The organism is Spirosoma endophyticum, assembly GCF_900112365.1.
In the GTDB taxonomy this organism is placed as follows: domain Bacteria; phylum Bacteroidota; class Bacteroidia; order Cytophagales; family Spirosomataceae; genus Spirosoma; species Spirosoma endophyticum.
Map to the genome: position 1 here is coordinate 1 of NZ_FOLQ01000031.1, position 47,987 is coordinate 47,987.

Here is a 47,987-nt window from a genome sequence, read left to right on the forward strand (position 1 = left end):
ACCGCTCCCGAAAACCCATGATGCTCAGCCCCTTTGTTGAGTTCAGCAAGCAGTTGGACGATTTGTTCATTGGTTAAGCGGCAGTCGGGTCCACTGGGCTTTCGCCAAGTTAAACTAGCCTGGCCCTCTTGGCGATATTTTTTCAAAGTTCGACTGACCCAGCCCTGGGTCAGTCCCAGTGCTTGAGCAATTTTAGACTGCTTCCAGCCTTGTTCTTTCAATTCGGCACATCGCCGACGTAAAAGTTCGTAGTCAGATGGTTTGTACGCTGCCATACAGAACCAAAGAGTCAATCTTTACAAGCCTACTCACAGGTCAATAAAAGTCTTTATTCTATAAGTTCACTTAAAGGAATTAATATTTTTCGAACAATTATAAATTTTTTTCAAGCTATCGAAAAAACAATTATTATAATTATAGAGAGTGCTTATAAAACTATGCTTTTGCTTTTTCTTGTAGCTTGTTTATTTTTTATATATAAAATATTTGATGATGATAAGGTATTATATAGCCAAAATCATAGCAAAGAATTTTTTGATGGAGCGGGTGTTCAAGCAGCTTTTTGCGCTACTGCGATTTTGGTTGTCCTTGAGTATTTAAACATCTTCGTTTTTAAAATCCCAAATGATAAGTTTAGATTATTGTTGAGATACACACTATATTTAATTTCACCGATATTATTTGTTATAATAATAAATAGTGTCACAACAACTAATATAAAGAAAGGATTGGCAGAATATGATGTAGTGTTCAAATATGATGGAAAGCAGATACAAACAGATACGAATATTGTTTACATAGGTGCTACTCAAAACTATTTATTTTTGCGAGAGCGTATGACGCGAAAAAACTATATTTATAAGATTGATAAGATTGATAATCTGTCAATGAAAAAAATCTCTTACGAATTAGGTTGGATAGACTGGCGCAAGTAACTACTGTTGTTCCCTATTATCTGCCTTACTGAATAGTGATGCAGATAATGAGAACACAAGAATTGTATATATTAGGCCCCAAAAAATTTCAGTCATTGTTATAATTTTAGTGAGACTACTGTTGGGCTGAATACCTGCTGGGCCAACAGATATAGAAGTAAAACTTAAGTAGAAAGCATCAATGAATGACACGGTAACCTTATCAAACGAATTGGGGACATAGTTAGCTAAGAACAAATATGTTATTGCATAAACGTGAACTATAAAGAAATATGAAAGTAAAATTATAAAAAAACTTAATCCAGCAGTTGGTTTTTCAGATGGTGGTTTGGGTGTACCATCTTTAAATTTAGTAGAAAATAGTATAGTTTTTCGCTTAAGATTGTAAAGTTCACTGAATGTAGCAACAATCGTTTCAAGAGTTAATAATATTATTCCTATATAAATAAAAAAGCCAACAATTAAGAAAAAATATCCTGGTAAGGTTTTTGATGCTATTACATACGGAAATACGAAAAGATAAATTATTAACATTGAAACGCCAACTAACGCTGAAAATAATTTAAATAATTGTCTGACTATAAAAATAAGCTTATTCATAAAATGATCGTTTGAATTATGTTAGTCGAATTTATGATTGAAACGTTTGTTTGAACAATTATTTTGATGTTCATGTGTGCAAGCATAAAATGACTTTTCTTGCCTATGCAGAATATGATTGTTTAAAAATACAACTTAAGCGAAGAAACACGTAAACTCTCGTTGATAGTGGCAAAATAGCCGCTGATGTTTATCTTATCTAAATGATAGTGACGTCAAGCATAATACGTGCGCCCGATGCAGTAGCCTTAACCTGTGCAAGAATGGTCTTCAACTGAAGACCACCCCGCTATTTTTGAAAATACTGCCATTTTTATGGTGTTATAAGTGTGGTGACTCAGCTTCAGACGGGTGCAGTGAGCCGATAGAAAAATTCCTGCTATAGCGCACTTCCTTGCAAGAGATTCAACGGGTGACAGGTATGAGTCAACCTACCTTGAGTAAAGTGAATGTTTGAACCAGTAACGTCTAAAGATATTTAGTAAGAGAAAGGGTAACAAACGGGGTAAGTGTTATAGCGCGTTTTAAAATACATCTTATTATCATATATTTATTAAGGCATTTCGAATCACATCCTCGCGCCATTTCTAGGAACATCTGTAACAGTCGATCATTCGGCCACCCACCTAAAGACCGAGTAGGACGCTCTAGCGGCCGCAGCCAGCACCTTTGCCAACAATTCGGACAGAAGCTACGCAAACAGGACGCCTGTACCAATGTCCTGACGGTGTTTGTTGAAATCAACCGTTTCCGGCCCAATCAGGCCCAATACAATCGCAGAAATACGGTCAATCTTTCAACTGGCAGCAAAACAGCAGCGCATAACTGATTAAATACACACTATATGCCTTAAAAACAGATGTTCTTAGAGGCATACCAAAACAAAAAGGCCGGCCTGATCGTCACCGGCATTGTGCCGGCAGATAAGGTGCAGCCGGATATGTTCGACACGACCGACTGCCCCAAGCTGAAAGACCTGTCAGAAGTAATGGACGTTCTAAACGGCAAGTTTGGCCGTGATACTGTCATATTTGCCGCCCAGAAAACAAATCATGACTGGCAACCTAAATTTGAACAGCGTAGCCCCTCATTTACAACTGACTGGCGAGAATTGCCGAAAATTCCACTTGATTAGCGTTGCTCGACGCAGATTTAAAGCCAAAGTATTAAATGGAGAGTATATTTTTAACGAGGTGGAAACTTATATCTTATACCGCTTCCGGTTGCGACAAAACCCTTTTTGCGAATGACTTCATTGTAATACAACTCTTTCTCCGCATGTGTTTTTAGTTGTAACATGTGATGATGTTCGTAATTGCTAAAGGTAATTGTCGCTTTTAATACTTCACTCGTTTCAGGGTGTGGAATATCAAAGTTTACAATTTTTTCGCCGACAAGTTTGACTACATTTCCAGTCTCATCATCATATTTTCGAAACTCGAATCCGAAAGAATAATCTCCTTGAACAGTAATTTCTACATTAACTTTTTTGGCTTCTTTCCTTGATACTTTTTTGTTCTTGTTAGAGCTATAATATAGCTGTCTTGGTAGAATTTTATCGTTATACAATACTTCATACCACATGTTTATTACATTGGTAAGTATATCATCAAGATCGCGTTTGGAGCCATCCTCTAAAGTTAGTTGCACTATTTTTTCATTATGATTATATTTTCCTTGCTCATCTTCAAAAATTACTGTGGCAATTATTTCGGAAATTTTTTTAGAAGATGAAAGTTGTGGCTTTCCTCTAGTAAGTTTGGAGTGTTTACTAGCATTAGCAACCGCTTCTAAAGTTAAATAATCTGCGCATTTGCTAATAAGATATTTCTTTACATCTAATGCAAAGTCTCTGTTAAAATAATCCGCGTAGAACTCGCCAAAGTGGTATAGTGACCTAGCAGCATCCATACCTTTACGAATATCGTCCTTCTTTCCAATTGGAGTTTGATCTTTTACTGCCATGTAGTCATTGAACGATTCGATGACATCTTGATAGAATTGTGCGTATAAATCTGCGTACATAGGCAAATAAACAGTATTGTATTGTTTGTTTGTTCCTCTCCTATAAACTTCTCACGGTTGATTTTAATATAAATACGGAAGTTCTACTGCAACGAACGATGTGGTAGAACTGCTCCGTTTTATACAAACGAATCCCAAAACCGACTAACACAGGAAACTCTCTCCTGTTAGCCAGTTTTCTTCATTGCAGATGGATGAGAGAAGAGTCTGCGCCAATTTTTTAGCCAAAAATTTGTACGGAAGTAAACGATCATTAACCCCTGTACACCAATTTCCCTTTTTCAATCTCTCTTCATCTATAAATCACTGTGGAACAAGGCCTTTCACATAGGGATTAACCAAGTTTTAAGCGAAATCTGTTCAAAAGTAATCCATCGTTTACATCTGAACAAGATCAAGGTTAACCCACTATGAAACAGGCGATTGCCTACTATCGCGTTTCCACCCATCGACAGGGACGAAGTGGATTAGGGCTAGAAGCGCAGCGAGTGACGGTGGCCAGTTATTGTCGACTGAATAGCTATAATCTTGTGGATGAGGTGGTTGAAGTAAAGTCCACCCGTAAACAACAGAATGGCTTGTTTGAGGCTTTGGAGCGATGCCGATTGAGCAAAGCAATTCTGATGGTAGCCCGACTGGACAGGTTAGGTCGGGATGTTGAAAAAATTGCACGACTGGTCAAATCTGATGTAGAAATCGTGGTGATCGATAATCCGCATGCCAATCGGTTCACCATCCATATTCTGGCGGCAGTCGCCGAAGAGCAACGGCAGCGTATTAGTGACACCACCAAAGCGGCTTTGGAAGCGGCCCGAAAACGAGGGGTTGTCCTTGGTAAACATGGCAAGACGCAGGCTAGGCGCAATAAAAAAGCGGCTGATGAGTTTGCGCATCAGCTTTCGCCCATGCTCAGGAAACTTAGCAATCTAGGAATTATCACGGTGAGGGCGATTGCCAAGGAACTCAATAAGCAACGTATCCCGACGTTTCGGGGTGATAGCCAATGGCACCCCAGTACGGTTTGCGCGTTACGAAATCGATTGAAACTAAAACAACCCAAAACAATGAAAACACAATCCGTTATAACTTCATCGAATGAAAAGGACATCCTTTTCGATGATTATTCAATGATTAAGCAACGATTCGGACAATATGAATTGACTATTCCATCTGCCAATGCCAATTGTGATTGCATAGGCTACTCAGCACCAGACGATGCAGACGTTGATACCCATCAAATCACCCCAGCTTCTGATCAAGTCCATTGACGATCAGCATTTCTATATCGTCAACTGTGCTTATCCGAATTCACTACGGATTCTCAATCGGGCGCAATATGAGATCATTGCTGCGATTGATAACCAAACCTCTATATCGGCCCTTGGCGATAAACTTGCTATTTCGGTTGAGGTTTTAGAAGAGTTTTTCGGTTTGCTGGCCCAAACCGAGATCATCCGGTTTGACAATCAATTTAGCAACCCGCAGAAACCCGTTAGCCCGAAATCGCTGAATTTCTGGATTCATACTACCAACCGGTGTAATCTGACCTGTGGCTATTGCTATATCTCAACGCTCAATACCACATCGGGTATGTCCGATGCGACCAAACAGCAATTGCTCCGTAAATTGGTTGAAACAGTCCAGAAACGAAAAATCAATACAATAAAACTCAGGCTGGCCGGAGGAGAACCCCTAACTCAATTCAAGTCCTGGAAGGTGTTTATTCCCGAAGCCAAAAAAGCTTTACGGGCTATAGGATGTGAATTGGAATGCGCGTTCATTACCAACCTGACTATTCTAACCGATGAGATTCTGGAATTTTCCAAAGAGTATAACATCAGCTATGGGATTTCGCTGGACGGATTGGACGTGGATCACGATACGACCCGGCAATTTCGGTCTGGCACAGGAAGTTTCCATCTCATTGGTCGGAACCTTAAAACCTTAATAGCCCATCACATTCCCCTATCGACTAATACGGTGGTAACCAATGCCAATCTGGCCGGGCTCCCCCGCTTAACCCGTTATCTGATCGATCTGGACGTTCCTTTTCGCTATTCGATTGTCAAAGGTGAAACGATTGATGCTGACATGCTGGAAACCTATCTGTTGGAATCCTATTCGATCATGCAGGATGCGGTTCAAGGCGGCTGGCGTTTCTCCCGTCGCCATCAGTTTTGTGATCTTAAGCCTAATGAGTTAGGCTTTCAAACCTGTGCATCGGGATTCTCCGGCGGGGCGATTTATGTCGATGGAGCCGTTAATTACTGTCACGTTCATTTTGGTGATCAGACGCAATTCGCGCATACTATTTTCGATGATAATTTGGACTTGGTGGATATGATCGAGCAGGGTAGCCACTATGAAGATATGAAGTCCAAGGATTGTCAGTCATGCCGCTACAAGTCGGTTTGTACCAGTGGCTGTCCAGTCTATCGGGTGAACGGGAAGGACGCGCAATGCAGCCTGTATCATCAGTTTATCCCGTTGATTTATGAGTTGCAAGCCAGAGAACGATTGAAATTGCTGCAAGATCATACGATGATATAACCTCGTTTATTCTTTTTGAGCAAAGGTAGGGTTGTCTTGTCGGTCACTGTTTCTATCATCATTTCACTATTGGCGTTACTGGCCACCTTTTATCAATTGCATCTGCAACGGGTTCATAACGAAAAGTCGATGAAACCGTTGGGTCAGATTGATTTGCCTGATCATAAAAAGAAGGTCGCCGTTCATATTCGTAACAATGGCCTAGGCCCACTCATCATTGACCGACTGACGTTTGTCAAGGACGGCCAGTTGTATACGACCATCGAGGATTGCCTTGATCTTGATCCGAGGTCGTATATGCGTGTGTCAATCAATGATGTGGTAAAACGGGTTGTGCTGCCGAATGCCCATTTGGTGGTTTTTGAAACCCAGTTTGAAGACCATGAAAGCGAGGTGGAAATCGATCATGCCCGAAAGCAACTGGCACCCATAACCCTCAAAGTAGCGGGTCGGGATATTTACGATAACCAAATCAAACTGGAACGCGATTTTCACTGGTTTTCCCGATACATACAAGACAATGACTTTGATCGCTGAAGCTTTTACCTGTAAGCATTGGGTCAGGTGCCTTTGTAGTGATTTTATTCTCAAGTAGAGTTTGAGTCATGTCAAGTTTATTGATCAATAAACTTGACATGACTACAGATTTGCGTTATACTTGTGAAATGACGAGCGTTTCAGACAAGGTAACACAACAAATTCAGGGTCTACCAGAAGATATCAGCTTCGGGTATGGTCAGCTTGCCCTAGCCAAACAGGATTATCAGACGGCTGCTAAAGCGTTGGAACGTCTGCAAAAGAAGGGCGTGATCAAAAAACTTTCCAAGGGCATTTTCTATAAGCCCAAGAAAACCGTTTTTGGCGAGAAAAAACCGGATGAGCAACAGCTTCTTAAGCCGTATCTCTATCAAAATGGCCAGCGGACGGCTTATATCACCGGTGACTACCTCTATAATCAACTGGGGCTGACCACTCAGGTTCCGGCGGTCATAAAAATTGCCAGCCGGAACCGGCGAATATTTATCAATACGGGCTCGCTCAAAGCCACGGCTGTCAAAAGCTATGTTGATGTCACCGATAATAATTATCAGATGTTAGGCTTTCTGGACGCTATCAAAGACTTCAAACAAATCCCGGATGTCGATGTGGTGAATGCCCTTGCTGTTTTTAAAAGCCGGATCAGGCCACTCAACGAAGCGCAACGTCAGATGATGATCGACTATGCGTTGGCGTATCCGCCACGCGTCAGGGCGTTGCTGGGGGTTGTCTTAACGGATTTGAATCTGACGAAAGGCATCCGTAAACTGCGTGATAGCCTTAATCCGTTAACGACATTCGATCTAGGGATTGACGATAGCCTGTTGCCGAATGTATCCGATTGGAATATTCAATGAACCTGCACGAAAATCGCGAACTCTTCGCCGATGCGGTCACCATTACCGCTCAACATATGAATTTACCCGAAATTTATGTCGAGAAGGATTATTGGGTGACGCTGGCTTTGCAGCGTATTTTTATGAGTCCGTTAGCCGAGTTTGCCATTTTCAAAGGGGGTACAGCGTTAGCCAAATGTTTTTCCTTTATCCATCGCTTTTCCGAAGATATTGATCTGGTGCTGTTAAAAGAGCCTCATCTTTCAGCCAACCAATTGAAGGAACGCCTGAAACGGATCAGCAACGTTGTCGCTGAATTCCTGCCTGAAATAGACGTAATCGGCATGACCAATAAAAAGGGCATGATCCGTAAAACGGCCCATTCCTATTCGAGAGTGTTTGCAGGTGACTTTGGGCAGGTGCGGGACTTGATCATTCTGGAGTCCAGTTGGCTAGGTTCGTCAGAACCGGTGATAAAGGGACAGGTCAGTTCTTTTATCTATCAGATGATGCAAGCAAGGAAACAAGACGAATTAGCTATTCAATATGATCTAATGCCGTTTGAGGTAGTCCTACTGGCACCCACGCGTACCCTCTGTGAAAAGATCATGAGTCTGGTTCGTTTTTCGTATACCGAGAAGCCTTTAGTGGATTTACGCAATAAAATTCGTCACGTCTATGATTTACACCAACTTCTAAAACAGGATGATCTTGCAGCCTTTTTCAACTCCGATGCGTTTGTGGTCATGTTGCATAAAGTAGGCAGGGATGACGAAGTCAGCTTTCGCAACAATAAGGACTGGTTGTATCGGCATCCTTTACAGGCTTTGTTGTTCGCCGAGTTAGACCGTGTTTGGCCGGAACTGCGTGGTACTTACAACGGCTCATTCAAAAATCTGGTGTTTGGCAAGTTACCGGCTGATGAAGCGGTATTTCAAACCTTGCAGCGGATTAAAGAACGGCTGGCTTTGGTGGCTTGGAATCTTGAGTTATGACTGCTCTTGACACGAAAAACGAATTCACGACATGAAAAACGAATTTTAATCCGGCAATAATGGCTATAGACTGTTGCGGTATCATCACTCAAGCGGAGGTGGCTTATCTTGGCAATCATTATTTCAATCTTGGCATTGCTAGCCACGTTTTATCAATTGTACCTGCAACGATGCCATAACGAAAAGTCAATCAAACCATTAGGTCAGATTGATCTGCCTGATTATAAAAAGCAGCTTGCTGTTTACATACGCAATAATGGTTTAGGGCCGCTCATCATTGATCGGCTGCTGTTTGTAAAAGAAGGTCAACAATACTGTACCATTGACGATTGCCTTAACCTTGATCCAAAGTCCTATATGCGTGTTTTGATCAGCGATTCGGTGAAGCGGGTTGTGCTTCCCAACGCGTACCTGGCCGTTTTTGAAACAATTTTTGAAGACAGTGAGGGTGAAGCTGAAATGAACCATGCCCGAAACGAGTTAAGTCCGATTATCTTGAAAGTAGAGTTCCACGACATCTATGATAATAAAATGACTATTGAACGTGATTTTCAATGGTTCGCCAGATATATGCCGAAAGAGGAGGATGAACAATAAAATAGGCTTATGCTGTCATAGCCTGCCAGCATAAACTGAATATCGTATAAGCTTAAAAGGCCGAGCGGATCATATAGGCGGTTCTTCATTGAACCCAATTGTCCTTGTAAATCTAATATGTCGTGTTAGAATTGCAAGGATGATGACACGTTTATCCGGGCTACAAAGATACTAGCGCGACCAGACGGTTTGTGGTTTATCCCGGCCAAGAACGCTACCCGATTTCCACAGATGTCACGGCTATTTCTCTGGCCGTATAATGCAGGAACTCCGCCATATTCGGTAAGCAGCGCGTTTCGTCAGACAGCAACGCGGTGCCCCATAATAATTGATGGCATGCTGGTACAGCTCCTTACAAGTTTTAGTTGCATAAAGAATAGCCAGATGATACTATAGGTTATATGGACATTAATCGTAACTGGGGGCATAATTGGGGGCACTCAGACGAATAATCCGTTTTAATACGAATGAATTCAAGCACTTAAGGAGAAAATGGCGATGCGACATCCGGCACCACTCTTTTTTTTACTGACATTATCAATCCTTATCAGAACGCGAATTTTTCAAATTTCGCAGCACGTTAAGGCTATCATCTCTTTAGCAATATATTCCTATCATATACCCACAATAACCAAAAATGGGGGCATAGATGGGGGCATGAAATTGCCGACTTGTATTGCGATTTTTAGTGTTGAGCATCAGGGGTAGTAGGAATGGCTTTGTCAAATATGACCTGTCAGACAGCAAAACCTAAAGTCAAGCCCTATAAAATGGCAGACGGTGAAGGGTTGTACCTTGAAGTTACCCCGAACGGGACAAAATTCTGGCGCCTTAAGTATCGACTTCACGGTAAAGAAAAACGAATTTCAATTGGCGCATACCCAGCAGTTTCGATAGCTGATGCCCGTAAGGCCAAAGAAGCGATTAAACGTGAAATAAAGGTTGGTATTGATCCCGTCTTAAAGCGGTTACAAGCGGCTCAGACGCATGCGTTGACCCAACAACTGAATTTTAAATCGATGGTCATGGAATGGTATGGGAAACAAATGCCTTTATGGAAGCCTAAACATGCCGACATCGTTAAACACCGATTTGAGAAATACGTATTTCCGTTTTTGGGTGGCTTTGCGCTTGCGGATATAAAACCAGTGATGATGCTAAACTGCCTTCAAAAGATTGAAAGAACGGCCCCTGATCTTTCTCGTCGTATGAAAGCCGCATGTAGCCATGTCTTTAAATATGCCATAGCAACCGGCAGGGCAGAAAGTGATCCCACGTATGGGTTAGAGGCTGCCATGAAGAAATTTAAAAGAGGGCATTACGCATCCATTTCTGTCGATGAATTCCCTGAATTTCTCGCCTGCCTCACAGATTATGAGCGTCATGTTCATCGTCAAACTTTCCTAGCCCTCAAATTATTGCTTCTTACATTCGTGCGTACCTGTGAGCTGGTAGAAGCCAGATGGGAAGAAATAAATTTTGACAAAGCGATGTGGGTTATTCCTGCGGAACGGATGAAGATGAACCTTCCTCATATCGTTCCGTTGTCACACCAGTCGCTGGCGATCTTTCGAGAGCTAAACACATTGAATGCAAACCGGGAATTTATCTTTCCCGGTTATTATAACCCAAGAACACATATGTGCAAAAACACAATGTTGGTTGCCATTAAACGGATGGGCTATAGCGGCAAAATGACTGGTCATGGCTTTCGATCCCTAGCTCTGGGAATTGTAAAAGAAAAATTGAATTACTCGCATGAAATTGCGGATCGGCAACTCGCGCACGTTCCTAAGAGTAGTGTTGACCGAGCGTATGACCGCGCACTATTTTTGCCGCAACGTACAAAAATGATGCAGGGCTATGCCGATTATATCGACAAGGTATTATAAATGATGCTGTCAGTTTTTAGGATGGGCCGTTCTATAGCTTAGAACTTTTTGTTTTTGCCAGTCGCTAATACTAGGCTCATGACAAGCCCTGTCGGCATTTTTATGACGAGTCTTTAATTAAGGGCCTAGTGAGGTTTAGCAGATAGCCAGGATGCAAGGGGAATAATAGTATTTATATGCAAAAACTCAGCGACATTATTTGACATGGGAGAGGTCACAGGTTCAATCCCTGTTACGCCCACCACTTTTTCAACCACTTAATTGGTTAGTCATCAAACTCAATTAATATCAGTGCTACCCTAGTGCTACTGCAATGGTTAATTATCGCTCATTATCTGTCTAAATATTTTTTTATGGTTCGCTCTCAAATCAAAAAACACACCCTGTTTTCCAATAGGCTTTAACTGTCCATATTCAACTGTATCAGTTGTTATTAGGACAACTTTCCCATTGTATATTCTATAATCCTCCCATATACTGAATATATTCCTAGCATACCATCGTATGCCGCAAAGCATCTCTTTTAATCAGGGAGGGTTAGCAGATGAATGAAAGCCACGAACCTCTACTCGACCGCAAAACAGCCGCCAAATATCTCAGCGTGTCGCCTGGCACCTTAGCCGTTTGGGATTGTACAAAACGCTACGATCTCAAGCCGATCAAAGTTGGCCGCGCCGTCAGGTATCGACGCTCCGATCTTGATAAATTTATCGAACAGCGTCTCTGGCGTTAAACGACAAGCCGACAGCTTCTTAATCCCACATTATCTTATTGGAGATCGTCATGGACATTGATCAGGCGAAAGCGATACCGATTGCCGAAATTTTAAGCAAACTCAATATTCAGCCTCGGAAAAGCAATCCTGACAAACTACTTTATCTGTCACCCATCCGTCAGGAAAAAACACCCAGTTTCTGGGTCTATACCAAAACCAATCGCTGGCATGATTTCGGGGACGGCAGCGGGGGCGATCTGGTCGATCTGGTACAGGCTTATCTCAAATTCACACGCGAAGAACACAGGATTTCCGATGCCTTGCGCTGGATCAAGAATATGGGCGGTACAGTTTATGAATTCACGCCAGTCCCTGTCAGTCAATCGACAGAAGCTGAAACCAGCCTGGTTCTCAAAACCAGTAAACCTATCCAGCATCTTGGCCTTATTCATTATCTGGAAAAACGCGGTATTCCGTTAGACATCGCCCGCCGACACCTTAAGGAAATTCACGTCCGTAACCAGCGCACAAAGAAAAGCTTTTTGGCTCTCGGTTTCCCCAATGAAGAGGGCGGCCATGAACTGCGCAACCCGTTCTTTAAAGGATGTCTGGGTACAAAAGCCATCTCATTTGTTCGAGGCACAGAACCGAAACCCGTTGCCATTCATCTTTTCGAGGGGTTTATGGATTATCTGTCTGCTGTAAGCCAGCTTAAGGGTAAGAGCTTCACGGGAGATGTGATCATTCTCAATTCTCTGTCCTGCCTCAAACAGATCACGCCATACATCCAGAATTACGGTTACCGCATCGCGTACACCTGGCTTGATAACGACAAAGCCGGTGAGAAAGCCACTATGTCATTAGCCGAGTTTTTCAAGACACAGCAAGACCTTGTTCACAAGCGCATGAACCGTATTTACGCCCCGCATAAGGACGTGAATGCGTGGCACATGCATACGCTCGATTTAAAGCTGTAAGGGACGAGCGAGTACGGAACAACTTTGTGTTTTAGGGCAGTCAGCACAGCCGTTCTGCCACGGAGCAGGCTTGAGGACTGGACTGTACCCGGCCCGCTCATTCCACCAACAATAATTTTCGCCAGCCTGCGGCTTTCCCCGCCCGACCAAAATTCATGCTGGTTCATGTCGCTTAAAGCCGGGTTTAGCCGTCCACGTAACCCTGATCCTATGGAGAACAGACAATGACAACCACCCGCAAAACCAATCACAATGTTTATAAAGTTACCTCACTATCCGATACGCCGGCACAAACCGACATTTACGCCCGTGTCACTGGCAAGATCATAACCGATCTCGAAAACGGCAATTTGACGTGGCGCAAGCCCTGGCATTCCGATCATCTGGCCGGTCAGGTGATGCGTCCGCTTCGCTGGAATGACATACCCTATACGGGCATCAACACGCTGATGCTTTGGGGCACAGCTGCCGAGCAGGGTTACTCCTCGCCCTACTGGATGACCTTCAAACAGGCTATCGAACTGAAAGCCAACGTGCGCAAAGGCGAGAAGGGTACACAAATCGTATATGCCGACAAGTTTGTCGTCGAAGAGCAAAACACAAAGGGTGAAACAGTCACCAATCAAATTCCTTTCCTGAAACCCTATACCGTCTTCAACGCGTCTCAGATCGATGGTCTCTCTAATGCCTTTTACAAACAACCGGAGCCCGTAACGGACAATGTTCAGTCACGCAATGATGAGTTAGAAGCATTTTTTGCGCAAACCAAAGCCGATATTTATACCGGGCGCGAAGCTTCCTATTCCATCACAACCGACCGCGTACAGATGCCGCCTTTTGAAAGCTTTGAAACGCCTGAAAGCTATTACGCCGTATTAGCTCATGAAATCACCCATTGGACACGCCATCCACAGCGGCTGGATCGGGATCTGGGTCGCAAACACTATGGTGACGAAGGCTACGCTAAAGAAGAACTGGTGGCTGAACTCGGGGCCTGTTTTCTGGCTGCTGATCTGGGCTTTGAGCCGATGCCGGAAGCTAAACATGCGGCTTACATTCAATCCTGGCTGAAAGCATTGAACGATGACAAACGCCTGATTTTTTCAGCCGCATCCCACGCTCAGAAAGCCGTCGAGTACATTCATACGCTGCAATTGGTCTAAAAAATGTTAGACAATGATTCAATGAGTTGGATCACTGGCCGTTCGGCTGCAACATCATCTGACCCTTTTTTATGTGCGTTGAAAGAGGACATCGGCTTAAACCATCTGTCCGTGATAACACTAAAATGTCTTATTTTAAAGCGACATTTCCTTATATTGGCTTCTGTAAAGGCTTCTAAAGTTTGAAAGTATTATTTTGGCCTTTCTGATTAAATCAACTAATTCTCCTTATTTGTATTGCTAATAAGCCCTAAACTTTTTTTTGATGTCAGAAAATCAAAACTCTAGAAATATTTTCCTTTCGTTTGACCCGTCAGATGCTTATTTAGTAAATAAGATTATAATTCAACTTAATAATGCCAATATTAGAGGTACTTACTCATTTGAAAGGTTGTTTTATACGTTTAGGTCCAATATAGGTTTTACTGATTTCATCACATCTCCGATTAAGTCAGAGGATTATATCATTGTTGTTTGTTCGCCTGCTTATTTTGCTAGATATAACTATGCTTTAATTTCAATTCTTTTTGCTGAAAAACAAATTATACCTGTTCTGTCTAGTGGAGATTGGATGGAAGTTTCGCCAACTTGGTTACGTGATGTAAAGTATTATGATATAAAATCTACAATAAATTTTCACGCTGGAATCTTTTCTATAGTAGACTTATTAAAAAAGCCCTTTAAAAAAACTAATACTCTTAGTATAGAAATGAAGATTGAACGTGATATCTTTTCCTTTTCTGAATTTGACTTGACGAGTATATTTAATGAATTAGGATATCTATTAGAGTCAAAAGACATTCGCTTAGTTCGCATATCAAGTGGTAGTACTAAAATTTTAATTGAACTTCCTTCGGAACAAGCCGAAGTATTAATTTGGTTGTATAAGCACCATGCCTTAGCAAGTTTGTCAATTAATGATGCAAAAATTATTGGCCACGCAGCTGCTACTGCTCTTATCGGTGAAAAAATGAAACGTGAACATTATGACGTTTTCCTTTGCCATAATTCTATAGATAAATCTGAAGTTAAACGGATTGCGATTCAATTACGGAATAAAGGAATTTTACCTTGGGTTGATGAATGGGCATTGAGGCCAGGCATAGCTTGGCAAAAAGTTCTTGAAGAACAGATAATTGATATAAATTCAGTTGCAATTTGTTTGGGTAGTAATGGAATGGGGCCTTGGCAAGATATGGAACTCAACGCCTTTATTCGTCAATTTGTAAAACGAAACTGCCCAGTAATACCTGTCATTCTTAAATCATGTACATCAACTCCCCAAGTACCTATTTTTCTTGAAGGAATGACTTGGGTTGATTTTAGGAAGAAAAATCCAGATCCTTATGATCAGTTGATATGGGGGATAACTGGTAAAAGAACGTCATAGCTGTAGTATATAATTCTATATTTCTTTTTTCTCAATCAGCATCTCAATGACAATGGGCTTATTCCTATCTGTATCTAAGACGTAACGCGAATCTGTAGCCGTTATGATACGGGGTAAGTGATCCAGCAATGTCATGAATAGCGCCTGGAGACTGTACCCTTGTAACGCAACATGGTGAGATGAAAAGCTTAGTTTGATCAGATTTTTCTCGGTGTTCGGCTCAAACTCCACAGCGACCAGATAGGCATAATTAAAAAAGGCCCTCCTGCCATCGGGCCAGACCAGACAAACGTTTCGACTATGGTCAGGTCCCGTATAAAGTTCGGCCTCCTGTAAGTTCAGTTCATTCTCTGAGCTGGTCGGATCGTTTTCCCGAAGCTGGTCATAGCGCAGTTTAAAGCCCTGGTTCATAGTTACGATCTTTCAGGCGTGGTTTTTTCGATACCTCTTTTGGCTTCTCTTTAACAGCTGGCGACCGGTTCAGATCATCGCGGATACGCTGCTGAACCAGATCAGTACTCTTGTATTTTCGGCTCACCAGTTCTATGGCAGATTGCCGGTCTCCCATCTCTGATGCATTGACCAGCAATTGTTCCTTATCGTCGGTATAGATACGAACGCGATCACGGCCACGAGAGACCGAGACGTAAAACTGTTTGGCATTGGTGGCCGCAAAGGTTGAGGCAGGTAATGAAATAAAAACCTCATCTGTCGTTTTGCCCTGTGACGCATGGGAGGTTACGCAATAATTATGGGCGATATGACCAAACTCCTTATCCAGCCGGTATTCAACCTTGCTGAGAGCGTTGCGTAACAGCACATCACCCTGCTTGCTCACTTTCACCACGTCCATAGTCTGGCCATTGTCGAGCCGTGTTTTGTCCTGATCGAAGCCGTTGCGCGTGATCCGGACACTATCGCCTTTAGCCAGACTGATGTCGCTTTTGTGATACACATCGTAATGACTGCTTTTGACGGTTGGCAGGGGAGCTGATTGGCCTTGCTCGTTTTGCATGGTGACACCCTGCTCGGTGCTGCGTTCCACTGTCCATCGGCTTCCGCGTTTGATGCCGGGCAGGTTCTGGTTGAACAGAATGACCTGCCCCGCTTGAAAATTGCGCCAGTCACTGCGTTCAGCCTCGGTCAGGTTGAGGTTGTTCAACCGAGTGGCTGATACTTCTTTTTTGGAGAGCAGGCCACGTTCCTGCATTTTCTGGCGCACAGCGTCTGTCACGCTATCGGCTTGTTTGTGTGTCGGTGAAACAATCAGCGCAGATTTTCCTTTGCGGATCGTATCCACGTAATCGTTCACCAATTGATCGTTTGGCCGCAATGGATCGATGGTCTCAATCGCACCCATTCTGTCCAGCGTTTCAAAGCCTTTGGCCACATCGCCCTTTGACAGATCTTCAACTGCCGAACGATAATCCTCGCCCCTTTGCCGGTAGATACGGCTGACTTCTGCTGTTTTGATACCAGCTACCGTATTCAATATACGCAGGGCGTCGCCCCGCACTACCCCCGAATGCTGACGCGTATCGCCACCCAGTATCAGCCGGGCATTCTGTCTGGTCGTGATCTCCAGCAGGGCGGTCATATCCTTTGTTCCCAGCAATCCGGCTTCGTCACACCACAACACCTGACCCTGCAAACCCTGCTGCATTTTCGGATCGGCCAAGAGTTGGGCGACGGTCTGTGCTTCGCTAAATCCCTCTTCGCGTAAGACACCCCGCGACGCCTGGGCGGTGGGGGCCACCACCGTCACCGTCTTGCCTGATTTCTCGATCAGATCGACCGCTTCCTTCATCAGGGTTGTTTTGCCACTTCCAGCTGCTCCCCGAATGATCGACACGCGGTGCGGGGTGGTGAGGACATGACGGACCGCGTCTGCCTGTTGACCGTCCAGTTTCACATCCGGCGCTTTGTCGTATAGGGGTTTGAGTTTGCCCTGACCCTGCCGGGCGAGATTAACCATGCCTTGTTCTTCAGACAAAACCTGTTTGGTCGTGCAGACTATTCGCCCTTTTTCTTCCACATGGACAAGGCGGTTATCGGCCTGAAATGCTGTCGTGACCTGTTCCAGCGAGACGGATTGATGCCCGATGCTGTGCCGGTAGGCCGAGGCCAGCAACCGGCGTTCAGATTGCACCGAGGCCCGTTCAAAGCCGTGCCCAATCGCATGATCGACACAGATTTGTGGCGTGAGTGCTCCCTTATCCAGAACGAATGCATGACGGACGATACGCTTACCTTCACCACTGTCATCCGGCCCTAACGCGTCAATCTGTTGTCGCCAGTTCGCTTTCAGTTCGGCCATAGAGTGACCTTTCTGTTTTCGGGCGCGGGTTCTGGCTCCCAATTCGCTTAACTCATCAGGGTCAGAAATCCCTTTCTCCTTAGCAACCCGGTTAATCTCCTCGCTGCGTTTGGAAAACAAATCGATTACCCGTTGCGGCACACCGTCAATTTCAAAACTCTTATCCGTCCGGCGTACCTGATAACCGCCGTCCATTAGCTTGTCAGAAAGCCGCTTGAAAAACATCTCCTGGTAGTAGGGCATGTCTCGCTTGGTATCCGTAAAACGAGCCGCTTTAATCTTCTGCTCGGCCTCATCCCAGGTCGCATTGTGCACGAAACAATGCGCGTGCAACTGCGGATCGGGCAGCGATCCATCGAGAGGGCGGGCGGTCTGGTGAACGAATTCTGACCAGATCAATTCGCCCGTATCCCGGTCGTTATAGACGCCGTTCTTCCGCACCCGCGTTTTACTGTCGCGCTCGATGTCCTGCATGGTCTGTCGAACACTCTCCTGAAAGGCTGTCAATATATGGTCGTCATTCGACAGACCATGCAGGATCGAGACGGACTTGGGACAGCTAAACGAAATATCATAACCGGTAATCCGGTTCTCTCTGGTATTGGGCGTCAGGGACTGGCCGGTCACCGGATTGATGTTATCGCATAAATGGTGAAACACCTCCTTGTTGACCGGCCCGTCAATTCCTAACCGCTCAGCGAGTCTCCCCTGCATCCGGCCCCGCAATTCCTGATCGTCCAAATAGTAATCTTCCTTGTTCAAAGCCTCAGCGAAATACGCTTTGGCATGACCAGCAGAGTTGGATTGAATCATTCGTATCATGGTTCAGAGTGTATATCTGAATGGCCGAATAGAGCGCCGGTTTCTTCGTTCGTTAGTGGCTATACGTCACCGATAAGCAGTGCAGGGGCAGGATACATGAACGGTTAATCATTTACCATCAGGCATCTGCCCTCTGCACTGCACAGGGGTTAAAAAGCCTCTACGGTTTCGTCATCCGCCATGAACATTTCAGCCATACGACGCCGTGCGTCAGGGTCAGCTGGACGGCGACCATAGAAGTTGAACCCTTTCGAATGGGCGGGGTCACAATCCTCAATAAACGTCTTAACCAGTTGCTCGTTACAAATATTGACATCGATTTGATCCATCAAAAAATTGTCTCCGGCATGATACGCTGCGGCATAACTGAACGAATAAAAGAGACTGCTGATGAAGAGTACGCAACCGATAGGCTGACCGACCATCCACAAAATAAAGCCTATAATAAAAAAGAAACCCGGCTCTATGATAGTCTCAATTGTGCGGATATCAGCAGGCTTGCCCGAGATTTCAATATTTCGAAAAGCCGGATGGACTTCGCCGGTGGACAGACTAAATCGGGCGAAATCAAACACATTGGGTAGTCGTTTTACTTCCTCATGCCGTTGGGAAGCAGCGTACATAAAGGCTATTAAATAGAGATACCAGGTCAAGAATTTCCCGAAAAGGATACTCATTTCGGAACCACCCGTCTCATAGCGTATCGGCCCGATCAGGAATATTGGCCCGATCGTTAGCAATATGGCCAGTGTTACAGCCCCTGAAGCACTGAAGTACCGTTCACCTTGATTGCGCCGGATGAGCACCTCGATGATCATTCTCGGCCAGGAACTCAGACCCAGAAAGAAGTTTAACAAGGCTTCCTTAATGACGTTGCGACGTCGGTACATGGTTCGGTAATACGCGGACTTTTTCATTGTCGTAAAGAGATTTGATTAATGAATTATTGGGGTTGGTAATTTTGATTGAAACTCATTTTGATATGGTTATGCCCGTTAGCAAAACATTCTCCTTGCCGGTGCATGTAGCCTTCGACACGCATGTTATTTTTTGGCCCTCCGGTCTGCAACCGGACGAACTGCTCGGGACGAACGACCCGCTCTAGTTTGAGCGAGCGTCCACGCGTCTGTGAGAAGTTCTGGGCGACAGTAACTGACTCGCTTTGGTCCTCGAAAAAGGCATCTCCGATTAGCTTGCTGCTGTACTCGTTCGTTGCTTCGTCAGTATTGGCATGGAAGATTTTAGTGCCGAAATTTCCGCACAGACTGCGAACGCGATATTCTGCCTTCTGACCGCCCATCGCTGCATAGAAATTCGAAAGCGACTGAGTGAGGAATACGGTCGCAATCCGGCTACTGCGTGCGGTCGTCAAAAATTCCGCGTCGCTTTCTACCAAGAGCAGTTGTGCTTCATCAACCCACATAAAACACGGCCGAGGATGAAGCGTTACGTCCCGTTTTTCCCAAGCCCGGAAAAACAGTGTCTTGGCTATCATCTGGATGTCCCTGCCTGCCTTATGATACCGTTTAAGCGGTAGGTTGATGACGACAATCTTTCCTTCATAACAATCTTCCGGCGTAACCGTTGAGGGATAACGGCAAAAGAGTGAATAGAAGGGTTCGCGCAACAATCTGAACATCAGCCCACTCACGCTAATCTGTACGATACTGCGCGTTTTCTCGCTAAGTGGGATGAACTCATCGATGAAATAACCATCGACAAACTTCAACAACCGGGCGTCCGGGATGGCGTCCAGCAAAGCGCTTTCATATGCTTCATCATCCTGCAGCTGCTCTGTTTCAATCTGCGTCAGGGTAGCAGCCCATTCATCGATCTGTCTGCTGACGCTAACGCGGGCTGCTTCAAACGCCTTGTGAAACGCTTTCTTCCGATTATCCGGGTCTTGAGCAGTATCCTCTCCTTTAGGAATTGTCTGTATAATAGCGTAGATGGACTGAATCGAAACGCGTTGGTAAGCGAGTTTGCAAAGATCTATGGAATTTGTGAGCAGGAGCTGGGTTTGTTCAAGCCAGAAGCCAGAGTCCCCTGTACCCGAATGTTGTGTCTGACCTGCCTGAATGACCTCGGTCATGATCTCGACGATGTTATCCGTTGCCGCCAGCTCACCTGATTCAAGGCATGAGATATGATCGATGATGTTAAATCTGTTGAGCGCTTTCGGTTCTATGACGATCAGGTCTTTTGTTCGGCCCGTCATCGCACAGTAAGAACGCCATAAATCCACTTCAGTGGGTTTGACAGTTAGTATCAAACCACCCATGCCAGCCGATAAATAGTTGATTGCCAACAACTTACCACTTCCGGTTGATTTCCCACTTGAAGTTCCACCAAATACCGCGACTCCTGAAACTGCATGACGGATTGTCCATTGGTCTTGCCCCATTGCGGAAGACATCTCGATTAGGGGGGTGTCTAAATCAAATTCATCCATGATTATAAAAGCGATAAAATGAATATGAGGAATGTTACGCTTGCAGAAGCAAACGGGTGGCCAGCCCGTTTGTCTGCTCGATGTTCAATCGACTCCGTCAATCTTTCTTCGTCCAGGTCGAAGACCCCTGTTCCTGATAATGATCACCGCTTGTCCAGACAGGGGTAACGATTCCCCGCTCATCGACCTTGTCATACCGGTTCGGATTACTGGAAGGGGTATAACCTTCCTGACGCAGCTTTTCATCCAGCTGTTCGCTTGTGTTTGACATGATAGTAATTATCTAATTGTCAGGATATAACGAGTCCTAACGCCCCGACCCTAGCGCGTCCGCTTGAATATCATTACAGGACACAATTGTCCTTTTGAAATGCCGTGTTGTAATCCTGATCCGCTGCTCTAAAAGCGGTTCCGTTCTCATTCGGGTATGTATTGGGCCGCATTATTCATCCGTAACATCATCCTTGTTTCCAGATAGATGCAGTAGGGCTTTCTCACTGGCTGTATTGAGTAAGAAAATAGTAACCGTCAGCACCCCTTTGATACAGCTGTCCGTACACGAGGACAAGAAAAGGCAACCGCTTTTTGCCCCAGCCCCAGATTTCCTCATTATCGAGCTGTTCAGGGCCCCACTCAACAACTTGTCCCCAAACTCTACCTCCATTGAAAAGCCTTATTTCTGTTTCCATATCATTACGATCGTTAACTGATTTAAAGATTGACAACTCATATTTATGTCTTATCCTAACTTAGGATTTTCAATTAGGAGAAGAAAATGCCTCCCCAAATCGACCTACCTCATTCAGCCGCACCTCAAGCTGATCAATATTATGAAGGTGGTCTTCCAACTGATAAAAATTGGGTAGACTTTGCAGTTAGTGGATATCCACGTTCTAATCAATTTTTCGCATATTTGGATGCAACTCAACATTTGACTAATGCTTTAGAGATGATGATACTTCAGCCTGATGAACCACAAACTCTCGAAGAGTTTAAAGTCCAACTTCGGGAATTCTGTAATGGACGCCGAGCATTTCTAGATAGTATCAATTCAACGCCATCGCCTAGCGATATCTGGCCTTGATTTTATATACCAAAGGTCACTAGAGTTTAAACAGGGCACAATATTTTATCATAGTATGCCTGAGCATACATTAGGCACGCTCATGCATGCATAAGCGTGCCTAAAACTATCTATATTCTTATGGAAGCTCAGTACTTGTTATCTGCTTTCGAAATAGCAGAATTGCTTTGTCGTGTGAAGCTCAAATTTGACTTAGAAAAGGAGCCTATAAGTCCGATTACCATTAAAATTAATCAATGTATCAATGTTGATAAGCGAACCCCTCAACCTGATCAACTGGAAATTTTCTTAGGAGATTGCACAAGAAACTATTCAGAAAAATTTTCAGCAAATAAATTATCCGAAGGTAACAAGCCCGGGCAGAACAAGCATCCGCGTCTCTTGGATGACATGAGAATAGCGGTTAAAGATGGAATGCCAATGATTTTTACTAAAGATCAACTACGTAGCTTGTTAAATTATTTACAAATAGATTTTAAGACTAATAGCCCTTACAGCTCGATTGAACCACGTTATTTAACGGAGAAACAGATATCGTTTGAGGGTGAATGTTGGTCAATTTATTATGCTGGCCATGATGTGAAATTGCAGCCAAGACTTACTCAAGGAATACTAGAATTTAAATCTTATGGAGAAGTAAGATTGAAATTTAACATCTCAAGTCAAGGTTATGAAGGTAAATATCGAACCTATGGTAAAGATGAGTTTTATCTTCTTATGGAATTAAGATCGATACCAGATAAAAGAAAAGATCTACATATCTTGGTTTATTGTGGACCAGGGAAACCAGAAATAATGCTTGGTCAATTTCATAATGTAGAACAGAATATAAAAGCAGGCCTACTTTTTTTAGATCCAATAGAGGGGGACTACGATACTTTAGTGCCTAAGCATATAAATTATGATGATAAAATGTATAATCAAATAAATCCATTAATACGACAGTACTTTTCAGAGCAAGCTTCTAAAAGACTTTTTTCGCCAGTAGAAATAGTGACTTATGCAAGGCTTGAACGGTATCTTGAGATCAATAAAAGCAATAGATAATTTACTGCTTTATCTAGTGGAGGCTTGGGGATAAGCTTAGCCATTTCACTCAATAACAGTAACTTATGCCTTATTCGTATCCTTAAGAATGAAAGATAAACATCCTTGATCGCCAATTGTTGTCGTGATCGATGTGAGTCCACTTTCTCTTGACGACGTACCATATTAAATTATAGTAATTTGTATTCTTTAGTAAAAAAAATAGTCACAGATTTTGGCTGTAACTACAAAATTTCCTAGTCAATTTGTATGGGAATCGAACTTTCACAAGGATTGTTATCTTAATCGATTGACAATCAGTCCCACTGATTGCCTTAGTAAAAAATTTTGTGAATTTAAAATAGTTTATAATAATAAGACATTCTGATCACTGTGTGACTGTAAACTACTAAGAGTTGAATAGAAATTTGTACTGAATTTCTAAATCAAAAATTCCTTATCTTATTCCAAAAGGATGAATCATTAATTACTTCTCCATAGGCTACGTTTTCAATCCAAAACTTAATCGCCTTTTTTGAAGAATCGTCTAAATCAGGGAACTCTTTAAGGGGAGGCTCTACACGAAAAAAGTCCGATTGAGGTAGCAAATATTTTACCTGTGCATCAACAATTTGAGAATTAGCTTGCATCATAAGCTCTATTATAAGCTTAGCCCAAAACAATCTGCCACTACCAACCATGTTTTTTTCTGGTCGGAGATTCGGACTAATCGATCCGGTTCCTAATGAAAGTATCTTTATTGGACCTTTAATCGCCTTTTGATAGATTAAAGGAGATCTATGTTGAAGTACTTCTAGATAGGCAGCTAGAGATGGATTATTTACAAAAATGCCACCATCAATACAATCTGTTGCCATTAGATTGTTACCGAGCGGATTAGGATAGTCAAGCTTAAATGGTGGAAAATAAGTTGGTGCAGCAGAAGTTGCGCGACAAATGTCTTTTAAAAGAAAATTTTTACTTGCGTGTTGACCCTGTGATTTAATTACTGCTTCTCGGCTCGTAAAATGTATGGGAAATCGGTTTCTCATATCATAGGAAGAGACAAAAATAGGAGTTCTACAGTCTTCCAATCTAGAAGTACCCAAGATCTCATTGAGGGCATTATCTAAACCCGTAGTATCATAAGAAGTTTGCAAATTAGAGATTTTGTCACTTAGCCAACGGGTAGGATATTTATTCTTAAATATAGCTGGGATATGCTTTTTATATAGCTTAAGAAGTTCTTCAGCAGAATATTTAGGTGTTCGAAAATTCTTATTTTTTTTTAAGGTTAATCCACATGCAATGAGTCCACCGGTAGAGGTTCCTGCGATCAAATCAAATCGATCTGCTGTACGCACTCCTGTCTGCGCTTCCAGTTCTGAGAGAATCGCTAGAGGAATTACCCCTCTAGCTCCTCCACCATCAATGCTCAGTATTCTAAAAGCCATCAAATTAAACTAGCTCGTATTCTATAACATGTTTAGCAATTTTCATTAGATCAGAACTAATAATTCTTCTATATTCAATTATAGCTGAGTCATTTAAATCACTAATTTGCAAAGTACGCCCTCTACTTGCAGATTTAGCCTCAGCAATTCTAATCTCATTTGTATCAGGGTATCCTTCAATAATAAGGTAAGGATCAGCTAGCAAATTGATTGAGCTTTCATTTTCATGAAAGACAACATATGTGCAGAAAAATGATACAGATTCCCCTTCATAAGTAAAAGTATCAAATTTAGAGCCAGAAGATGATAGGCCCAAGTTTGATGCTTCTATTACAGGATTGACTATCAAAGTTAAAAATTTTTCAAAAAAAGTTTTATACTCATCTAGTGTTGATATATGTGTCTGTTTCTGTTGAGATTTTTTCTCTAATAATTGGCTAGCGATAGCACTAAATTTGTTCTTTATCTCAACATATTCGAGGGATAAAGCTGTTTGAAATTCCGTACTGTATTCTGCAATTTCCATTTTGTTCACAGTTAAATCGTGTTTTGTTTGTGCTCAATTAAAAAAATTAATTAGAAGTCTAAATTTTAGATTCGTCTTCTTGAAACATTGTATCCTGTTCAAAAAGAGCCTCCAATTGAAACATACATCTAAGTACCGTTTCAAAACTAGATTCTAGCATTAGCTTAGGCTCAATCAATATGTCAGTATCAGACTCAATATCAACTGTGCCACCTACAGGGTTAAAATTTCCAATTTCTGTTAGCATCTAACTTAAATTTGACAGTTGTTTTAATTTTTCCAAACACCTAAATTTGGTTTGTTTTGCAGACAGATAAGTATACCCTAGCTCCTGAGCAATTTCTTCAAGCGATTGATCTTCCATGTAAAACGCTCGTAATATGGCCTGACACTTATCTCCTAATTTTTGAAATGCTTGCTTAATAGCTAAAAAATCATCTTCAAAATTTTCGTTGGATAGATCAATAATTGAAAATTTATCAACATATTCCCCTTCCCACGAAGTCCGCTTTTTATTGCGAATTAAAGTTTTGATCCTCAAATTTTCAGCGATTGAATAAATGTAAGTAGTCACTTTAACTCTTTCAACATCATACTTACCTTTGACTACATTCTCGATGAATACTATCAAAGCATCTTGAAAAAGGTCTTTTGCATCCTCAACATCCATACCTCTTTGGCGTACTCTATGCCGTACATACCCATAGGCAGAGTAATAAAGAAACTTAGTCGTCTCTTCTATCAGCTTGCCTTCTTGCAAATTTTGAACTATTTCCAGATCACTGAAATGCTTTTGCATGGTTATTACTACTAACAAAGCATTTGTCAACAAAGGTCTTCACTTTTATTTTAAGACTCTGTCTTAAATGTACTAATCTTATTCAGACATATGATATACACCAATTGAGATTTAAGTTGAATGAGGACTGATTTTCTCATGTGCATCACGTCCGTACTATATCTTTAAATATCTAATTGACTAATGTACAGCTAATTATCTTAAAATATTAATTTTTATCTAAAGCCTAAATGTCAATAACTGCATCTAACTCTTCATCAGCATCTTTGTGACCAATTGGCCTTAATAGTGTATCATTATCGGTTTACAATTCATGCATCCAGAATTCTTTCGTTGTAATTATCCAGAATATTGACCGGTAGCCCTTTCAGGTAAATCTCAGTAGTTTTTAAACTTGAGTGACCAAGCATCGTACTGATAGCCGTTAGCGGAATATCATGGAGCATAGCCTGGGTCGCGAATGAATGCCTGCTCACATAGCTTGTCAGATTTGATCCTATCCCACACAAAGACGCGAGCATTTTCAACTTTTTATTGTATCGCTTCCGAGCCCATTGAATGTCCTTTTCGCGAAGAGCAGGGGAGTCGCGTTTCAAGATTGGGAATACAAATTTGGAGTCTGTATTTTGCTGTACGTAATGCACCAGTATCGTTTCAAGCTGCGGAGCAATCTTGATGTCGTATAACTTTCCCGTTTTTCTCCGGCGATACCTGACACGGCCATTCTCGATGCTGGTCTTTTCCAGATAAGCCATATCCGCAAAGTTCATACCGTACATCATGTAACTGGCCAGAAAGTAATTGCGGGTATCAAAGCATAGATCACTGTCTGATAGTTTCAGTTCAATGATCTTTTTCAGCAAGTCTCCATCCAGAGCCCGTTTCTCCGTCGGGGCGCTCTTGATCTTGTAGTCATCGAACGGATACTGCTCTCTATCCACCAATCCAGACTTGATGGCTTTGTTGTAGATGGCACGGATTGCCCGCATATAGACCGATAAACCATTGAGCCCGTTTCCCTTGCTTTTGTGGTGAATCTCGAATTTGGAGAGAAAATCATACGTAATTTCCTTGAACAACAGGTCTTTACCGTTTCGGTAGTCTTTCAGGACACTGATCAGGCCCTTGTAAGACCGGGCTGTACCAATCCGATGCGCTTTGATAAGTTCCTCCTCACACTGAGTGGCGAACTGAAAGAAGGAGTCCCTGGCATCCTTCTGTGTAATCCTGTCTTTCAGCGAGGTAATGGATAACGTTTGAAGAACGCCCGATTCATGGAGTTTGAAAATAACATCCATGGCATCAGATTTCACTTTTTGAATCTGATTATTCAGTCTGGTTATTGAACTGACGCCCGTGTAAGTTTTCTTAACGCGACGTTTTTGCTCATCCCAATCCTTTTCGCCAATGCTTATCCCCAGGGGGATAGAAGTTGTGTTCTCATGATGACCTAAGCGCATGATGAGAGGATAGGTGCCATCCTTTTTCTGACGGCGCGTATCGAGTGAAATCACTACGTTCGTATTCATATACCAAAGATACGAAATAATTTGCACAGGATTTGCACAGAAAAGCTGTATTTATTAGTGTCTTTACGATCCTATACAACTTATAATAAGCTGATATTCAGCCATTTTGAAGCCACATGGATTCATATTGATACAATAATCTGCTGCCTTACAAGCAGAGGGTCGGCGGTTCGAACCCGTCAACTCCCACCATTGAAAATCAAGCACTTAACAATATCTGTTAAGTGCTTTTTTATCTTGGTTGAAACGTTGGTTGAAACATTCTTTGTTTGACTATTCTTAGGCCTAAGAGTAGTAGAAAAATAACGTTCGGGTAAATCAGGATTATTTGGCTAACAAACCCAATCCGGCGGATAGTCTTGCAAAATTTCTAGAGCTAATGGCTCTCCATAAATAGTACGACCCTCTATATTCCATTGTGGTAGACAAAGTAGATCACGTAAATCTAAGTTAAATTTGTAAGCGTGCTTCTCAACATAGTCGCTAACGGCTAACTTAGTAACCAAACCCTGTAAAGGAATGGCTTTTAGACTCCATTCTTCGAATTTCCCAGAATCAGGCCAGAGAATTATATCACGACCTGCTAATGCTTTGAATTTATCTGAATTATTCCAGGAGCTTCCGGTCGATCCTCCTGAAGCCAACCAGTTGAATTCTGGATAGACAATGCTAGCAGTAATGGCTGTTGATTCACCTTCAACAAAAGCAACTTTCTTTTCAGGATACAGGGCTACAAGATGCAAACCAAAATAGCACTGCTCCAGACGAATCTTTTTTTCCCTTAATAGGTACTTCCCTGCGAACCAAACACCAGGGTCGGGTTCATATTGATTCGTTTTTTCGGTTAAGCCTTGGAGGGAGCTGTTCTGGTTTAGCCCGTCGTCCAGTTTTAGGACTAAATGGAATTACCTTGATTTGGCATAGATTGTTAACTTGATCATATTGAGGCAAGGTAGTGGCAAACATATTTTCAAACACCCAGTGTTTTGATGTTCCAAGCCGATATAGTTCGAAAGCTTTGTAAGTTTCAGATACACCAAAAATAGTAGACAGCCAAATAAATAAACCATTCCGCTGGAATCCTTGGCGGCAAGGTTCGTAACGTTCGTTTGGAATGTAATCCGGCTTAGTTAATGGGGCATTTCTTTGTGGAAATGGCTGCCGTGAAGTATAATAGCCATCCTCAAGACCATAAGTACGCGCCAGTTCATAAATAGCATCAGTCATAGTGAGTCTATGTACTTGGGCATAAGCGGTTACTGGGTAAATTCGGCTGCCAGTTTGAAAGTTTTGAATATATGGCTTGCCTCGCTGGTCATTACGATAAAACACTTCAGCACTATGCTTCGTGGTATCGAACAAACGAATAGGCTGCCCACCTTGACGTAATTCTACCCCTGTGACAGATTCCAATATGTGAGTCCCGAATTCAATTTCCAGATGATCGCAGAGAGTGGTTAGCTTCATGCTGTTATTGTCAAATGATAGTGCCAGAATAACTTTAGCAGCTTCGAATGAATACTGTTACTGCCAAAGCCCTATATATGGCCCTTGGCAGTAACAGTATTCATTCGACCTCTTCAAGTAAGTAGTAGTGATTACGCCCTGCTTTACGGTCAGATAACTGTACTAAGCGCCCCTCGCTGTTATACATTTCCTGGGGCTCATCCTGAATAACTTTCAGGCGTTCACGAATTGTCGAATTTTTAGCCGAAAACTCTTTTTCGAGTATTCCTACAACTTCATGCTTTGGAATAGGTCCTTCGGCCAACAGGGTAGTTAACCGATCGGCGATGTCATCCACATCTGCTTTTAATTTTCGTTGACTGGTAGCTGCTTCCATTGTCGAGGCATCAGCTACTATAAGACTATAGGTAGTCTCGTTGTAGGCCAGATAAAGTGGCTCTGGGCGTTGGCACCGACGGGTTTTGATATAACGCAGCCGAATAAGGCTTGTATCATTACCCTTTGCGTCCTTTTCGAAGCCAATTTGCATGACGGTGGCTGATTTGTTAGCTGCCTCTGTGCCAACATGCCCACGAGCTTTTTCAGTGCCTGGATTTTGGTGAATGACAAGTAAGAAGGTAGAGTCGTAATTGTCACATAGATTTCCAAGAAAATCAAACAGTAATAGCGCTTCTTCACTTCTATTAAAATCACCTACGCAGTCGGTAACGACATCAATAATGCAGAATAAATGTAACAAACTGTTATCACGCACATGAGCAATAAATGCTTCAAGTGCCTGTTGTCGTCTAGCGCGGCCTACACCTTTGATACTGGTAAACCGAAAGTTGTCGGGTTTGTCTTCAATGCCTAAGCCTGCATTTCGTTTCATGCTTTGAATGGCAAAGGGTAATTCCTCTCGCCGATTTCGCTCACTGTCTATGTAACAGAGACAATACCGTTCTAGGGACGTTCGCTCATAACCTAATGCCTGAGGAGGTTTAAGGTTAGGTGACAGCATCAAGCCACCGAACAACTCGGCTAACCGGGATTTGTGCGACCCAAAAGTTCCCTGAATAATATTAACTGTACTTCGTCCAACAATAGGAGTGCCATCGCGACTTATTAACGGAGGGGAAAACACGATCGGCTTAGTAGCCAGTTCTGTCAACTCTTGCTCGAGTGCCAGTAGAGAACTCAATAAAGGTTTTGCAGGAGCATCCGATTGGTTACTGGTATTATGCAGTAGCGGATCAGGGACTCTATTCATCTCATCGATGACAAAACCGTTTTTCGCGCGTAGTTGTGCTAGATCCAATTTACTTTCAACTGACTTATAACTATTTGGGAATTCATCCAAATTGTTGTCTCCGTTAGTAAACGTTGTAAATTGACGGGGCAAATTGATCTTAGCAAGGCCATTAGCCTTATCTTTGTGTTGTTCAAATTTCACTCTTTGAATACGATTTTCAGCCTTGAAACTGTTGGCGCAGTTTCAAGGCTATTTTATTAATAAATGCTTTGGAGAATAGGTATAAATAGCTAATATGCTACTCGTACAATAAGAGAGGCTACTAAAACTTTATTTCTAAAGTATAAACCAGCAACCTAGGCAGATCGATTGATATAGCTTTCTAATCGGATGGCTGTAGCCATTCAAGTAATTGGGCGCGATTAAAAAGCAACCGTTTTGAACGATTACGGATGACTATGCCAGCAGGCATTGATGCCACTTTTGCGTAGAAAGTACCCGGTGGCCAGCCAGTCATTTTTTTTACTTCGGCAGCGGAAATAATAGGTGTCGTATCAGAGAAATTTGAAGAAGGCCGGTAAGCCTGTTGCTGACGCAATTGTTGTAAAACTTCTTCAATTGCCGATAAACGGCGGTCGATTACCTCAAAAGGATTTGTCATTGCTATAGGTGTTTTGCCTCAGCAATATTCACGAGATGTCAGTGGTGGAACTGGTACGAACTAGTTAGCTTTTATTATTATTTGCTATAGCCATCTCTAACTCGCTATTATATAGAGAAATAGCTTTTTCAGAAATATAAGATTTAATTCTTTGGTAATTACGAACAGTATTTTTCCCGTAACCAGTTCGAACCAGTTTAGAGGTATAATCTTTATAATAACTTTCTAATTTCTTCCCACTTGTTTGCCCATATTTACGAGCTATTGCATCTGAATTATTCTTAGTTATTAACCAACCTTCCAGGTGGGATAAGATTGCTATCTGGGCGTGAGAAAGCCTACCGTTATCCATCTCATCTAAATAAAGTTCTTCGGTTTTGAGATGGGTCAATTCAATGTTTGGTTGATCTATTGACTGATTGACTACCGTATTCTGGACATCTTCATAGGACTTTTCTCCCCAAATCTCATACCAATTAGGCAAAGTATTTAGCCTACCAATTAGGCTATTGATTGCATCTATATATTCAGCCTCTCCGCTTTCTAAAAAGTCTAATAGGATTTTTTGAGCTTTCTTATCGCTCCAAAGTCGTTGCCCAAACTCTTGATACTTTTTAAAGAAGGCACTGCCATTCGGAAAAACATTATTCTCTTTATAGCGAATAGCATCCCAACCTTCAAAAGAACTCAGGTAAGACTTTAACCATAAAGCAGCGTCATTACCTCTATAGATTGTAAATGAAGTACAAATTCCTTCTAAATAACTTTCCAAGCTTTGATGATAACTCCCTAATTCTATTGATTTAATATGTTGCCATATATTGGCTTGTATAGTGATTTTTCGACGGGATAAGGGTTGGATTTTTTCGCTCTCCATTGCAAGGTTCTATTTCAATACTTCTTTGCTTATAACAATTCTTTTCTGAAATCATTCTAAGACTTGGCTGATGAGATAATTTTTACTGGGTGAAAAGACATATGAATAAAAAAAATTGTATGGCTTATCCGTTACCTTCACTATGCTATCCAAGAATAACCTTTCTGAACTCGACATTTGTACCAAGTATAACTTCGGCTGTTGAGACGACGGGCTGGAGGAATAGGTTTCCGGAGGGATTCTCCTTTAACGATATTTGTATTCATGCGTGAGATAAATTGACCGTTCGTGGCGTGAATAGACTATATGAGACGACTATAGTCAATATACATATTGCTATTATTGATGCAAAAGACAGCAGACGCGCTGCTTCAGATGATATGTAGCAGACATTTGAATATATCCGAAGATTGGATATCCTCTGCCTCAATGCGTTTTTTATTTAATCAATAGTGGCCAAGCACAAACTACATTATTTTCAAATAGGTTATTTCACATGCTCTACATAAACGCTTTTCGGATATGAACTCAGCAATGTCATATCGACCATTCGTTTTTTGATAAATATCTAACCCCCTTCCCAGCACAATTTTCCAACCATTATTTAAGGTAATTGAACGGTCATGAAGTGCCGCATTAAATTCAAACTGAAAATTGATGGATGAGGCTAAAACCGATTCTGCTAATTCGGTTAATGATTTTCGTGAATCTTCGATATAATCACTTGTATTGTTGGTTACTAAATAAAAGGTTAGCTCTGTATCAGCTTCTTTGCATCGAACTACTGTTGTGACAAACTCTAGGAGATTACGAAATTGGTGCGGGTGCCGTATAAACGGATCACATAAAATAATTTCAGTGGCTCCCCGTAAATATTTGCCGAACAGCATATCGAATGATACCCCTATTTGATTGTCCCGTATCACAAATTAGCCAGCTTCAAGTGGTACGTCAGAAACTACACTTATATCCTGTGGCACGACTGAACTACTGACTGAACTTGGGTTCTCTCCAGCATTTGTAGGCTGTTGAAGAGTTTCCAAGGTTTCAATCATTACAGACTGACCGGATGAGCGTAGCTTGTAAGAAAAGTCAACTGTTTCAAAGGTTTCGTCAATTTTGACTAATTGCTCTTTTACCCGTTTACGACACTCAATGGCAAACTCTATTAATTCTTTAGCCTCTGGTTCAGTACAGTTCCCGTCTGGATAAATGACTTTCATCAACCCGGAAAACGTCTTGCCTATACCGTCTTTATCACGAGTTGTAATGCTGTTCGATAGGTCAAAAAAAGATTTGTAGGCGTGGGTAAAGTCTTCTTTACGAAGTTCTTTCAGAATCTCGGCTAAATAGTCAACATTAAAGCCGTAATCAGAAGTGAACATTTCATTTCGTAACTTATTTACCTCCCAACCAGGTAAATAAGCATGAATACGGTCCAGAAACGCCGGGTCATAATAATCACGAGGAAGGGCTTCAAATAGATTACTGTGTTTCAACATATAGGGCACTGAGTGATCGGTATTGCCAACAAAAACCATCGATGCGGCAGCTCCATAAACATCAGTTCCCCGCGAGAACGATTTGTTAGCCATGTAATTTTTCAGAATATCCACCAGCCCTTTATCCGTCCGTTTATCCCGCCCTGCGAACTCATCGTATGAAACCACATCCCAGTAGCCTACCAGCCCGATATCGCCCGTACTATTGTTGACAAACAGTTTTGCCTTACTGACTTCTCCGCCTGAAATCAGAATGCCATGGGGTGACATTTCTGAATAAATGTGCGACTTACCAGTACCTTTCGGCCCCAGCTCAATGAGATTGTAATTATTCTCAGCGAAGGGAATTAGTCGAGCTAATTGAATAAGTTTTGATCGAAACGAGAATTCATCAGGATTGAGTCCTAAGGATTGCATGAGCACATCAACCCATTCATCTTTCGTGAACGCGCTTCGGGCCTCTTTGTAATTATCTAGGTCGGCGTTAGCCATCTGAATGGGCTTCAGATTCTCGATCACCCAAGGCGTTGCACTCGCATCATCGGTATTGGCGATATAAGCCATAGTGACAATACACCAAACCCCACTCGACAACAGTTTTTTATGCTGACGGATAACCTCATCAGCAATAGGTACTCGGTTTAGGCCCAAGTTTATAAACTGTGCTTCGTATAGATCTCGCTTGTCATTTAAACGAACGGCCACTTTATCAATGATCCGGTGACTGCCTCGCTCCCGAATTAGTGATTTAATATATTGTGCCTCATCACGATGTACAAAATGACGGGCAATGATATCCCGAACGGTTTGTACACCACTGACTATTGTATCTTCATCATCCGTAGCGCAGTACTGTCCCAGGAGATACTCCAAAACATAGGTCGGTACAATGGCATTACCTTTTATCAGCTTTGTGAGATCTTTACGGACAATCTTACCTGCAAAATATTGGTTTAGTTTCTGATTCAGTTCATTCATTGGAAAGGATGTATGGATGGCGCGACTTAGAAGTTGTCAAAATCATTAGTGAAAGCAATCGTCAATAGAAAATTAAAAGTCCTGTAGGTTTTCCATTGACTTGTACCATCTATCGGTTCCTCCAGTCGCAAAATAATGGACTGATTATTGTAAAAAATGCCAGCCTTTTGAGTTAATTGAAACCGATGCTTCGTTTCGCGTAGCCGCTCGGCCGTTTCTGTAGAGTCGAATAAATACAAAAATTGATCGGATAGCAACGTACTATCTTCGGCAAAAAAGGCAGCCCTAATTTGACGTGGCTGAACTCGGTCGCCAATGGCTTCCTGCTGCCAGAATGATACAGCAACAATATTGGTTGTGATGCGGTCAAATGTCTTGATTAGATCAATATCGACCAATCGAAGAGTATCTACTTTTTTCTTAACGATCTTCAATAAGGGTACAACGACTTCCTGCAAAGAAGCACCACCATGCACATAACGACTTCCTGATCCACTCAATCGAAGACGTTGCGCCGATTTAGGCAGTAAAATAGTGGTATCGCCTACTAAACCTACCTAGTTACTCTCGAAACGTTTGAACCCTTCACTTGCCTTTAAATTCTGCCCGATTATATACCGTCGGCCCTGTTTCCAAACCTGACCAGTTATAGAAGTCGCTAAAAAATCGGTATCATCGACGGGTTGCTGCTGGTACAGAAATCCATGATCGGCTGTTATCCAAATATGGACACCATTCATATTCACCACTTTGCGAATGATTGTTTGGATGGTATCCAAAACTCGATCTGATTCATCAACCACCTGCTGCTCCGTAGCTAATGTATCCCCAATTCGGTCAATACTATTGTGATAAATATAAATAACTGAGTAAGGCTTTACCCACTCTCTGCCTTCTCTATTGGCATTAAGGGCCAGAAAGTCAGTTGAGCTAATAGCGATCCCTTTGTGTTTCTGCAAAATGGCCGAGCGGTTACCTGTTCCTTGTGTTGGCAAGCTATCGGCCAGAACTGCATCAGTGCCAGGCTGAATGGCAAGCTGTGTTTGGGGGAGCAATGCCGCCATGCCTAACTGTGTGTAAGAAGGAAGGCCAGTTACCATATACGACAAATCGGCTACGTACCGGTTTTCAGTCTGCATGCGTTCGGCTAACTCCCGCCCCCACTCATAGCGAAGTCCATCTGAAATAATGACAAACGTCCGCCCTTTATTTAACTGGGGTTCTATTTGGTAGCGAAAAAAATACCGTTGGGTTTGCAACGGGCCAAAGGCCCATTCGATTGTCTGATCTACTATTCTTTGCCAGTGATTACTAAGGGGCAGTAACCATTGGTTGGTATAGACTGCGTCAATTGCCTGAACAACAGTTTCCAGCAGATCTGACTGACCTTCTGCCTGTTTTGTCTGTCGGTAAGCGTATACTAATTTGCGATAATGATTGTCTACCCGATAGAGTCGTTCTGTATATCGTTCGGGGCCTTCTGAAAGTGCTTCAAACGGTTCGTCGGCCCAAGCTTCGACTAACGACCGAATCCAGACAGCATGAATCAATACATCATAATAAGACTGATAGGTTAGATACCAGTATTTGTTTTGGCGTTGTTTTTGGATAGTTTCAATCCGCTCAGGTGTCGCCGTTCCGCTCACAACCGTTCGAGCTAATTCGTCAATAATACGCTGTTCGACAGGCTCAAATAAATTATCGTCCAGTAGAGCTTCGAGAGTAGTCCTAGGTAAAAGAGTTGGCAGATTCAGATCATTACCAGCACGTTTGGAAAGTTGCCGGAAGCTATCCTGATAGCGAAGGTTAACCCGCCATCGATTCATCAATACGCGTGCATCGGGCTTCAGAAGTGTAGGCAAAAAGGGAGTATTTGTCTGGAAGAGAGCCAGCACAAACTCGTAAATTGAGGGGGTGTTTGAGGCATAGCCAAAACGGCTTGTCACTAGTTGCCAGAATGTTTCAGTGAGCCCAAACCGAATTAATTCCTACCCAAACCGGTCATCAGAACTGGTTGTGATAGTATGCGCGTAAGCCAATAGCATTTCACTTAGGCTCAGGCTCTCCTGCCCAAAGACAACCGCCAGCATCCGATTTCGTAGACCAGCTTCAGATTCGCCCGTAGGGATACCGAGCTTGGCTAGTTTCTCACGCCGTCGGTTACTTTTAAAAAATTCAATATGCGTACTGACAAAGGTATGGTAGTGATAATCCAGATTCAGATCTTGCATAAACTGAGCCTGTAAATCGGTCCGAAAAACGTAACCCGCCAGTTGGACATCCAGTAGCCAGTTTTGCTCATAAACTGGTTGGCCGTAAGGAAAATACAATAGAAAGGATGTATCTGGCTGTTCATAAAACAGCCGATACTTAATACCGAACTCATTGTTATTTACTGTAATTGTTTCAATATTGGGCAGGTCGAGCTGGGTTACCTGTTCGATCATCTCCCCACTATCATCGTACCAAAAAATGACTCGATATTTTGCAAATAAGTTGAGCAGTGATGCTGTTAGTTTATCCAAAGGAATCGTAAATAAGGGTGCCAGATGGCGTCATTCGATTCCTCAAAATTGGTTGAATAATCTGGAAAGTTTAACTAGCCTAATTAGTTTATGCTCTCGAGCTGTTGATTAAGGGCTTTTAATTGCTGCGTGTGTTCGGGCGTACCTGCCGTTTCCGATGATGCAGCTACCTGTATGGCTTTGTTGGTAAGCGTTTTCAGGGTACTTACTTGAGACTGTAGATGTTCATTTTGTGTCGTTTTGGCAACTAATGCTTTTTCGGTCTTATTTAGCCGATCAAGTAATGAACCAGCGGCCGCTTCAATGAACGCAGCCGAGCTTACAGCGGCTGCCAGACAATAAGCGCCAAACACAAAATAATGGTAGGTTGAGGGTTTATCCAGCAAGTCGCTGGAAGCACTCATCAGCACAAAAGGAACGATACCACCAGCCACAACTCCCCCTAACAAACAGATTTGTACATGGCGATTCAACCGCTCAACTGAATCTGCTCCAGTGTTGATTGCGTCGACTTTAACCGTATCATACGTTCGTAAGTAGTTCCAGGTTCCACCTAGCAGCCCACAGGCCACAATGATTAACAGCATTGTCCAAACGTCGAGCGGTTCGGTTGTAGTTTGTTTTTCCACTGCTCCCGCTGCTGGACTGAGTGTCGTTTGAGCAGCTGCTTTACTCGCTGTGGCCTGCGTTGTGCTGGAGGCTGGGCTAGTACTTGCTGTCTTCGTCGCTGTGGCTGACGTGCCGTTGGTGGCTGTACCTGGGATCGGCTGCGTCGGGCCGGGTATCCATAATAAAAGGCAGAATAAGAACGTGAACATGGTGACGAGGAAATAAAAGAGGAACAAGACAAAAACACTACTTTACCTGCGCAAGATTGTATGTGAAGGCGAAAAAGGGCTTGATCCGATAACCGTTTTCGGTGGGTATCTCAAACGACACTGGAACCGAATCATCTGGTACATAACCTCCAGAAAGAACGTTGGATTTCACATAAGCAATGCCGCCATGAAACAACATACGACGGCCCAGTACTTCAAAGGCGACACCGCCCCCGCCGAAAACAGCTAACGAGCCGCCTGACAACGGATAACCTAATCCCGCGCTAATCACTGGATTAATTTGAGAATAGTTGCCCCAAGACACATCGAACATCGTTACCAAATAAGGTGAACCAAGACCGACTTTATCCTGAACCAGCGTTCCTGCTGTAGCGGATGTCGGTTTATCGGGTTTGATGCTATAGCTATTCTCCGTAAGAAACGGCAAGCCGACCCCAGCACTTATGTTAATGTGCATGGTTCCTTTTACCTGTACGACGAACGTCGTGTCTAATTCAGGTGGACTAGCGGTAAGCTTACCATCCTGAAACTTCATTATCTTGTAGCTTTGGCGAATATCCATTTTGTCGCCTTTAGCAGAAGTTGTAAAGACATGAGTGAAATTAGCACTAAGTATTTCTTCTTTGGTTTGCCAGAATCGGGTGAATTCTAGGACCCAGTCAGTGCTGGTAACAATCTCATGCCTTTTGACAACATCCGAATTGGCTTTATCAAGATCAGCAGTTGCTTGTTGGGCCGCTGTAACAACATCCTTTACCTGCTGCTTCTCGCTGTCTTTGAGCTTATCACCGTATTCATCAAGTATTCGATTACCCAGCACTTTGATCGTACTTAACAGCTCGCGCAAATCAGAGGTTTGTTTCTTAAGTCCTGTAGCGTCATCATCTACAGATTTTTTTAAATCGGCAACTTTTTGTTGGGCATAATCGGTAATAAGCGCATTGAGACTTACGCTTGGTGTATTGCCAAACGGCGCAAAAAAGCCGTCAAAAATTTCCTTAGTTGTGGTGGTAAGTCTGCCAGCATCGTCAATAAAAAACTTTTTTTCATCTATTAGCTTTTTGCGCTCAATTAACCCAGTATATAAGTTGAGATATGCCTGTTTATAGCTGCTAAGGGCTGTTGCATATTGGGTGGCTTTCCCGTCACTCCGTTTCTTGAAATCGAGCAGCGTATTCAGTAGTATACCAACCTCATTATTTCTAGCCTGATCCGCTTTGACTTCCTGGCTTGTTAATTTCTTAGTTATACTAGATGTAGACTCGTTTAAAGCTTTGGCCTTTTGAGTTCCATCGGGTAGTGATAAACCAGGTAACCCTTTTATGGAAAATGGTCCCGTCAGACTATCTCCAAAGGATTTGTTTATGGTTACCTCTACTTTAGTCGGCTTGAAAGCAAAGCGAAACGGATTGCCGGTGCTAGTAATGACAATTTTGCCATCACGCCGGACATGGAGGTAAGATGACTCCAGAAAACTCCCATCCTTTTTTTTTCGCTCATATTTTAGCTCACCAGTGGCTAGATTCTGAGTGATGCGTAACTCACTGTCTTTTATCGGCTGAGCCTGTATGTGATGACTGAGCTGCATAGTACCGATAACGGTGATAGCAAAAAAGAGACTATACGTATTCATGATTGATTAGTGTTTGTGGGATTGTACGGCGTCTTAGTACGAAATAGGTGCAGCGATCGAAGTAGGTGGATTTACTCTCAAAAAATCAGTCAGTAAGTTTACTCTTAATCCTTCCTTCAACTTTTTTGTATTAAGCGCGTCGAATACTGCATATGCCTCATCACAGTAGGTACGAAGGAAATTCCAGGTCATTTGTTGCTTGCGCCCCCAGGTGACACAAACGGGGCCCTGTGCCGTATATCCCGAAACATATACATAATGACCACCCCATGAGTTGGGCGATCCAGTTGAGCCATCAACAACTTCCCACGGTTGGCCACCATCAATTTGTCCTTTGGCTGATTTGGGTAATAGTAACCCGATACCCACACCCACATCCATGAAAATGGCGTTCTTTACTTCATCGGGATTTGCTGGATTAATCTGGGCAAATGCACTGATAGTGAGTTGCTGATCAGCTGCCAGCCAACCCGTATTGCGCCACCGATTTAATGAATCAAGCACAACTACACCATTATCCATTCCGCCTGTTTCCAGAAAATACTCACTAATTACATCCTGATCGCTGATTGAAATGATTTGATTCTGCTCGATTACTTCAAAACGTAGTGTATGATGTGCACGCCCTGCTATGACGCAATCACCTAGTTTGTCATTTGCGTACATAGGAGTCGGAATGCCAGAATGTTTGACGTCAAAATCGTAGGCATCCGGTATCACCAGATCAAATGGGGCTTTCATCAACTTGCTGAACTGTAGTGTCCGGGGATCCTTTCGGGCACGGGCTTTGCCCAGTTTGAACACTTTGTGAAAACCAATTCCTTTTGCGCGTGCCATATATATTAGTAGATTCTGAGGTATGAACTTTGACCATTCAAAGCTACATCCTCCCCCTAGCACTCTGCACCGGGAAATTTCCCGTATTTACGCTGTCTTCTAGCTGTTTTTTACGCAAAAAGCCCCTGATAGTAGTCAGAGGCTTTTGAGAATCGATTATCAGCAGAATTAACCGGCTGGCTGAAAAGCTGACGGATCAACAATGGGCAATACAACGTTTTGAAGGCTGGTTCCGCGTAAACGCTCGAACAATACGCCCCGCGTTGTGGAGATAGAAATTGAATTCAAGGCCGTGGCCAGGCCTGATGGCAATATTCCAGGTATACGGTGCTCTTCCGGCTGACTTTGTAGCCAGTCCTGGTAGCCGGTTAGATGGTAGTGACAGGCGGAATGAAGCACAACCATAGGAGCCTGTTCAGGCGATGTCCCAGCTTCTATTTCAACCTGGACAATCTGCTCGTTATGTTCTGAATCAAATAGATGCTGCAACAAAATGCCAAATCCTATCTCGGCATCTTCGTTCATCAGGCTTTCGTTAATGGTAAATGAGCTGACCCGAATTTCTTTAATTTGAAACCCTATTGTTACAGCGCTTTCGTCTGCCATATTATCCATTTGGTTGGGATTGCCCGATACTTGCCTGAAAACTACCCCACATGACAGGTTGCCCCGTATGTTTATACCGGTCTGTGAACACCATAACCGGCTGGTAGCGAATTACAGTATGGGTTACAATCTTCGGCTCTTCTTCTTTTACGCACAATAATTTCACATCCAGCACCTGCGAAAGGTCGCTAAGGGTATCGGTTGTGAAGTTGTGCGTACCACTTAACCATTTGCTAATTTCGGAGGGCTGCTTGCCCATTTTTTTTGCCAGTTGCTTCTGCGTCCAACCCTTAGCCGCCAGCGCGTCGGCAATGCGGGCGGCCATCATCATGCGGTCGTGTACGCGTTGTTGCTCCTGGGGCGTTGCCTCAGCTAGCAGAGTGTCAATTAGATTCATAGATAATGGATGTTGGCTGGTTCTGGTAAGTAGTGCTCAGTAATTGTCAGTGTCGAGGGTCAATTCACCCTCCAGGGTTAGACCGTCGGCCGACCAACGCAGATCGCCTGCGCTGAGTGCCTGAATAATCGTTTTCGATATAAGCTGCAGTAGTTCATTGGCTACCTTCAATTTAGGATCTTCCTGCCAGGTACGTGTTGTTTTAGGGCCACCGCCCCCTACAATTACGGCCACCCGACCATTTCGGATGCAGTATAGCCGCAATTTCTTATTCTCTGCGTCGTATAAAGCTTCAACGCCATCGCCAGGCTTGCCTTCGTTGGGTTTGAAAAACGTTTCTCTGGCTCCCGTATTGTGCCCGATCTGCTGTAGCCGCAAAAGCAACTCGCGAACCTGATCACGATAATCAGCTACGTTCTCCGCTACAAACTTTTCCAGCAACGTTTCAATTTCGTCTTCGATACGTACCGAGTAAATAACGGCTTTCTGACCAGAAAGGCTATCATTTTTAATAAGCTCAAAATTCACTTACAGCTAAATTTTAGACAAATATAATGCCAAATTGTTTAAAATAATTTAGTTATGAGTGAATTTAGTGAACGGTAAGCCACTCATAAAGAAAGCATACTACTGGTTTTACTCATCTTCTGCATGCTCACCTGCTTTCCAGTCAAACCCTTCCCGGAGACGAAGGCAGTGGGCTATGCTGCAGCGTTTCTAATTGTCTCTTGTATTGGCTTAAAACCTCATTTTGTTTTCGAAGGCTGAGAAAGTTACGTTATCTAAAAATTCACATACTCGCTAGTATCATCCCATTGCAACCGTTTAATAATTTCATCCCTAAGCCAATGAGTAAATAGCTGTAAACCAGATATTTTAGGTTGCATATATAAAATATATCTATCCACTCTTCTGATTAACTAAATAATGGCGTCTACTCAATCTCGCATTGATGTTCAGCGTAATGCTGAAAACTCCTCTGTAAAACAATTTCTTCAAGATCAGCTTGGCCTGCTTTTCACTATTGTTGGGGGCATTCCTATCTTCTATGAATATTTTGGCTTGATTGATAAGCCAAGTACAGTATCCGAATCGGCTTTACGTGCTATCAGCCTTACTTCACTATTGATAAGTAGTATGCTGATTCTGTTCATTTATGGCGAACGACGGCATTTAATCAAAGATCGCAGAATGTATTCGGTGGTGCTCGGTGTACTATTAATGGCTGCAGGTCTGGTGCTGCTGGCCGGTTACGTATACAAACCCACAACAGAATCGCTGCTGTTTGAGTATCGCTCTGCTAACAAGTATCATGTATACATGTATGGACCGTCAGAAAAAGCTGATGAACCCCTGAATCGAGTAGGAATTGATCAACCAATTGCGGTTACACTCGTTTCATATATTACTAGTCTCTCATTTGCTTTTATCTGGATATTAGCTATCCTTTACTTAATATATGAAATAAATTATCGAATTCAGAAGGCCAACCAGAATGCTCTCAGGCAGACAAATGGCACTTTTAATGTAGGAGTTAATCCAGTTTCAGTTTCCAGAAAGCTGTTAAGCTTGGTACCTACTATCCTAATTTTCATTTTTATTTCTTCACTAATTGCCTATCCAATAATTAAGCTTAGCACAGAACATACTAGGCTTATTATTAGTGTGCGAATGCTTAATATAATACGTACTGGTGCATACATATTCTATTATCCTTTATTGGTAATGGGAATTGTATTAATGGCAACTGTAGTCTTTAACTCGTTTGAGAATCGGCGCAATTTTTATCAAAATATTAATGAATTAAGTGAACCATTCTACAATGAAATTGAGCGAATGACATTTAGCTTAAACCAATTCGAAAATTGGTTTAACCGATTGGAATTAATATATAGAGAAGATAATCTACTTAAGCCAAGCGAATCTACTAATCAATCTACTGATGAAATAGCGAAAGCTACAATTCGTGAAGAACAACGTCAGTTTTTCTGGCGCGTTATGCATGCTAAAGCCCATTATTATCGTCAACGAATAGAAGAATTCGCCGTATCCGAAAATCGAATTTTATCCGCATCAGGAGGATTAATTGATGAGATATTTGAATACGTACCAAGCGGCAGAAACATATTGAAGGAATTCAAGGCCGTTAGTTCCGGAGATATTAAGTTCTGGCAGAAACGTGGTGAAGAATACTTGCGCTGGAATATAGACATGATAAAACAAGGGGTACAGGTGACACGAATATTTCTCATAAACCGTAGCCCTGAGTATTTTACAGGAAAAGATCCTGAAGAATCAAAAGCAAATTATGGAGTATTATTTAGCCAAATAATTCAGGGGTTTAGAACATACATATGTTACGAAGAAGATTTTATTGCCAATGATGGAACACAGTTCGGATTAAATCGAAATGATTTTGGTGTGTATCCAGATTTTGCTGTTTCATTCTTCGCAAAACCGCTTCGTGTGGGTGGTCGAAGTCTTTTAATGGTCTTTGACCCTGATATTATTCAGGATTATACGAATCTATTTAATGAAATGCTCTCAAAAATTGAAAACAAAGAATGTTTCAGTCTAGATAAAGAAATTTTAAAAATAGATGGAGATGTCCAAATGCTTAAAGAAACTAGTAATGTTCTTCGGCGTATAGATGCTATGGAGACATTTTTGCTTAATACGTACTTCACGAAATTTGGCTCACCAACAGAAGGAGTAATTAAGGATCGGGAAGATCGCATTAAAGTAGCAGCAGCCAGAGTGCGAGAAATAGTAAATAAATCAAAGTAGCAAAACTATATTAGCTTTGCTACTTTGATTTTCACTCTTCCTCCCCGCTCCCCGCTTTTTCTGTTAATCCTTTTACAGGGGCCAGAGCCGAGCCGAAACGATTATAATTGACCAGTACGCCGTCGTCCAGATCCATAGCAATAGGGTTGGTAGCGAGGGGATAAATTACCTCGCGTTCGTATTGGGCAAGTTCGCCCAATACTTTATCCAGTCGATCGATTTCCTTTTGGGCGCGGGTTTTCTCACCGGCAGTGGCCAGGGCGCTCTGGCTAAGGGTTTGCTGCTGCTCACGCCGGTTGCGTAGCTTATCCTGATACTCGCGCAGGTAGCCGTTGAGCAGCCGCGCTACGGTGTCTGGGGTATAGCGGTGCAGGTAGATGAGTGCGCTGAACGAGCCTTTGGGCGACCGGAACAGCCAGTAGATGGGCCGACGCCGGTAACGCCGAATGTGGTCGTCGTAGAAATAGCGGACGAAGTATTTACGCAGATCCATGCCCAGACATTCTTCTACGAACATCAGGTTCTGGTTAAATGACCGGTCCGACGCTTCGGCATCCCCGAATGAGGCCCGCAAAAATGCCCTAAACCGGGACACGATATCATCGGCGAACCAATCTTCATCCAGGATAGGAATAATGTTGTCAGCATCTGGTTGAAATGCGTTTTCGTCTGCCAAGATTCCGTTTGCCTCTATTTCGCTTTGGTAATCGGCCAGGGTTTGGCCCTGACTGGCGAGTACTAAACCCGGCTTGCTGAGGCTGTAGCGACCAAACATGCAGCCGACGGCATACGACACAAACTGCGCCATAATCTCGCGCCGATCAAACTGGAGATCAACCACCCCCTCTCCTTGTTTTAAGGAGAGGGGCCGGGGGTGAGGTTTGGCTTCCTGCCCCAGAATGGTAATATCATCCGGCGCTACATCGGGTGTTAGCTCGTCCTGAAGGCCGTAGAGATCAATGAAAATGCGGTTGAGTTCTTCTTCGTTCTGGTGAAGCTGACTGAATTTTTCCTGCCAGTACGTTTCGTAGGCCGTTACGGCGTTGGCAAGCAAATTATCCGGCGTGGATTCGCCCGTGCGGTGACAGAGCAACTCATTCGTTTGAAAATCCCACGACGTTTCGCGGGCATCCCAATCTTCGCGGGAAATGTTGATGCAGGAATCTACTAAAAATAATACCTTCTCTTTTTTACCAATCTTAAATGGTATTTCATTAACAGTATTAGGCAAGTAATTTAATGTTGGAGATAACTCCTCCAAAAATTTAACTCTGACAGATGAATTTAAAAAACCAGTGCAATATTTTAGTAACAAGGAGTCAGGATTAGCAATGAAACAACAGGCATCATTATGTACAGCTTTTACTTCTGAATATCTTATTGAGAAAAGGCCACTATTTATTCGCGACCAAATAGCGACAGGCTTAAAGTATGCGCTTGAATTTCTAATAACTGATCCTTGGGCATTCTTTATTTGCTCGCCGTTATTTTCCCAGTTTATAACAAAGTCGTAATTTCCATACCATTTTTTAGCTTCTCCACCTTATGACATGGAGCCCACTTTTTTACTTTAAAATCATGACCTGATGCGGCAGAGGTATTTATTTTTGAATAACTAACTTCATTCCATGATCTCAAAAATTCGTTATTATTACCTGTTTGCATTCCTACCGAACTCTGTAAATGCTCTTTCAAGGAATCCTCATCAATAAATATATTTAGTACTCTGTCACTCAACCAATAACCAATCACCTCTCCAGGAATCTTCTCAAAATTATCTTGTCGGGCATGGTAGGTCAACGCTGCGTTCGTAACGTTGGCGGCTTTTTCGGTAGTATTTTTCAAATCAACTAAACGAACATAGTGTCCGGCGGGTGGTTCAGCATATGTTTGGTTTTGGAATGTAAAAGCCGCGTTTTGCACCACTTCGCCCCCAATTTCGGGAAACGTGCGCGGGCCGAGGTGTAATAACGTATCAATCAGTATGGTATCAATAAGCTTTTTCCGCAGGTCTTCATAACTGCCCAAGAACATCCAGCTATGCTGATTAATCATGCTGAGGTAGCCGCTTGGTTGGCACAAGGACAACCCTCTTTCCATAAAACAAGCCATCAGGTCGGCTTTAGAATCAGGATAATACTTTTTCACAAACGTCGATAAGGTAGCATTCATGGCTCCTCCGCCCATATACGGCGGGTTTGCTACTACGCACGTACGCTTGTACGCCAGTAGCATGAGGTGTTCTAGGGCTTTCGATAAATCTTCGGCAAGCGGTTTGCGGAAAAGGTCGCTGCTCTGTCTGGCGTAGGTGTTGAGCGTATCGGCGGCTTGCTGCAATGTAGCGTCACCCGTTTCAGGCCGGATGAGTGCACCGAGGTTATCGGCCTGAGTCATCAGCGTCAGGTCGGCGCGGAGGGTGTCGGTTAGTGCTACGTCCGCATCGGCCAGTACGGGTTGCCAGTCGGCGGGGGTGGTGTGTTCGAGTTTGTGCAGGGCTACTACACGCGGTTGTACATTCCGTCGGAAGAAACGGCGGTCGTACTGCCGGGCTTTCATGGTTAGTGTAAAGCTGGCTAACTGGGCCGCCCGCTCGTCGATGTCGAAGCCCATCAGGTTGTGTTGCAGAATCAGGCTCGGAATATCAGTGCGGCTGTAGCCTTCTTCTTCGTAAATATGGGCCAGCAACTCAAACGCATACACCAGAATGTGGCCGCTACCCGCTGCCGGATCAAGCAGGGTCAATTCCTGCGGGCTGGTTAGTTTCAGGTACGTATCGGTGGTTTCAGACGGACTTTCGAGGTAATACGGCATCAGGGCTTTCAGGCCAGAGCCGGGTTTGTTGCGTAGCCAGAGTTTGCCCAGCGTGTTCTGCACCATGTATTCCACCCCTTCAGACTGGATGTAAACAGCTAAGCAACGCCTGTTTGTTGAGTAGTTAGTTTCAAAGAAAGTACTTAACAAAGCTACTCTTTTTACGCTCAGATCAGCCTTTCTAGCTTCGGGAATGAGTTGGGTTTATCCAGTCGTAGATTTGCTTTTGGACTACCTGTTGTCTAATTTGGGTACGAGCGGTTTTCTACGAACAGCACGAGATCCCGGGTACGCATCATCAGGCTATAACTGCTAAAATCTTAATCATAAGGCTTTTATATATTTTATATGATTTTATCTTTACAAGCTAGGTATACTTATTTCTTAGTCTATTCCCATAACACTTTAAAAAATGACTTATCTTGAAATCGTACAATTAAATGCCAACCATTTTTATTTTCTGACCTACCTAATTTACTGTGAACTAGGTACTTGAACAGTATTTAAGCATACAAAAAAAATCGTTCACGAAAACCTCCGGTTGATTTTAAGACAAGACACTTTCAGGATAAAGAGAAATGGTTGCCTGGTAGTCAACCACACAGTGTATGACAGAGCTCAAGACCGGTTACACCAAATAACGACCGAATACTAAGTTGCTTCCTCTCCGCCTTTTTTCTTCACTTATCTTCAGTACGTAAAACGGCAGGTGTAGCTACCGGCTGCTTCAGAATCAGGCCATGACGAAAGCTACAACGTAATGGGAATGACTTGAAAAGGCAGATTCCGTATGCAGTGTATAAACGGCTAAACAGGCAAGTAAATGGCTTTACAATCGCCCCTCTGGAAGGCAAATGTTCGCTTACAACAGGCCGCCGAAAATAGGAAGCCTATGCGAGTACTGGAACCTGATCGTACAGCCGTATTTCTCCTCCAAACAGCCATCGTGAACACGGGTATAGCCAATATCACGGTTGATGGAGGATATGGACAGGAAACCGCCAGAGCCGTTCGTGCCATCGAGACGCGTTTCAATCTGGATCGTGATGAAGGGATAGCCGCTCGACAGTCGCTCGGTGTACTTGATATCCTGCTACAAGGGGGGCTATTGGGAAAAGATCTGGCGCAGACAGATGTAGCGCTGGCCACCCGAAAAGTCACGGCAGCGCTCAACGCATTGACGGTATTACGGGCAAGCCCTCAACGTGTAAATCCAGTGAATAACCTCACAATTGATGCCTTGAGAACCCATTTCAGGCTTACCCAAACCACCTCGACGATTGGTGTCTCCCGGCCATTTACGACGACTGATCTAGAAACGATTATTGAGCGTTACACTCAATTGATCCGCTTGTATGCGGCCAGCGAGACTCGTTTTCGCACGGGTGCGCCGATCAACGGCATCTTCACGGCAGCCGAAGCCCCCATCAATGGCCCAATTACCTTTGGGCCTGCCTTTACCAATGTCAATTCTAATTTTGGACCGTTCATTGGAGAAAATTCACGGGCGGCCGTTTTGATTCACGAGGGCGTACACGTATTTGATCGGATTTCTGGCCGGAGTGATACGCATATTTCGGAGTTCGAAGCCGCCTATAACAGGCAATCCGCCGAC

At 43.0% G+C, this 47,987-nt stretch carries 50 protein-coding genes; 18 read left to right on the top strand and 32 right to left on the bottom strand.

Going from position 1 to position 47,987, the window contains the following annotated elements; translation table 11 throughout:
- Positions 1-275, bottom strand: a 275-nt coding sequence (locus tag BM202_RS32815) for a helix-turn-helix domain-containing protein (protein ID WP_143100824.1), incomplete at its 3' end; no start/stop codon positions are given.
- A gap of 162 nt (positions 276-437) precedes the next feature.
- Here BM202_RS32815 and BM202_RS32820 point away from each other — a divergent pair.
- Positions 438-935, top strand: coding sequence for a hypothetical protein (locus tag BM202_RS32820; RefSeq protein ID WP_093834230.1), 498 nt, complete (start codon positions 438-440; stop codon positions 933-935).
- On the opposite strand, the gene BM202_RS32825 is transcribed toward BM202_RS32820, so the two are convergent.
- Positions 936-1,535: a hypothetical protein gene (locus tag BM202_RS32825; RefSeq protein ID WP_093834232.1), complete on the bottom strand. Its 600-nt coding sequence runs from the start codon at positions 1,533-1,535 to the stop codon at positions 936-938. It abuts the gene before it with no gap.
- 595 nt (positions 1,536-2,130) lie between these two features.
- Here BM202_RS32825 and BM202_RS39230 point away from each other — a divergent pair.
- Both BM202_RS39230 and BM202_RS32830 read left to right on the top strand, forming a co-directional pair.
- Positions 2,131-2,364, top strand: a complete 234-nt coding sequence (locus tag BM202_RS39230; RefSeq protein ID WP_394333820.1) for a DinB/UmuC family translesion DNA polymerase — start codon at positions 2,131-2,133, stop codon at positions 2,362-2,364.
- Positions 2,365-2,394: 30 nt separating this feature from the next.
- Complete coding sequence (locus tag BM202_RS32830; RefSeq protein WP_093834234.1) at positions 2,395-2,670, top strand: DUF4113 domain-containing protein; 276 nt, start codon at positions 2,395-2,397, stop codon at positions 2,668-2,670.
- A gap of 50 nt (positions 2,671-2,720) precedes the next feature.
- On the opposite strand, the gene BM202_RS32835 is transcribed toward BM202_RS32830, so the two are convergent.
- Positions 2,721-3,560, bottom strand: coding sequence for a hypothetical protein (locus BM202_RS32835; RefSeq protein WP_093834236.1), 840 nt, complete (start codon positions 3,558-3,560; stop codon positions 2,721-2,723).
- Between the two features lie 410 nt (positions 3,561-3,970).
- Between BM202_RS32835 and BM202_RS32840 the strand changes: the two genes are divergently transcribed.
- The 11 genes from BM202_RS32840 (at position 3,971) to BM202_RS32895 (ending at position 15,212) form a co-directional block, all read left to right on the top strand.
- On the top strand, positions 3,971-4,828 hold the full coding sequence (locus BM202_RS32840; protein WP_093834238.1) for a recombinase family protein: 858 nt from the start codon (positions 3,971-3,973) through the stop codon (positions 4,826-4,828).
- Positions 4,776-6,110 carry a radical SAM/SPASM domain-containing protein gene (locus BM202_RS32845; RefSeq protein ID WP_093834240.1) on the top strand — a complete coding sequence of 445 codons (1,335 nt, stop codon included), beginning with the start codon at positions 4,776-4,778 and terminating at the stop codon, positions 6,108-6,110. The genes BM202_RS32840 and BM202_RS32845 overlap by 53 nt, the downstream gene beginning before the upstream one ends.
- 15 nt (positions 6,111-6,125) lie before the next feature.
- Complete coding sequence (locus BM202_RS32850; protein ID WP_245776902.1) at positions 6,126-6,647, top strand: hypothetical protein; 522 nt, start codon at positions 6,126-6,128, stop codon at positions 6,645-6,647.
- Between the two features lie 128 nt (positions 6,648-6,775).
- The gene (locus tag BM202_RS32855) at positions 6,776-7,504 is read left to right on the top strand and encodes a DUF6088 family protein (RefSeq protein ID WP_093834244.1); all 729 of its coding nucleotides are present in this window, start codon (positions 6,776-6,778) and stop codon (positions 7,502-7,504) included.
- Positions 7,501-8,478: a nucleotidyl transferase AbiEii/AbiGii toxin family protein gene (locus tag BM202_RS32860; protein WP_093834246.1), complete on the top strand. Its 978-nt coding sequence runs from the start codon at positions 7,501-7,503 to the stop codon at positions 8,476-8,478. Before BM202_RS32855 ends, BM202_RS32860 begins: the two co-directional genes overlap by 4 nt.
- A gap of 129 nt (positions 8,479-8,607) precedes the next feature.
- Positions 8,608-9,075: a hypothetical protein gene (locus BM202_RS32865; RefSeq protein WP_245776903.1), complete on the top strand. Its 468-nt coding sequence runs from the start codon at positions 8,608-8,610 to the stop codon at positions 9,073-9,075.
- A gap of 728 nt (positions 9,076-9,803) precedes the next feature.
- Entirely contained in the window at positions 9,804-10,967 is a 1,164-nt protein-coding gene (locus BM202_RS32870) for a tyrosine-type recombinase/integrase (RefSeq protein ID WP_245776904.1), read from the top strand.
- A 544-nt stretch (positions 10,968-11,511) separates the two neighbouring features.
- Entirely contained in the window at positions 11,512-11,700 is a 189-nt protein-coding gene (locus tag BM202_RS32880) for a helix-turn-helix domain-containing protein (protein WP_093834254.1), read from the top strand.
- 50 nt (positions 11,701-11,750) lie between these two features.
- Positions 11,751-12,659 carry a toprim domain-containing protein gene (locus BM202_RS32885; protein ID WP_093834255.1) on the top strand — a complete coding sequence of 303 codons (909 nt, stop codon included), beginning with the start codon at positions 11,751-11,753 and terminating at the stop codon, positions 12,657-12,659.
- A gap of 224 nt (positions 12,660-12,883) precedes the next feature.
- The gene (locus tag BM202_RS32890) at positions 12,884-13,822 is read left to right on the top strand and encodes an ArdC family protein (protein WP_093834257.1); all 939 of its coding nucleotides are present in this window, start codon (positions 12,884-12,886) and stop codon (positions 13,820-13,822) included.
- Positions 13,823-14,087: 265 nt separating this feature from the next.
- On the top strand, positions 14,088-15,212 hold the full coding sequence (locus BM202_RS32895; protein WP_093834259.1) for a toll/interleukin-1 receptor domain-containing protein: 1,125 nt from the start codon (positions 14,088-14,090) through the stop codon (positions 15,210-15,212).
- Positions 15,213-15,227: 15 nt separating this feature from the next.
- Here BM202_RS32895 and BM202_RS32900 read toward each other — a convergent pair whose 3' ends face one another.
- The 6 genes from BM202_RS32900 to BM202_RS32920 all read right to left on the bottom strand — a co-directional run bounded on the left by BM202_RS32900 (position 15,228) and on the right by BM202_RS32920 (position 21,492).
- Complete coding sequence (locus BM202_RS32900) at positions 15,228-15,623, bottom strand: hypothetical protein (RefSeq protein ID WP_093834261.1); 396 nt, start codon at positions 15,621-15,623, stop codon at positions 15,228-15,230.
- The gene (mobF, locus tag BM202_RS32905) at positions 15,607-18,342 is read right to left on the bottom strand and encodes a MobF family relaxase (protein ID WP_093834263.1); all 2,736 of its coding nucleotides are present in this window, start codon (positions 18,340-18,342) and stop codon (positions 15,607-15,609) included. The genes BM202_RS32900 and mobF overlap by 17 nt, the downstream gene beginning before the upstream one ends.
- 158 nt (positions 18,343-18,500) lie before the next feature.
- Entirely contained in the window at positions 18,501-19,268 is a 768-nt protein-coding gene (locus tag BM202_RS32910; RefSeq protein WP_093834265.1) for a hypothetical protein, read from the bottom strand.
- Positions 19,269-19,294: 26 nt separating this feature from the next.
- Positions 19,295-20,803: a type IV secretory system conjugative DNA transfer family protein gene (locus BM202_RS32915; protein ID WP_093834267.1), complete on the bottom strand. Its 1,509-nt coding sequence runs from the start codon at positions 20,801-20,803 to the stop codon at positions 19,295-19,297.
- A 97-nt stretch (positions 20,804-20,900) separates the two neighbouring features.
- The gene (locus BM202_RS37645; RefSeq protein WP_177236783.1) at positions 20,901-21,074 is read right to left on the bottom strand and encodes a hypothetical protein; all 174 of its coding nucleotides are present in this window, start codon (positions 21,072-21,074) and stop codon (positions 20,901-20,903) included.
- A 223-nt stretch (positions 21,075-21,297) separates the two neighbouring features.
- Complete coding sequence (locus BM202_RS32920; RefSeq protein WP_093834269.1) at positions 21,298-21,492, bottom strand: hypothetical protein; 195 nt, start codon at positions 21,490-21,492, stop codon at positions 21,298-21,300.
- 86 nt (positions 21,493-21,578) lie between these two features.
- Between BM202_RS32920 and BM202_RS32925 the strand changes: the two genes are divergently transcribed.
- Positions 21,579-21,887 carry a hypothetical protein gene (locus BM202_RS32925; protein ID WP_093834271.1) on the top strand — a complete coding sequence of 103 codons (309 nt, stop codon included), beginning with the start codon at positions 21,579-21,581 and terminating at the stop codon, positions 21,885-21,887.
- A 120-nt stretch (positions 21,888-22,007) separates the two neighbouring features.
- Positions 22,008-22,934, top strand: a complete 927-nt coding sequence (locus BM202_RS32930) for a hypothetical protein (protein ID WP_093834273.1) — start codon at positions 22,008-22,010, stop codon at positions 22,932-22,934.
- 425 nt (positions 22,935-23,359) lie between these two features.
- On the opposite strand, the gene BM202_RS32935 is transcribed toward BM202_RS32930, so the two are convergent.
- The 21 genes from BM202_RS32935 to BM202_RS33030 all read right to left on the bottom strand — a co-directional run bounded on the left by BM202_RS32935 (position 23,360) and on the right by BM202_RS33030 (position 41,302).
- Entirely contained in the window at positions 23,360-24,367 is a 1,008-nt protein-coding gene (locus tag BM202_RS32935) for a patatin-like phospholipase family protein (RefSeq protein WP_093834275.1), read from the bottom strand.
- A 4-nt stretch (positions 24,368-24,371) separates the two neighbouring features.
- Positions 24,372-24,893: a hypothetical protein gene (locus tag BM202_RS32940; RefSeq protein ID WP_093834277.1), complete on the bottom strand. Its 522-nt coding sequence runs from the start codon at positions 24,891-24,893 to the stop codon at positions 24,372-24,374.
- A gap of 58 nt (positions 24,894-24,951) precedes the next feature.
- Complete coding sequence (locus tag BM202_RS32945) at positions 24,952-25,140, bottom strand: hypothetical protein (RefSeq protein WP_093834279.1); 189 nt, start codon at positions 25,138-25,140, stop codon at positions 24,952-24,954.
- On the bottom strand, positions 25,141-25,692 hold the full coding sequence (locus tag BM202_RS32950; RefSeq protein ID WP_093834281.1) for an RNA polymerase sigma factor: 552 nt from the start codon (positions 25,690-25,692) through the stop codon (positions 25,141-25,143). It abuts the gene before it with no gap.
- Positions 25,693-26,003: 311 nt separating this feature from the next.
- Positions 26,004-27,221: a site-specific integrase gene (locus tag BM202_RS32955; RefSeq protein ID WP_093834283.1), complete on the bottom strand. Its 1,218-nt coding sequence runs from the start codon at positions 27,219-27,221 to the stop codon at positions 26,004-26,006.
- Positions 27,222-27,553: 332 nt separating this feature from the next.
- Positions 27,554-28,108 carry a DUF6371 domain-containing protein gene (locus BM202_RS38860; protein WP_262507745.1) on the bottom strand — a complete coding sequence of 185 codons (555 nt, stop codon included), beginning with the start codon at positions 28,106-28,108 and terminating at the stop codon, positions 27,554-27,556.
- Entirely contained in the window at positions 28,044-28,688 is a 645-nt protein-coding gene (locus BM202_RS38865) for a DUF6371 domain-containing protein (RefSeq protein ID WP_093834287.1), read from the bottom strand. The genes BM202_RS38860 and BM202_RS38865 overlap by 65 nt, the downstream gene beginning before the upstream one ends.
- A gap of 100 nt (positions 28,689-28,788) precedes the next feature.
- Positions 28,789-30,120: a hypothetical protein gene (locus BM202_RS32970; RefSeq protein ID WP_093834289.1), complete on the bottom strand. Its 1,332-nt coding sequence runs from the start codon at positions 30,118-30,120 to the stop codon at positions 28,789-28,791.
- Between the two features lie 181 nt (positions 30,121-30,301).
- Positions 30,302-30,580 (bottom strand): hypothetical protein, encoded by a 279-nt coding sequence (locus BM202_RS32975; RefSeq protein WP_093834291.1) that lies wholly within the window; start codon positions 30,578-30,580, stop codon positions 30,302-30,304.
- 64 nt (positions 30,581-30,644) lie between these two features.
- Entirely contained in the window at positions 30,645-31,457 is an 813-nt protein-coding gene (locus tag BM202_RS32980) for a hypothetical protein (protein ID WP_093834293.1), read from the bottom strand.
- 467 nt (positions 31,458-31,924) lie between these two features.
- Entirely contained in the window at positions 31,925-32,383 is a 459-nt protein-coding gene (locus BM202_RS38575) for an MIT C-terminal domain-containing protein (protein WP_245776905.1), read from the bottom strand.
- Positions 32,384-32,386: 3 nt separating this feature from the next.
- Positions 32,387-33,937: a BREX system Lon protease-like protein BrxL gene (gene brxL, locus BM202_RS32985; RefSeq protein ID WP_245776906.1), complete on the bottom strand. Its 1,551-nt coding sequence runs from the start codon at positions 33,935-33,937 to the stop codon at positions 32,387-32,389.
- A 26-nt stretch (positions 33,938-33,963) separates the two neighbouring features.
- Entirely contained in the window at positions 33,964-34,437 is a 474-nt protein-coding gene (locus tag BM202_RS32990; RefSeq protein ID WP_143100825.1) for a PglZ domain-containing protein, read from the bottom strand.
- A 57-nt stretch (positions 34,438-34,494) separates the two neighbouring features.
- Complete coding sequence (gene pglZ, locus BM202_RS32995) at positions 34,495-35,919, bottom strand: BREX-1 system phosphatase PglZ type A (RefSeq protein WP_093834297.1); 1,425 nt, start codon at positions 35,917-35,919, stop codon at positions 34,495-34,497.
- A gap of 6 nt (positions 35,920-35,925) precedes the next feature.
- A complete protein-coding gene (locus BM202_RS33000) occupies positions 35,926-36,462 on the bottom strand; it encodes a hypothetical protein (RefSeq protein ID WP_093834299.1) in 537 nt (178 codons plus the stop codon).
- A gap of 83 nt (positions 36,463-36,545) precedes the next feature.
- Positions 36,546-37,280, bottom strand: coding sequence for a YEATS-associated helix-containing protein (locus BM202_RS33005; protein ID WP_093834301.1), 735 nt, complete (start codon positions 37,278-37,280; stop codon positions 36,546-36,548).
- A gap of 37 nt (positions 37,281-37,317) precedes the next feature.
- Entirely contained in the window at positions 37,318-38,934 is a 1,617-nt protein-coding gene (locus tag BM202_RS33010) for a hypothetical protein (RefSeq protein WP_093834303.1), read from the bottom strand.
- A 33-nt stretch (positions 38,935-38,967) separates the two neighbouring features.
- Positions 38,968-39,771, bottom strand: a complete 804-nt coding sequence (locus tag BM202_RS33015; protein ID WP_093834305.1) for a hypothetical protein — start codon at positions 39,769-39,771, stop codon at positions 38,968-38,970.
- 168 nt (positions 39,772-39,939) lie between these two features.
- The gene (locus BM202_RS33020; RefSeq protein WP_143100826.1) at positions 39,940-40,377 is read right to left on the bottom strand and encodes a hypothetical protein; all 438 of its coding nucleotides are present in this window, start codon (positions 40,375-40,377) and stop codon (positions 39,940-39,942) included.
- 1 nt (position 40,378) lies between these two features.
- Positions 40,379-40,774: a helix-turn-helix domain-containing protein gene (locus BM202_RS33025; RefSeq protein WP_093834309.1), complete on the bottom strand. Its 396-nt coding sequence runs from the start codon at positions 40,772-40,774 to the stop codon at positions 40,379-40,381.
- A gap of 36 nt (positions 40,775-40,810) precedes the next feature.
- Entirely contained in the window at positions 40,811-41,302 is a 492-nt protein-coding gene (locus tag BM202_RS33030) for a hypothetical protein (protein WP_093834311.1), read from the bottom strand.
- 399 nt (positions 41,303-41,701) lie between these two features.
- Between BM202_RS33030 and BM202_RS33035 the strand changes: the two genes are divergently transcribed.
- Positions 41,702-43,561 (top strand): hypothetical protein, encoded by a 1,860-nt coding sequence (locus BM202_RS33035; protein WP_093834313.1) that lies wholly within the window; start codon positions 41,702-41,704, stop codon positions 43,559-43,561.
- A gap of 31 nt (positions 43,562-43,592) precedes the next feature.
- On the opposite strand, the gene BM202_RS33040 is transcribed toward BM202_RS33035, so the two are convergent.
- Together BM202_RS33040 and BM202_RS33045 are read right to left on the bottom strand one after the other, a co-directional pair.
- A complete protein-coding gene (locus tag BM202_RS33040) occupies positions 43,593-45,062 on the bottom strand; it encodes a BREX-1 system adenine-specific DNA-methyltransferase PglX (protein WP_143100827.1) in 1,470 nt (489 codons plus the stop codon).
- Positions 45,059-46,438 carry an Eco57I restriction-modification methylase domain-containing protein gene (locus BM202_RS33045; protein WP_093834317.1) on the bottom strand — a complete coding sequence of 460 codons (1,380 nt, stop codon included), beginning with the start codon at positions 46,436-46,438 and terminating at the stop codon, positions 45,059-45,061. The genes BM202_RS33040 and BM202_RS33045 overlap by 4 nt, the downstream gene beginning before the upstream one ends.
- A 757-nt stretch (positions 46,439-47,195) precedes the next feature.
- Between BM202_RS33045 and BM202_RS33050 the strand changes: the two genes are divergently transcribed.
- A partial coding sequence (locus tag BM202_RS33050) for a peptidoglycan-binding domain-containing protein (RefSeq protein ID WP_143100828.1) occupies positions 47,196-47,987 on the top strand: 792 nt, incomplete at its 3' end.

Excerpts from the sequence above, each read along its gene's own strand:
- mobF (WP_093834263.1), bottom strand. The coding sequence starts at position 18,342 with ATGATTCAATCCAACTCTGCTGGTCATGCCAAAGCGTATTTCGCTGAG.
- BM202_RS32870 (WP_245776904.1), top strand. The coding sequence starts at position 9,804 with ATGACCTGTCAGACAGCAAAACCTAAAGTCAAGCCCTATAAAATGGCA.
- BM202_RS32840 (WP_093834238.1), top strand. The coding sequence starts at position 3,971 with ATGAAACAGGCGATTGCCTACTATCGCGTTTCCACCCATCGACAGGGA.
- BM202_RS33025 (WP_093834309.1), bottom strand. The coding sequence starts at position 40,774 with ATGAATCTAATTGACACTCTGCTAGCTGAGGCAACGCCCCAGGAGCAA.
- BM202_RS32910 (WP_093834265.1), bottom strand. The coding sequence starts at position 19,268 with ATGAAAAAGTCCGCGTATTACCGAACCATGTACCGACGTCGCAACGTC.
- BM202_RS33020 (WP_143100826.1), bottom strand. The coding sequence starts at position 40,377 with ATGGCAGACGAAAGCGCTGTAACAATAGGGTTTCAAATTAAAGAAATT.
- BM202_RS32975 (WP_093834291.1), bottom strand. The coding sequence starts at position 30,580 with ATGACAAATCCTTTTGAGGTAATCGACCGCCGTTTATCGGCAATTGAA.
- BM202_RS38865 (WP_093834287.1), bottom strand. The coding sequence starts at position 28,688 with ATGAAGCTAACCACTCTCTGCGATCATCTGGAAATTGAATTCGGGACT.
- BM202_RS32835 (WP_093834236.1), bottom strand. The coding sequence starts at position 3,560 with ATGTACGCAGATTTATACGCACAATTCTATCAAGATGTCATCGAATCG.
- BM202_RS32950 (WP_093834281.1), bottom strand. The coding sequence starts at position 25,692 with ATGCAAAAGCATTTCAGTGATCTGGAAATAGTTCAAAATTTGCAAGAA.
- BM202_RS32920 (WP_093834269.1), bottom strand. The coding sequence starts at position 21,492 with ATGGAAACAGAAATAAGGCTTTTCAATGGAGGTAGAGTTTGGGGACAA.
- BM202_RS37645 (WP_177236783.1), bottom strand. The coding sequence starts at position 21,074 with ATGTCAAACACAAGCGAACAGCTGGATGAAAAGCTGCGTCAGGAAGGT.
- BM202_RS33035 (WP_093834313.1), top strand. The coding sequence starts at position 41,702 with ATGGCGTCTACTCAATCTCGCATTGATGTTCAGCGTAATGCTGAAAAC.
- BM202_RS32925 (WP_093834271.1), top strand. The coding sequence starts at position 21,579 with ATGCCTCCCCAAATCGACCTACCTCATTCAGCCGCACCTCAAGCTGAT.
- BM202_RS32825 (WP_093834232.1), bottom strand. The coding sequence starts at position 1,535 with ATGAATAAGCTTATTTTTATAGTCAGACAATTATTTAAATTATTTTCA.
- BM202_RS32940 (WP_093834277.1), bottom strand. The coding sequence starts at position 24,893 with ATGGAAATTGCAGAATACAGTACGGAATTTCAAACAGCTTTATCCCTC.
- BM202_RS32930 (WP_093834273.1), top strand. The coding sequence starts at position 22,008 with ATGGAAGCTCAGTACTTGTTATCTGCTTTCGAAATAGCAGAATTGCTT.
- BM202_RS32935 (WP_093834275.1), bottom strand. The coding sequence starts at position 24,367 with ATGGCTTTTAGAATACTGAGCATTGATGGTGGAGGAGCTAGAGGGGTA.
- BM202_RS32945 (WP_093834279.1), bottom strand. The coding sequence starts at position 25,140 with ATGCTAACAGAAATTGGAAATTTTAACCCTGTAGGTGGCACAGTTGAT.
- BM202_RS32885 (WP_093834255.1), top strand. The coding sequence starts at position 11,751 with ATGGACATTGATCAGGCGAAAGCGATACCGATTGCCGAAATTTTAAGC.
- BM202_RS32830 (WP_093834234.1), top strand. The coding sequence starts at position 2,395 with ATGTTCTTAGAGGCATACCAAAACAAAAAGGCCGGCCTGATCGTCACC.
- BM202_RS32845 (WP_093834240.1), top strand. The coding sequence starts at position 4,776 with ATGCAGACGTTGATACCCATCAAATCACCCCAGCTTCTGATCAAGTCC.
- BM202_RS32895 (WP_093834259.1), top strand. The coding sequence starts at position 14,088 with ATGTCAGAAAATCAAAACTCTAGAAATATTTTCCTTTCGTTTGACCCG.
- BM202_RS32855 (WP_093834244.1), top strand. The coding sequence starts at position 6,776 with ATGACGAGCGTTTCAGACAAGGTAACACAACAAATTCAGGGTCTACCA.
- BM202_RS33015 (WP_093834305.1), bottom strand. The coding sequence starts at position 39,771 with ATGGCACGCGCAAAAGGAATTGGTTTTCACAAAGTGTTCAAACTGGGC.
- BM202_RS32820 (WP_093834230.1), top strand. The coding sequence starts at position 438 with ATGCTTTTGCTTTTTCTTGTAGCTTGTTTATTTTTTATATATAAAATA.
- BM202_RS32980 (WP_093834293.1), bottom strand. The coding sequence starts at position 31,457 with ATGGAGAGCGAAAAAATCCAACCCTTATCCCGTCGAAAAATCACTATA.
- BM202_RS33005 (WP_093834301.1), bottom strand. The coding sequence starts at position 37,280 with ATGTTCACGTTCTTATTCTGCCTTTTATTATGGATACCCGGCCCGACG.
- BM202_RS32860 (WP_093834246.1), top strand. The coding sequence starts at position 7,501 with ATGAACCTGCACGAAAATCGCGAACTCTTCGCCGATGCGGTCACCATT.
- BM202_RS32915 (WP_093834267.1), bottom strand. The coding sequence starts at position 20,803 with ATGGATGAATTTGATTTAGACACCCCCCTAATCGAGATGTCTTCCGCA.
- brxL (WP_245776906.1), bottom strand. The coding sequence starts at position 33,937 with ATGAATGAACTGAATCAGAAACTAAACCAATATTTTGCAGGTAAGATT.
- BM202_RS32955 (WP_093834283.1), bottom strand. The coding sequence starts at position 27,221 with ATGAATACGAACGTAGTGATTTCACTCGATACGCGCCGTCAGAAAAAG.
- BM202_RS32880 (WP_093834254.1), top strand. The coding sequence starts at position 11,512 with ATGAATGAAAGCCACGAACCTCTACTCGACCGCAAAACAGCCGCCAAA.
- BM202_RS33010 (WP_093834303.1), bottom strand. The coding sequence starts at position 38,934 with ATGAATACGTATAGTCTCTTTTTTGCTATCACCGTTATCGGTACTATG.
- BM202_RS32900 (WP_093834261.1), bottom strand. The coding sequence starts at position 15,623 with ATGAACCAGGGCTTTAAACTGCGCTATGACCAGCTTCGGGAAAACGAT.
- BM202_RS32890 (WP_093834257.1), top strand. The coding sequence starts at position 12,884 with ATGACAACCACCCGCAAAACCAATCACAATGTTTATAAAGTTACCTCA.
- BM202_RS33045 (WP_093834317.1), bottom strand. The coding sequence starts at position 46,438 with ATGGTGCAGAACACGCTGGGCAAACTCTGGCTACGCAACAAACCCGGC.